Source organism: Nonomuraea angiospora, from assembly GCF_014873145.1.
GTDB lineage: Bacteria > Actinomycetota > Actinomycetes > Streptosporangiales > Streptosporangiaceae > Nonomuraea > Nonomuraea angiospora.
On record NZ_JADBEK010000001.1, the window covers coordinates 4,781,740 to 4,837,939 of the forward strand.

The window sequence follows — 56,200 nt, forward strand, 5'->3', positions numbered from 1 at the left end:
GGCCGCGCACACCGCGATAAGCGGCATTTACCACAACCCCTTGAAATTTCGGTCAAGGCACAGTAAAGATCGACGTTGTCCTTATTACCCCCTGCTGAAGGGAAGCTCGTGCTCACCCGAACGGTCATCGCGACGGCCTTGGTCGCGGCCGGGATCGCCGCCACCCCCTCCGCCGCGTACGCGGCCACGGCCGGCTTCACCCCCGAACGCGTCTGCGGCGCCGGCTTCCACCGGGTCAAGGACGGCCACCGGGCGATGAAGACCCGCGAGGGCGCGACGTTCGGACACGTCTACCTGATGTACAACCAGCGCAGCGGCAAGAACTGCGTGGCCGCCATCAAGACCGCGTACACGGGCACCCGCACGGTCACCGGCGCCTACCTGGAGGTCAGGGGCGGCGGCAGGGCGGAGGACGTGCAGAAGTACCGCTTCTACGCCGAGACCGGCCACATCGACGGCAAGTGGAAGTGCGTGAAGTACGCCGGCTGGACCCGTGACCCGGACAACCGCGTCGAGGCCTGGGGCGGCCGCAAGACCTGGGGCAACTGCAAGGGCTGAGGCTCGCCGCCGTCGCGCTAGGGGTAGACGTCCCGGTACGGCGCACCGCCCAGGTACCGGCCCACTCGGCGGCCGATCCCCTATGCGCTGGGGGTCCCCCGCTCTCAGCGCCTCCATGGCGGGTTAGATGTCACTTTCTTCGCGGAAGTTGTCACAACTGGACGGCCTGCCCCGTCCTCCTGGCAACGAACTGAGGAGGAACACATGACCCAGCGGATCAACGTCGCACAGCAGGTTCCGCAGGCCTACCACCATTTCCTGGCCGTGGAGAAGCTGCTGCACGAGAGCGAGCTGCCGACCACCACCCTTGGGCTGGTCAAGCTGCGCGCCAGCCAGATCAACGGCTGCGGCTACTGCGTGGACATGCACAGCCGCGACCTGAAGAAGGCCGGTGAGAGCGACGAGCGCCTCTGGTCGGTGGCCGCCTGGCGGGAGGCGACCGTCTACACGCCGGCCGAGCGGGCCGCGCTCGCGCTGGCGGAGGAGGCGACCAGGCTGGCCGACGGCACGGGGGTGCCGGACGCGGTCTGGGAGGAGGCCGCCCAGCACTACAGCGAGAAGCAGCTGGGACTGCTCATCGTGGGGCTGGCCATGATCAACGCGTGGAACCGGATCGGTGTCACGGCCCGGCTCACGCCCGGGGCATGACATTCGTAGAAATGCATTGAGAGGGCCGGTGGTGGCCCGTTAGGTTGGCGCGCATGGCGGGTGACAGGCGCCCGTCATGCCGCCGCCCAAGGGGGAGGCCATGAAACGCGTCAGAGTCACCAAGTCGACGACCAAACGGATCCCGAAGCCGACCGTGGAGCTGGACCTGCGGACTCCGGCGGGCCGTACGCTCCCCTACTGACCTGCTCTCTTTACGCGGTATTTATCAGTCCTTCTGTAGATAACTAGGTAACAAAGTCATCACGGGGGGGCTCACGATGAAGAGGCTTGTGGTGGTGCCGCCACACATCGCCAGGCACAAGGTCCGCGAGATTCATCCGGCCGACCGCCGCAAGCAGCCTGCCGATCCCAAGGTGATCGACCTGCGGGCCTACACCGGCCGCAACGTCATCCGTTTTCCGGGCGGTCCCACCTCCGCCGCCTGAAAGAACGCCGCCCGGCCCTGGGCCGAGCGGCGCGCTTCGCGGTCAGCCGTACAGGCGCTCGGCGTAGGACTTGCCGTAGTAGCTCTCGAGCTGTTCGAGGCTCTCCTCCACTTTCTGCACGTCCTTGACGAGCCTCGCGTGCGAGGGCAGGACCTCGGGCTCCCAGCTGTCCGGCTTCCACAGCGAGGAGCGCAGGAACGCCTTGGCGCAGTGGAAGAAGATCTGCTCGATCTCCACCACGAGCGCGAGGTGCGGGCGGTGGCCCTTCACGATCATCTCGTCGAAGAACGGGGCGTCGCGCAGGAGCCTGGCCCGGCCGTTGATGCGCAGGGTCTCGTTGCGGCCGGGGATCAGGAAGATGAGCCCGACGTGCGGGTTCCTCAGGACGTTGAGGAATCCGTCGGCCCTGCGGTTGCCCGGCCGGTCCGGGATGGCGATCGTGGTGTCGTCGATGACGTGGACGAACCCGGCCGGGTCGCCCTTGGGCGAGACGTCGCAGGCGCCCGCGGCGTCCGACGTGGCGATCAGGCAGAACGGGGAGGCCGCCAGCCACTCCCGGTCACGCTCGTGCAGCCGTACGCGCTCCTTGGTCGCCGCCCTCGGCATGACCTCGCCGAGCAATTCGCGGAGTTCAGCCTCGGACCCGATCTCCACCCAGCTCATCTGCTCTCCCTTCGAGGATTCACCCCATTTTGACAGGGAGCGCGCGGATCACCAGCGGCGGGCGTTCGCCATCATGCCGAGATGCGCGTCGCGTTCCACGGCGAAGCGGACCGGGTCCATGCCCTGGCGCTCGGCCCGCAGGTGCAGCATGGTCAGCTCCGTCGCCGCCTGCTGGTAGTCGCTCATGGCCCGGCCCAGCCCGGCGCCCCTGGCCCACTTGCGGGCCGCCTTGCGGCCGGACAGCGTGCTGAGCATCCTGACGTCGGCCTCCGTGATCAGCCCGGTCTGCTGGTAACCGGGCAGGTAGAGGCCCATCCTGGTGACGAGCTGGCGGCGTTCGACGACGGTCACGGTGATCAGCAGGATGAGCGCCCCCATGATCACGAGGTACGCGGCGGCCACCCAGGCCAGGGAGCCCGTGGTGGCGGAGCCGTTCCAGAGGCCGTGCAGGAAGACCGCGCCCAGGTAGCCGAGCGGGATCGCGGCGAACCTGGCCACGGTGCGCCTGGTCAGGGCGTAGGCGACGCCGAGGCCGATCATGGAGGTGTAGATGGGGTGGCCGAGCGGGTCGATGAGGCCCCTGATCACGAACAGTTGCAGCGCCCCGCCGGCCCCGTCCTCGTTGTACGCGAGCAGGTAGTAGCCGACGTTCTCCACGGCCGCGAAGCCCAGGCCGGCCATGGAGGCGTACACGATGCCGTCGGTCAGCCCGTCGATCTCCTGCCGCCGGCGCAGGAGCAGCAGCAGCGCCGCGCCCTTGAGCGCCTCCTCGATCACGGGGGCCAGCAGGACGGTGCCCACGTCGTCGACGACCGCCTCACCGAGCCCGGCCCTGGTGAACAGCGCCTCCCCCACGAACGACAGCGCGAGGCCCAGCACGATCGCCACCCCCGCGCCCCACGCGAAGGCGAACGCCAGGTTCAGCTTCGGCTCGGGCTCCAGCCTGTCGAGCGAGAGCACGGCGGCCAGCAGCACCGGCAGCGGGGCCACGCCCAGCAGCGCGGACAGCGCGAACCCCACGGGCCCGCCCGACAGCAGCATGAAGGTCAGCACGATCAACGCCAGGGCGCTGGACACGACCAGGCCGATCAAGAGGGCCTTGCTGGGACGCTGGACTGGCATCGTGGCGCCTTCCTTTCGCTGGTCCGACCACTATGCGCGGCCCGCATCTACAGCCGCTTAACGGTCACTTGATTCCCGGTAATACGGATCCGCCACGACGGCCTCGCCGTCGGCGTAGGTGTACACCTCCCTGCCGGAGACGAACACCCGCAGCGCCCGGCTCATGACGTCCAGCGGGTCCCCCGACCAGATCACGACGTCGGCGTCGAGCCCGGGGCGGAGCGCGCCCACCCGGTCGTCGATCCCCATGATCCGGGCCGGGTTCAGCGTGATCGAGCGCAGCGCCTCGGCCGGGTCCAGGCCCTCCTTCACCGCCAGCGTGGCCTGGTGGACGAGGAAGTGGATCGGCACGACGGGGTGGTCGGTGGTGATGGCCAGCCGCACCCCCGCCCGCGCCAGGATGCCCGGGTTGCGCAGCGAGCGCCGGCGCAGCTCGACCTTCGACCGGCTGGTGAAGAGGGGACCGATGATGACGGGGACGTCCCGGTCGGCCAGGGTGTCGGCCAGCAGGTGGCCGTCGGTGCCGTGGTTGATGATCAGGCGGTAGCCGAACTCGTCCGCCAGCCTGAGCGCGGTGGAGATGTCGTCGGCCCGGTGCGTGTGCTGGCACCAGGGCAGCTCGCCGTCCAGCACCCGGACCAGGATCTCCAGCGTGCCGTCCCGGTCGAACGGCTTGCCCTCGTCGGCGGCGGCCGCCCGCTTGGCCTTGTAATCCTGCGCCTTCATGAACGCGTCCCGGATCACGGCGGCCACGCCCTGCCGGGTTGACGGCAGCTTCTTCTGGTCGCCGTACACGCGCTTGGGGTTCTCGCCGAGCGCGCTCTTGACGCTGGCCGGCTCCTTGACCAGCATCTCGTCCACCGACCTGCCCCAGCACTTGATCGCGACCGTCTGGCCGCCGATCGGGTTGCCGGAGCCGGGCTTGATCACCGCGGTCGTCACGCCGCCGGACAGCGCGTCGGCGAAGGCCAGGTCGGCGGGGTTGATGGCGTCGAGGGCGCGCAGGCGGGCGCCGTTCGGGTCGGTCATCTCGTTGGTGTCCTGGCCGGCCCAGCCCTCGGCCTCCTCGTACACGCCGAGGTGCCCGTGGGCCTCGACGAAGCCCGGCAGCACCCAGCCGCCCGCGGCGTCCACGACGGGGGTCCCCTCCGGCACGGCCACGTCCCGGCCGACGGCGGCGATCTTCCCGTCCTGGACGAGTACGGTGCCGCCGTCGATGGGGTCGCCGTCGATCGGCACAACGTATCCGCTGGTAATAGCAAAATTCATGACTCGTAACCTACCGGTGGGCGGGTCGCCGGGCCCGGACGCACCGGGCCCTCAAGGGCCAGGCGCTGTGGGGATAGGCTGATATTTCGGGATATACACGAGGGAGAAGATGCATGTCGCAAACGTACGGGCCAGGCGCGGGCCCGGCCCCCCAGTCCCTCGGCGACGAGGAGCTCTCGCAGCTGCTGGCCGGACAGCGCTTCGGCGCGCTGGCGACGAACAAGAGCAGCGGCCACCCCCACCTGTCCACCGTCCTGTACACCTGGGAACCGGACCAGCGCGTGGTGCGGATCTCCACCATCGACGACCGGCTGAAGGTCCGCCAGCTCCACAAGGACCCCCGCTGCGCCCTCTACGTGGCCAGCGACGACTTCTGGTCCTACGCCGTCGCCGAGGGCCAGGCGGAGCTGTCGCCGGTGAGCACCGAGCCGGGCGACGAGGTGGGCATGGAACTCCTCGCCATGCAGCAGAACATGGACGACCCGTACGCCTTCCTGCGGCAGATGGTCGAGGATCGGCGGCTGGTGATCAGGATCCGCGTCTCGCGTTTGTACGGGACCGCGCTCCCCGTTTCGTGACGACGGCGCGGTGGCGGTTGTAGGCCACCGACGCGATCACGACGAGGACGAGCCCCAGGTCGATGCCCGCCGACCAGCGCATGGCGGCGACGTGGTGCCCCCCTTCCGCCACCGCGAAGAAGACCGCGCCGATCACCGCCACGCCGCCCGCGCCCGCGAACTGCTGCGCCGTGCTGAGGATGCCCGACCCGATGCCGGCCTGGTGCGGGGTGACCTCCACCAGCGCCGCGCCGATGAGCTGCGGCAGGACCAGCCCGTTGCCCGAGCCGACGAGCATGAGCGCGGCCATGATGTACGGCAGGCCCAGCCCCGCCCCCACCACCATCAGGGCCAGTCCGAGCCCGATGATCACGCCGCCGATCACGACGACGATCAGCCCGTACCTTCTGACCAGTCGCGTCCCCAGGATCGACGTGACCGAGAACAGCACCCCCATCGGCGCGAACGCCAGCCCCGCCTGGAAGGCCGTCAGCCCCAGCCCGCCCTGCAGCAGCAGCGTCAGCGTGAACATGAACGAGGCGAAATACGCCATGAACGCGACGATCGAGCCCACGCCCGCCAGGTAGGAGTGGACCTTGAGCAGCGCCAGGTCGAGCACCGGCTGCCCGCCGCGCGCCCCGAGCGCCTGCTGCCACCGCCAGGTCAGCACGAACACGGGCACCGCGGCCCCCATGCTGATCCACATCCAGACGGGCCAGCCCAGGCTGTTGCCCAGGCCGAGCGGCACCAGCACCAGAGCCAGCCCGGCGGCCAGGCCCGCCGCGCCCGGGACGTCAAGCCTGGCCCGCCGGGCGGTCTCGACCTCGGGCAGCAGCCAGACGGCCAGCGGCACCACGATCAGGCCGACGGGCAGGTTGATCAGGAAGATGACCCGCCAGCCCAGCCCCAGCGTGTCGGCGGTCAGCAGCAGGCCGCCGAGCACCTGGCCCGCGATCGAGCCCAGGCCGCCCGCGACGCCGTACCAGCCGAGGGCGTGCGCCCGCTCCGACGGCGAGTAGACCGCGGAGATCGTGGCCAGCACCTGCGGGACCATCGCCGCGCCCGCCAGGCCCTGGAGCAGGCGGGCGGCCACGAGCTGGGCCGGGTTCGCGGCGATCCCGCACAGCACGGAGGCGATCGTGAACGCGACCACGCCCCAGATGAACAGCCGCCGGTAGCCGTAGCGGTCGCCGAGCCGGCCTCCGGTGATCATGCCGGCCGCGTAGGTGAAGGCGTATCCGCCGACGATCAGCTCGAGGGCGGCCGGGCCCGCGTGCAGGTCGCGTTCGATGGAGGGAGCGGCCACGTTGACCACGAAGAAGTCGAACTGGGCCATGAACCAGGCCGCCAGGAGTACGGCCAGCATCCCACCAAGCTTCACGACATTCAGGCTAGAACTCCATGATTCACCCCTCCGGCACGGGGGTCATGTGTCGAATGCTCACCGGCCGGGCATCGGGCGGCTACTCTGCCATCAACTGGCAGTCACGAGCCCTTGTCACCGTCGAGTCGACTGTCTCTCCCCACCCGAGGAGACCCATGTTCAGGCGACTCGCCGTCATGATCGCGATCTCGTCCACCCTCCTGACGACCCCCGCCGAGGCGGCCACCGCCGTCGTCGACGTCGCGCACCGGGGCGCCTCCGCGTACGCGCCCGAGAACACCATCGCCGCCTTCGAACTGGCCGCCAAGCAGCGGGCCGACGTGTTCGAGCTCGACGTCCAGGAGACCAAGGACCACGAACTGGTCCTGATGCACGACACGACCCTGGCCCGCACCACCGACGTCGAGCGGGTCTTCCCCGGTCACGCGCCGTGGCGGGTCGGCGATCTCACGCTCGCCCAGATCCGCAGGCTCGACGCGGGCTCGTGGTTCTCCGACGAGTACGAGGACGAGCGGGTGCCCACGCTCGACGAGACGCTCAGCGAGATGAGCGGCTCGGGGCTGGACCTGCTGCTGGAGATCAAGGCTCCGGAGCTCTACCCCGGCATCGAGGCCCGCGTCGCCGCCGAGCTGCGCCGCCATCCCGGCTGGCTCGCGCAGGGGCGGCTGGTGGTGCAGTCGTTCAGCTGGGCGTCGATGCGGACCTTCCACCGCCTGCTGCCCGACGTGCCGATCGGGCTGCTCGGCACGCCGTCCACCGCCGACCTGTCGTCGCTGGCCAGGTTCGCCGACCAGATCAACCCGCCGTACACCTCGTTGTCGGCCTCGTACGTACGGCGCGTACACGCCCTCGGCATGCAGGTGCTCGCCTGGACGGTGGACAACCCGGACACCATGCGCCGGATGCTGGACTACGAGGTGGACGGCATCATCACCAACAAGCCGGACGTCCTGGACGAGCTGCTGAGAGGCTGAGGCGGCCGCTAGGCGATGTGGTAACCGACTCCGGGCGCCGTCGCGAACGGCGGTGCGGCGGACCGGGTCCAGTTCGATCCCGGCCGCGCGCAGCGTCCGGGGCCGCGCATCGGGCTTGCGGCGGGCCAGAGCGTGGATGCGCAGGACGAGCTCCGGGAAGTGGAAGGGCTTGGCGAGGTAGTCATCCGCGCCGGGGGTCAGCCCGCTGACCCGGTGGCCGGGCGCGCTCGCCGCGGTCAGCATCAGCACCATCGTCCGGATCGCCCGATCGGTGACCATCTGGGACACGGTGTCACCGTGCAGGCCGGACAGGTCCCGGTCCAGGACCACCACGTCGTACGGGGTGAGGTCGAGCTTGGCCGCGGCGGCCAGCCCGTCGTGGGCTGCCAACGCCCTCCTGCGCGGGCTGCCGATCGAGCTGGTCGCCGTGCTCATCGTCGCGGCCCGCCACGGCGCCCGCACAGCCCGCCGGCCACGGTCCCGGCGAGTGATCGCCGCCCGGGCGGCGATCCTCGCCTTCGGACTCGGCCTGCGGCTACGCCACGGCTGGACAGCGATCCTCGTCGGAGTGTCGCTGATCGCCCTGCCCTACACGGTCGCCACGCTCCCGCTGCTGCCCGACCCCGTCTCGATGTGGCTGCTGCGGCTCACCCTCGCCGCCGAACTCGCCGTGCAGCAGACGATGACCGAGTATCCGCAGGTGACCGCGCACTACGCGCCGTCGGCCGGCTATTTCCCGTTGCCCTGGTGGGCCGGGCTCGCCCTGCTCGGCGCCTACACAGTGATCGTCATGTGGATCGCCGTCGGCCGGAAACCCGTCGCGGACACCGACGGACGCTGATGGCCGGTGCGGGGCAACAGGCCCCGCACCGGCCCAATCTCCACAGGGCGGCTACGCCGTCCGCGTCACGCGGCGTCCACGACCAGGGTCGCAGACCGGTCGCGCGGCGCCGCTGACGGAGCTCGTCCGAGACGGCCGTCCGGACGGCAGATCACTGCTCTGTGCGCTGCAGCCGCTGGTGGAGCCAGCTGCAACCGCTGGAGAAGCCAGCCGCAACCGCTGGAGAAGCCAGCCGCAACCGCTGGAGGAGTCAGCTGCAACCGCTGGTGGAGCCGCAGCCCTCACAGACGTAGCAGCTCCCCGCCGGCCGCATCTTGGTGCCGCAGGTCATGCAGAGCGGCGCGTCGGCCGTGAAGCGCTGGTGGCTCTCCAGCGTCAGCTCCTTGACCACCGGCGACTGCTCGGCGACCTCCGCCTTCGGCTTCTCCTCGATGGGTGCCGACTGGGCCAGCGCCTCGCGGTCCACCGTCTCCTGCAGCGCCGCCGGGTCCTCGCCGCGCTGCTGCGCGGCGCGCTCGGCCGCCGAGAAGATGCCCAGGGCCGCCCGCTCGTCGTAGGGCAGGTGGTCGAGGGCCAGGCGGCGGAAGATGTAGTCCATCACCGACGTCGCCATCCGGATGTCCGGGTCGTCCGTCATCCCGGCCGGCTCGAACCGCATGTTGACGAACTTGCTCATGTACGTCTCGAGCGGCACGCCGTACTGCAGGCCGATGGAGATCGCGACGGAGAAGGCGTCCATGACGCCCGCCAGCGTCGAGCCCTGCTTGGACATCTTGAGGAAGACCTCGCCGAGCCCGTCGTCAGGGTAGGACGAAGCGGTCATGTAGCCCTTGGCGCCGCCCACCGTGAAGCGGGTGGTCATGCTCGGCCGCTGGTTGGGCATGCGCCGCCGGGTCGGCCGGTTGACCTCGATGACCTTGACCTCGGGCTCCGCCTTGACGGCGTCGTCCTTCTTGGCCGCCTCGTCCTTCTTGGCGCCGTTGCCGACCGACAGCGGCTGGCCGACCTTGCAGTTGTCGCGGTAGACGGCCAGGGCCTTGAGCCCCAGCTTCCAGCCCTCCTGGTAGACCTGCTCGATGTCGTCGATCGTGGCCGACTCGGGCAGGTTGACCGTCTTGGAGATGGCCCCCGACAGGAACGGCTGGGTGGCCGCCATCATGCGCACGTGGCCCATCGGCGCGATCGCCCGCTCGCCCATCGCGCAGTCGAACACCTCGTAGTGCTCCTGGCGCAGGCCGGGCGCGTCGACGACGTGGCCGTGCTCGGCGATGTACTCGACGATGGCCTCGATCTGCTCCTGCTGGTAGCCGAGCTGCTTGAGCGCCCGCGGGATCGTCTGGTTGACGATCTGCATGGAGCCGCCGCCGACGAGCTTCTTGAACTTGACCAGCGCCAGGTCCGGCTCGATGCCGGTGGTGTCGCAGTCCATCATCAGGCCGATGGTGCCCGTGGGGGCCAGCAGGCTGGCCTGGGCGTTGCGGTAGCCGTTCTTCTCGCCGAGCTTGAGGCACTCCGACCACTGACGAGACGCCTCGGAGTGGATCTTCGCGTCCATGGAGCCGACGGTGCGCAGGTCGTCGTTGGCCGCCGCGTGCTTGCGCATGACGCGCTTGTGCGGCTCCGCGTTCCTGGCATATCCGTCGTACGGGCCGACCACCGCGGCCAGCTCGGCACTGCGGCGGTAGGACACGCCGGTCATCAGGGACGTGATCGCCCCCGCCACAGCGCGGCCGCCGTCGGAGTCGTAGGCGTGGCCCGTCGCCATGAGCAGCGCGCCGAGGTTGGCGTAGCCGATGCCGAGCTGACGGTACGCCCGCGAGGTCTCGCCGATCTTCTCGGTCGGGAAGTCCGCGAACGTGATCGAGATGTCCATCGCGGTGATGATCAGCTCGGTCAGCTTGACGAAGTTGGGGACGTCGAAGGTGTTGTCGTCCTTCAGGAACTTCAGCAGGTTGATGCTGGCCAGGTTGCAGGAGGAGTTGTCCAGGTGGACGTACTCGGAGCACGGGTTGCTGGCCGTGATCCGCCCCGTCTCGGGGGTGGTGTGCCAGTCGTTGATCGTGTCGTCGTACTGCACGCCCGGGTCGGCGCACTCCCAGGCGGCCTTGGCCATCTTGCGGAACAGCTCGCGGGCGTCGACCGTCTCGATGACCTCACCGGTCAGGCGGGCGCGCAGGCCGAACCGCTCGCCCTTCTCCACCGCGCGCATGAACTCGTCGGAGACGCGCACGGAGTTGTTGGCGTTCTGGTACTGGACGGAGACGATGTCCTTGCCGCCCAGGTCCATGTCGAAACCGGCGTCACGCAGCGCGCGGACCTTGTCCTCTTCGCGCGCCTTGGTCTCGATGAACTCCTCGATGTCGGGGTGGTCGACGTCGAGCACGACCATCTTGGCCGCCCGGCGGGTCGCGCCACCGGACTTGATCGTCCCCGCGGACGCGTCGGCGCCGCGCATGAAGCTCACCGGGCCGCTGGCCGTGCCGCCGCTCGACAGCAGCTCCTTCGAGGAGCGGATGCGGGACAGGTTGACACCCGAGCCCGAGCCGCCCTTGAAGATCACACCCTCTTCCTTGTACCACTCGAGGATCGACTCCATCTGGTCGTCCACCGAGAGGATGAAGCAAGCGCTCACCTGCTGGGGCGACTTGGTGCCCACGTTGAACCAGACCGGCGAGTTGAACGCGAACACCTGGTGCGCCAGCGCGTGCTTGAGCTCGTGATCGAAGATCTCGGCGTCCTCGTCACTGGCGAAGTAGCCGTGCTCGATCCCGGTGCTGGTGTAGACGCCGACGACCCGGTCGATCAGCTGCTTCAGGCTCCACTCGCGCTGCGGGGTGCCCACGGCGCCGCGGAAGTACTTGGTCGTCACGATGTTGGCCGCGTTGACCGACCAGAACTCGGGAAACTCGACCCCCCGCTGCTCAAAATTGACCGAGCCGTCGCGCCAGTTCGTCATGACGACGTCGCGGCGCTCCCACTGGATCTCGTCATACGGGTGCACGCCGGGCTTGGTGAAGATCCGCTTCATCTTCAGCCCCTTACGCGGACGCTTCCCCCCGCGCGCGACTGAACCGCTGGCCGTCTCCGTCATGACTCCCCCTTCTCCGCCTTCAACTGTGAGATCTCGGCCTCGAAGTCCGCCAGGCTCTCGAAACCGCGATATACCGATGCGAACCGCAGGTAGGCCACCTCGTCGAGGTCCCGCAACGGGCCCAGGATGGCCAGCCCCACCTCGTTGGAGGGGATCTCGGCCGCGCCCTTGGCCCTGATGGCCTCCTCCACCCGCTGCCCGAGCTGCGCCAGCGAATCCTCGCCCACCGGTCTGCCCTGACAGGCCCGCCGCACGCCCGCGACGACCTTGTCCCTCGAGAACGGCTCTGTCACTCCGCTGCGCTTGCTCACCATCAGCAGTACGGTCTCCTGCGTGGTGAACCTGCGCCCGCACTCGGGACAGGTGCGGCGCCGCCTGATGGCCGCGCCGTCGTCCGTGGAGCGGCTGTCGATGACCCTCGTGTCAGGGTGGCGACAGAACGGACAGTGCACGCTTTTCGCCTCCTAGACCTGCGGCCACCACACGCCGCGGAACCGCCGTCGCGGGACGCTCGCGCACACTCCACGGCTAGCCGTGGAGCGGTACATAAAACACAAGGTGTGGTGAACTACATCGGTGTAACTACTAGATGTTGTGGTCCAACCGTAGAAGCGAGCGACCATGAACGCAAGTTGAGCAACGCCATCGAACCGAAGTCGCTGATCAGCCCGCCGTCACCACCGAGACTCGGGCGTGTCGCCCATCTAAGTGATCTTTCCGCTGCTGGAGGCGCCACAGGGGTTACTTACGCACCCATACGTGAACAAATCTCACAACGATACCCAACCCCACAACTCCGCCCACCAGCCCCACGCTGGCGGCGCGTGGGCCTGGTCGTCGAGCCTCGCGGTGACGTGGGGCGCCATCGTCAAGCGCCACCCCACCAAGGCGCACAACCGCCGTCCGTGGTCCAACTACACGTGGCGCCCACCCAACGCGACCACCCTCCCACCGCATCGCCGACCCCACGGGACACCCAACCGCGCCCGACCGCCAGCCGAGGCCCCCCAGCCCGAACCGCTTCATAAAACGGACAACCTCGCACCGCCGACCCTCCTACGGGAGGAACCGGCCCCATGACACGAACCGGCGCCACCCTCCGGCAATTCCGCCCCATGCGACACACCACCAGCCAGCCCCACCCCTGACAGGCTGACGACCCGCGGTCCACACGTGGACTCGGGCGTCCGAACGGCCTCGCGTGTCCGAGCGGGCGCCCAGCCCAGGCGGACTCGCAACCTGAGCACACCACGGCCCGAGCGCACCACCGCCCGAGCGGATTGGCCGGCCAGCCGAACTGGCGGCCCGGGCGCACTCGCGAGCCCAGCAAACTCGAGGCACGAGCGGACTGGCGGCCCACGCGCACTCACGAACTGAACAGCCTGGTGGCCCCGGCAGACTCACAGTCGGAGCGAACCCGCAGCCCGAGCGAACCCGCAGCCCGAGCGAACCGACACCCGGGCGGACCGCAGCCTGCGCCGACCAGCAGCCTGAGCGGACTACGGGCCAGTCGAACCGGTGGGCCAGCCGGCCTCGCGAGCCGAGCGAACTCACAACCTGTGCAGGCCGACGGGACACGCCCATCGCGGGGCGGACGCACTCCCGACGCGGCGCCCTAGCCTGGCCGTCCCGCGTGGGCCTGGCCCACTCAGGGACCGGGCCCACTCACGGACCGGGCCCACTCACGGACCGGGCCCACTCACGGACCGGGCCCACTCACGGACCGGGCCCACTCACGGACCGGGCCCACTCACGGACCGGACTCACTCACGGGCCAGGCTCACTCACGGGTCTGGCGATCAGCGTAAGGCGGCGGTGTCGCTCGGGACGTACAGGCGGGTGCCGGGGTGAATGAGTGAGCAGGACAGGCCGTTCAGACGCTTGATCTCCTCCATCACAGGGCCGGGATCGTCCCCCTGGGAGAGCGCCTCCCCGATGGCCCAGAGCGTGTCACCCTCGCGCACCTCCACCCACGGGAACCCCGCATGGCTGGTCACGACGACCTGCACGTCCGCGTGCCCCACCGCCTGCGTACCGAGCCAGAACCCGCCGAGCGACAGCAACGCCACGACGGCCACCAGCACGACCCGCCCGCGCCGGGTCAGCCGCAACGGCGGAGCGGACCGCCGACGCACGCGAGCCAACGCCCGCCGCTCGCGCCACCTCGCCACCCGACGGCCCCACCGCCGGGATCCCCAGCGCCCGCCGCCTGCGTCACGCCGAGAGCGTCCAGCCCGGACGGCGCCTCCCCGCGCAGCCCGGTCACCCCCGCGACCACCTGCGACAGCACCCCGAACGCCCTTCCCGACGCCCCGGACACCCCCACTCCGAACGCCACGGACGCCTCCACCAGCCCCCTCGGCAACACGCCGAGCACCCCGAGCGTCGTCTCCGCCCGCGCCCGGGACACCACTCCGGAACTCACGGACGCCTCCACCAGCACCCTGGGCACCGCCCCGGGCGCTCCAAGCGTCTCCGTCAGCGCCCCTGGCACCGCCCGGGGCGCCCCAAGCATCTCCCTCAGCGTCCCTGACACCACCCCCGAGACCATGAACATCTTCCCTCGCAACCTGCACGGGGAGCCGAGCGTCGCGATCACCACCCTGGGGATTCCGGACACTGCCCTTGGGACCGCGAGCGCCTTTCCCAGCACCCCGGGCACCACCCAGGGGGCCGCGAACGCCCTCCCCAGCACCCCGGGCACCGCCCAGGGGACCACGAACGCCCTCCCCAGCACCCCGGGCACCGCCCAGGGGACCACGAACGCCCTCCCCAGCGCCCTGGGCGGCACGTCGAACGCCGCGAGCGCCCTTTCCGGCGCCTCGGTCATCACCCCCGGGACCGAAGTCCCTTCGCCCAGCGCTTCGGGCACCATCCCTAGGGCCGAGGATCTTGCCGACCGCTTTCCGGACGCCACCCCTGGGACCAAAGATCTTTCCCACGGCGCTCCGGGCGGGGCCCCGGGGGCTGCGCGCGCCTTCCCCAGTGCTCCGGGCCAGGCCCCGGGCACCGCGAACGCCTTCCCCGGAGCCCCGGACCCCACCCCCGAGACCTAGAACCTCTCCCTCAGCACCACCCCGAGCACCGTCAACGTCTCTTCCCGCGACCAGCGCGGAGCGCCGAGTGCCGCGTGTGCCTCCCTCGGCGGACCGGACGCCATCTCGAGGGCCGGCGGCGGCGCCTCCTGCTCCTCTCGTCCCTGAGCCTCCCGGTCCGCGCGCCCGCGAGCGCGCGTCGCCCGCAGGGGCGCGTGCCCCCCGATCGTTCACCCTCGTCCCCCGCCCAGCGTCGGCGCCCCCGCCCGAGCGCCGTTGATCTCTGTCCACGCCGGATCCCCGGCCGGCCGCCGTTTCGCCGCCCTCGTCCGCACGGGCTCCTCCCCTGCCCGGCAGTACGGTGGCGTCCGCGTCAGAACCTGCACGCGGGGGCGGCACCAATCGCAAATGGGGCCTTCCACCATGAGTCGTGCGGGGCCCCAACCTCTTCCCCGAATTCCCGCGGGAACCGGCCTCAGTCCGCGTATTGTCTCCCCGTCGATCGTTACCCTGCGTGGCGTCGGCGATGAGTGTGAGTCGTTTGGCGTCTTGGCTGGTCATGTCGGTATTTGTGGGCGTTCGCATGGTTGACCTCCTGCCGTGCGGCCCGAGGAAAAGGCCAAATAAAGATCAGCAAATCGAACACGGTGTCGATCGAACTCCCGTACGATGTTGTACACCACGCTGGCGACAATTTCGAGGAAGACTCGAACAATTGTTTGAAGATGATCTTCAACAGCGATACGGTCGCTGTGTGCGACATTGGGACCACAGACCGGGAGGTGCGCCGGTGAGGCGGGCCGCCAGGCGAGGAGGAAGAGCATGAGCGAGCAGGATGGTGCAAACGGGGTCAGCGACCTCGCGGTGCGCCGGCGCGACTCTCTGGGCCTGACGCCCAGGCAGCGCAAGATCCTTGAAGTCATCCGCGACTCGGTGCAGCAGCGAGGCTATCCGCCCTCCATGCGCGAGATCGGCGAGGCGGTCCAGCTGACCAGCACGTCGAGCGTGTCGCACCAGTTGACGGCGCTTCAGCGCAAGGGTTACCTGCGTCGCGACCCGCACCGGCCGCGCGCGCTCGAAGTGCGCCTCCCGGGCGAGCCAGTGCTGTGGGTGGACCCTGACGCGAGCGACGAAGAGCCCACGATCAACCGCCCCACGGCGGCCTATGTCCCGCTCGTCGGCCGCATCGCCGCCGGTGGCCCGATCCTGGCCGAGGAGAGCGTGGAGGACGTCTTCGCGCTGCCCAAGCAGCTCGTCGGCGAGGGCACGCTGTTCCTCCTGCAGGTCGCCGGTGACTCGATGATCGAGGCCGCCATCGCCGACGGCGACTGGGTGGTCGTCCGCCAGCAGCCGGTGGCGGAGAGCGGCGACATCGTGGCCGCCATGATCGAGGGCGAGGCCACCGTCAAGACCTTCAAGCGTAAGGACGGCCATGTTTGGCTCGTCCCCCACAACCCCAACTACGAGCCCATCCCCGGCGACGAGGCCAGCGTCCTGGGCAAGGTCGTGGCGGTCCTGCGCCGGCTCTAGCAGCGGCCAGGGCCGGCTCGAAAGGGTCTCGGGCGCGCGTCATACCGCTCGCGCCGCGTTCCGGCGCGCGCCGAAACAACACCTGTCCGTCCATGGGGCACGTACGGGTCCAGCTCCGTCTCACCCCTGAGGCCCTGAGGCCGATGCCCCATCACGACCCGACCTGACCCGACCCGGAGGAGGGACACCATGGCCATCGGGACTGAGCTGTCCGAGGTCGCCATGCAGTCCCATGTCGTCTGGTCGCGCACCTAAGGCCATCGAACGCCGCCGCCGAACGTGGTCGCGGCATCACACCATGTCGCCACCTGGCCATGGGATGTTGTCGATGACACTGGCGGCGAGCTCGGTCTCGGTGTCTCGCGTGTCGCCACCACCACCCCGCCCTTCGCCGCACCCGCAGTGCCCGGAAGTCGCCGCCTCCATGACGCCTGACGAAGCAGCCCCAGTGCCTACAAGCCGCCCGCTCGACTGGATCAAGGGTCCCCATGGGGAGGGGCGTCCAGACCGCACCGCCTTCAGCAACACCCGATGATGTAACACCACGCCGAAAGCGGGCACCGTCGCGCCGCACAAACAGCCGCCCGGATGCGCGCGCTTGGCACGGCCCGACCAGCACGGCGTGACCAGCACGACGCGGCCAGCACGACGCGGCCAGCACGACGCGGCCAGCACGACGCGGCCAGCACGGCCTGACCAGCGCCACCCGACCAGCGCCACCCGACCAGCGCGACGTGACCAGCGCGGCCCGACCAGCACGACGTGACCAGCGTGCCTTCAGCGGGGGCCGGGTGCAGGGAGTCCCCGCATCACCGATCGGGCGGAGCGAGCGCGACGGTCGCGACGGCGACGAGCAGGGCCACGGGGGGCCGGCAAGACGCTTCGGGGTGTACGCATCCAGTGGCCCTCCGCGGCGTTAGCGTTAGCAACGCACCGCGCGTGGGGTGGCTCGGTGATCGGCGTTCGCGCGTATTCGTATCCCGAGGGCGGAACGGCGTCCATGCCCGGCGACCCTAGTTGCAGTCTGCGTGCCGTTCCGGCTCCGGGGCTTCTAACGGGCGGCGTACAGCTCGTGCGCGGCCTTGATCGCCTGGTCGGCGAAGGCGAGTACGTCGCGCCGCCGTTCGAACGGCGAGCCGTACAGGGACTTCCGGGGTGTGCCGAAGTGCTCGCTCAGCCCGCTGACCGCGCCCGAGAGCGTCGGCAGCGCGGTTTCGTCCTCCTCGCGCAGGCGCAGCGCCTCGTTCACCACCCGGTGCCAGCGCTCGGGGAACACCGCCAGCGCGTACTGCCCGGCCCCCGACTTGGAGGTGATCTCGCCGGTCGCCAGCGTGTAGTGCAGCCGGGCGACGCCCGTGACGACCCAGACCGTGTTGTAGCCACCGAGACAGGCCAGCCCCCAGGGGGAGGCCAGGTGGGAGGCCCTGGCCACCAGGCGGCGCCAGTAGCGGTCGAGGTTGCCGTCGGTCCAGGCCGCGAGGGCGGCTGGATCGTGCCAGATCTCGAGCTCGTCCGGCTTGGGACCGCGGCAGGTCAGGCCGTTCTGGGCCAGTGTGTGCCAGGTGACCGGGTTGAGGCCGCCCCTGGGGTTGATCTTCCCCGCGTGCGCCCGGGGACGTGTCCCCAGCTCGGCGGGGTCCCTGCTGAGGTCGTCCCACGTGAGGTAGCAGCCCTCGAACGGGTACGCGCCCAACCGGGCGTGAATGCGTTCCACCACCCCGGACGGCGCCTCCGAGGCCGTCACCGCGACGAAGTCCACGTCACTCGCGCCGGGCCGGTAGTCGCCCAGCGCCGCCGAGCCCTCCAGATAGAGACCCTCCACGAGCCCGGGAGCCTCCGCGTCGGCCACCGACAGGTAGGTCTCGACAATGGCATCGACCTTGGGGTTAGACATCATCGCCGTCCAGCCTCCCATAAGCGGCCTCGCCACCTCATCACAATCGATAATCCTAGAATTGCTGCGTGAATGAGGCATATACCCCTGAAGACCTCAAGGCATCCCACGATGGCATCAAGTGGTCAGAAGTCGCACCAGGCGTCATCCCCGCCTGGGTGGCCGACATGGATCTGTCCACCGCTCCCGAGGTGATCGAGGCGCTGCGGCGGCGGGCCGCCGGCGACCTGGGCTACCCGACCTGGCTCGACCAGCCCCCAGCCGGGCCGCTGGCCGAGGCGTTCGCCGAACGCATGGCGAACCGGTACGGCTGGCAGGCCGACCCCTCGATCGTGCGCTCGTTCAACGACATCAACCAGGCGCTCCAGGTCCTCCTCCAAGTCTGGACCCGGCCGGGCGACGGGGTCGCGTTGCACACTCCGGCCTACCATCCGTTCCTGGAGACGTTGAAGGTCATGGAACGGCCCCTTCATCCGATCCAGCTGGAGCCCGACGGGGACTCCTGGCGCTTCGAGGTGCCCGACCTGTCGGGCTGCCGGGTGCTCCTGCTCGTCAACCCGCACAACCCGACCGGCCGCTCGTTCACCCGCGAGGAGCTGATGGAGCTGGCCGAGCACGTCGAACGCCACGACCTGCTGGTCATCGCGGACGAGATCCACGCGGACCTCACGTACGAGCCGCACCGGCACATCCCGTTCGCCACGATCCTCCCCGAACGCACCGTCACGCTCACCTCCGCCACGAAGGCGTTCAACCTGGGCGGCATCCGCTGCTCGGTGGCCCACCTGGGACACGCGGGCGTCCGCAAGGCCCTGGAGGCGCAGCCGCCCTTCGTGTACGGCTCGGCGAACCTCTTCGGCGTCGAGGCCACCGTGGCGGCATGGCGGCACGGGGACGCCTGGCTGGAGTCGACCCGCGCCCTGCTGGACCGCAACCGCCGCACGATCGCCTCCCGGCTGCCGGCGTCCGTCGGCTATCGGGTTCCTGAGGCCACGTACCTGGCGTGGCTGAACGTGGGGCGGCCGGGCACGGCGGAGGTGTACGAGCGGGAGGCCAGGGTGCGCCTGGTCGACGGCGCGGTCTTCGGGCCTGGCGGCGAGCACTACGTCCGGCTGAACTTCGCCACCACGGAGGCGATCCTGGCCGAGATCCTCGACCGGCTGACCCAGACGCCCTGACCCGGGTCTCCCCAAGGGGCGTGGCGGCACTCCCGCCACGCCGTCCAGGTGGATAGCAAGGGGCCCACACACCGGACCACGGGGACGCCCAGGCAAGCATCCGTCCGTCTCACTGGGCGCAGGATGGTGCAGCGCACGAGGTAACACGGCATGCGTCGCACGGGGATAGGAGCGTCGCGGAGGCGCGGGCGGCGCCCAGTGGCGTGGCGTGCCGGCGTCAAAGGTGCACGGCGCGGCGGCTGCCAGCGGCCGGATGCGCGAGTGGCGGGGCGGGGCAGCGGGGCAGCGGGGCAGGGTGGCGGGGCGGCGCAATGGGGCGGCGCAATGGGGCGGCGCAATGGGGCGCAAGGCGGCGTGACTGCGGAGGCTGGCAAGGGGTGCGGCCCGGCACCGGAGGTGGGCGGGGCGGTTGAAACGCTCGGGGCGCGCGGCACGTCGGCATGGGCAACGCTCGGCGCGCGGCATGTCGGTATGGACAGGGGCGCAGGGCGTGGGCCCGACGGCGAGGCCGGTGGCCAGGTGCCCGTCGGAACGGCGAATGGGCACCGATGGCAGGCAGGTGGCCAGGTGCTGGTCGGAACGGCGAATGGGCTCCGACGGCGAGGCAGGTGGCCGGGTGGCGAATGGGGGGTGAGGGGGCAGAGGCCCCGACGGCGAGGCTGGCGGCCAGGTGCCGGTCGGGGCGGTGGGTGAGGAGGTGAGTGGGGGGTTACCGCAGCGGCGTCACTGCAGCGGCGTCACTGTGCTGGCGTCACTGCAGCGGCGGGAGGTCCGGCGGCGTCGCGGGCGCGTGTTCGTCGAGGGCGGCCAGCGCCAGCTCGATCGCCTTCTCGAGCTGCGGGTCCCGCCCCGCCACCCGGTCCTGCGGCGTGATCACCACCTCGATGTCCGGCTCCACCCCGTAGTTCTCCACGCCCCAGCCGTGCCCTTCGAGCCAGAACGAGTACCGGGGCTGCGTGACGCGCGTCCCGTCGACGAGCGAGTACCGGGAGTCGATGCCGATCACCCCGCCCCACGTCCGCGTCCCCACCAGCGGGCCGATGCCGCGGTTCTTGATCCCGGCGCTGACGATGTCCCCGTCCGAGCCCGCGAACTCGTCCGTGATCGTCACGATCGGCCCCCGGGGCGAGTCCTCCGGGTAGCGCATCGGCTCGTAGCCGCGCGCCCGCGCCCACCCCGTGACCTTGCGGGACAGCTTCTCCAGCACGAGCTCCGACAGGTGCCCGCCGCCGTTCTCGCGCACGTCCACGACCAGCCCGTCGAAGGCCATCTCGGTACGCAGGTCGCGGTGGAACTGCGCCCACCCCGTCGCCACCATGTCGGGCACGTGAAGGTATCCGAGCCTGCCGCCGGAGGCCTCCCGGACGCGGGCGCGGCGGCTCTCCACCCAGTCGTGGTAGCGCAGCCGGGTGTCCTCGGCGATCGGGCTGACGACGACGCGGCGGGTGTCCCCGCCGGCGGCGGGCCGTACGGTCAGCTCGGTGGGCTGGCCGGCGGTGCCCGCCAGGAGGGCCAGCGGGCCGCGTACCGGGTCCACGGGACGCCCGCCCACCGCGACGATCGCGTCGCCGGGACGGACGGCCACCCCGGGCGCGAGCAGCGGGGAGCGCGCGTCGTGGTCGGAGGACTCGCCGGGCAGGATGCGTACGACCCGCCACACGCCCTCGTCGTCCCTGGCGAGGTCCGCGCCCAGGAGTCCCTGGCGGCGGCGCGGGTCGACGCCGGCGCCGTTGGCGGTCGCGTACGCGTGGGAGGTGCCCAGCTCGCCCTGCGTCTCCCAGAGCAGGTCGATCAGCTCGGAGTGGGCGCCGATGCGCTCCACCAGGGGCTCGTAGCGGTCGAGCACGCCCTGCCAGTCGACGCCGTTCATGTCCTCGCGCCAGAAGTGGTCGCGCATGAGGCGGCCGGCCTCGCGGAAGCCCTGCCGCCACTCGGCGATCGGGTCGATCTCCACGGCGATCCGGTCGAGGTCGATGGAGACGACCTCGTCGCCCTCGGTGGCGGCGCGGGTCTGCAGGCCGTTCTTGCCGTTGATGACGAGCCTGCCGCCGTCGCCGCTGACCTCGAACGAACGCACGTCCTTGCCCAGCTCGGCCTTGGCGCGCTTCTTGAGGTCGTAGCGTTCGAGCACGATCTCGGTGACCGGCTCGGTGCCGTCGCCGAGCTGCCCGGCGAGGGGGTGGCGCAGCCAGAGCAGGGCGTCCTTGGCGGTACGCAGGTTGCCGTAGCGGCCCGCGGGCACCGGCACCGGCACCACGCGCGAGGGGAGCCCGTCGGGATCGACCTCGGTGCGCGGCGCGGCATCGTCCTTCTTGTCGTCCTTGGCGGGTTTGTCGTCCTCGCCGTTGAACCCGCGGCCCTGCAGGGAGGGGTCGAACGGCGACGGCGTGGTGGCCTGGAGGGGCACGATGTACGGCTTGCACCCGCCATGGAATGACATGTCGAAGACGTGCGCGTCGTACACCGGGTCGAAGGTCCGCACCGACAGGAACGCCAGGTGCTTCCCGTCCTTGGTGAACACCGGGTCGAAGTCGGTGAACCGCATCGACGTCACGTCGATCACCGACGTCCCGTCGACCCGCCCGATCTTGATCTGCGACAGCGGCTCGTGGTGCGGGTGGACCCAGGCCAGCCATCCCGAGTCGGGCGAGAACGTGAGCCCGCTGACGTCTCCCTGCGTGGTCCGGTCGAGCTGCCGGATATTTCCGGACTCGACGTCGACGACCAGCAGCCGGCCGTCATGCGTGGCGACCGCCAGGTGCTTGCCGTCGGGCGCGACCTCCAGTTCGAGCACCCGTCCGAGCTCCCCGGTGGCCAGCGTCCTGATCTCGCCGCCCGGCGTGCCGATCTCCAGCCCGTCCTCGCCGCTCGCGTCCGACACCCAGACGGCCCGGCCGTCGGCGTCGAGCACCTGCGGCAGCCGTACCCGGACGCCCGGCTGCGCCCGCAGCACGCCCGCGGGCCCGTCGCGGTGGGTCACCCAGTGGGCGGTGCCGCGGATCTCCACGGCGCTGGCCCGCCCGCTCGCGTCCGGCGAGAACGTGCCGACCCGCAGCGGCGCGGGGCGCCTGGCCCGCCCCGGCCGCGGCCCGCCCAGCGTCACATCCAGCCGGTACGGCTCCGCGTCCAGGCTCTCCAGCAGCCACAGGTCCCCGGCGTGGCTGTAGATGAGCCGCTCCCCGTCGCCGGTGGCGTGGCGGGCGTAGAACTCCTGGTGATCACTGTGCCGGCGCAGGTCGGACCCGTCGGGCAGGGCGGAGTAGACGTTGCCGACGCCGTCGACGTCGGACAGGAAGACGAGCCGGTCCCCCACCCAGTTGACCGCCCAGTACTGGGCGATGCTGTCGGCGAACAGGCGGGCGAACTCCCCGTCGCCCTGGGCGTCGACCCAGATCTTGCCGGCCGTGCCGCCCCGGTACCGCTTCCACTGCGACGGCTCGCGCCACATCGGCGACACGGTGGCCACCCGCGCACCGCTGACGGCCACGTCGCTGACCCACCCGTACGGCAGGCGCGTGGCGGGGCCGCCGTCGAGCGGCACCGCGTACGCCCAGGTCCGGCCCCGCTCGCTCTGCTCGGCCGCGGTGATCGCCAGCACGTCGCCCTCGCCCGTCCAGCCGCGTACGCCGGTCGTGGCGCTACCCCAGTAGGTCAGCCGCTCGCCCTCGGGGCCGTCGATCCCGGCCGCGAACACCTCCGGCGCCCCCTCCTTGCCGCTCGTCCACGCGATGCGCGTGCCGTCGGGCGAGAATCTCGGGTGCGACACCGGTACGCGGTCGGCGGTGAACCGCCATGCCCTGCCTCCGGACAGGGGAGCCAGCCAGACATCGTCGTCAGCGACGAAGGTGACCATGTCACCGTGGATATGCGGGTATCTGAGGTATGCGCCAGTTGTCACATGTGCACATTAATGCCAGATGCCAAGGTCAGCCCAAGAATTCTCCCCCGAACGGGCCTGCCACGTCCCGCGAACTGTCAAGTAGGGGATGTGCGTGAAATGCCGGGAAGGGGGAGACCTATGAGATTTTGCGCCCGTCCACACCAGTTCCCGCCCCGCCTGGCAGCCGCGGCCGTCATCCTCAACTCCGGGCTCAGCAAGGTCCACGCCGACGAGCAGACCGCGGCCGGCCTGCACGGCATGGCCGCGAACACGTACCCGTTCCTGCGTGACATGGACCCGGTGACCTTCACCAAGCTGCTCTCCAGGAGCGAGATCGCGCTCGGGACCGCGCTGCTCGTGCCGGTCGTGCCGTCGCTGCTGGCGGGGGCCGCTCTGACCGGGTTCGCGGCGGGGCTGGTCGGCCTGTATCTCAGGACGCCGGGGATGCGGCAGGAGGGCAGCCTGCGCCCGTCCGAGCAGGGCATCGGGCTGGTCAAGGACATCTGGCTGCTCGGCATCGGCGTCGGGCTGGTGATGGAGGAGCTCCAGTCCGCCGACTAAGACCGACAAACCCGGGTACGCGGCACAATATGGTGCAAATCGGCTACACCTTGATGTCCGAGCAGACCCCCGCCCGGGAGCTGGTCGATTACGCCGCGGTGGCCGAGCGGATCGGCTTCGACTACGCGGTAATCTCCGATCACTACTTCCCGTGGATCGAGGAGATGGGGCACTCACCGTACTGCTGGTCGGTGCTCGGCGCGGCGGCCCAGGTCACCCGGCGCCTGCCGCTCATGACGTACGTGACCTGCCCGATCATGCGCTACCACCCGGCCGTGGTGGCCCAGAAGGCGGCGACCATGGGCGTGCTGAGCGAGGGCAGGTTCACGCTGGGCCTCGGGTCGGGCGAGAACCTGAACGAGCACGTCATCGGCGAGGGCTGGCCGCCCGTGGACACCCGGCACCGGATGTTCGCCGAGGCGATCCAGATCATCAAGCTGCTGTTCGGCGGGGACTACGTCACGTACCAGGGCGAGTTCTTCGACGTGGACTCGGCCAAGCTCTACGACCTGCCGGAGCGGCCGGTCCCGCTCGCCATCGCCGCCTCGGGCGGCCAGTCCGCGGAGATCGCGGCCGAGTACGGCGACGTGCTGGTGGTCAACGAGCCGCTGCCGGACGTGGTCAGGCAGTTCAACGCCGCCGGCGGGCAGGGCAGGCCCGTGTACGGGCAGCTGCCCATCGCGTACGACACCGATCCCGAGGCCGCCAAGGATCGGGCACACCGCCTGTGGCGCTGGGCGGCCGCCGGCGGCTGGAAGGTCATGGCCGAGCTGCCCGGCCCGGTGAACTTCGCCGCCGCGACCGGCACCGTGCGCCCCGAGGACGTGGCCCAGTCCGTGCCGTGCGGGAACGACGTGGACGCGGTGGTGCAGAGCGTCAGGCAGTTCGCCGACGCCGGCTACACCCACGTCGCGCTCGTCCAGATCGGGCACGACCAGCAGCAGCCGTTCTTCGACTGGGCGGAGAAGGAGCTGCTGCCGGCCCTGCGCGAGCTCTGACCGTGGCTACGGGACGATGTTGACCAGCTTGGGGGCCCGGACGATCACCTTGCGGGGCGAGTTGGTCAGGTAGGAGGCGACCTTCTCCGAGGCCAGCGCGAGCCGGCGCAGCTCGTCCTCGGTGATGTCCGGCGAGACCTCCAGCCGGTCGCGCACCTTGCCCGCCACCTGCACCACGCAGGTGACCGACTCCTGCACCAGCAGCTCGGGCTCGGCCACCGGCCACCCGGCGAAGGCGACGGCGCCGGTGCGGCCCAGCCGCTCCCAGCCCTCCTCGGAGGTGTACGGGGCCACCAGCGACAGCATGATCGCCAGCGTCTCCGCGGCCTCGCGCACCGCCGGGTCACCGGCGCCGGGGCCGGAGTCGATGGCCTTGCGCGTGGCCGAGGTCAGCTCCATCATGCGCGCCACCGCGACGTTGAAGCGGTAGGACTCGACCAGCTTGGTGACCTCGTCGATCGTGCGGTGGGTGACCTTGCGCAGCTCCACGTCGCCGCCCTCGAACGCCACGCCGGGCGCGCTGTCCACCTCGGACATGACGCGCAGCGCGCGGGCCAGGAACTTCTGCGACGCGGCCGGCGAGACGTCGGCCCAGTCGATGTCGTCCTCGGGCGGCCCGGCGAAGACCATGGTCAGGCGCACGGCGTCGACGCCGAAGTCGTCGATCTGCTTGCCCAGGTCGACGCCGTTGCCCAGCGACTTGGACATGGCCTTGCCGCCGTTGATCACCTGGCCCTGGTTCAGCATGCGCCGGAACGGCTCGGTGAAGTCGACCATGCCCATGTCGTGCAGGACCTTGGTGAAGAACCTCGAGTAGAGCAGGTGCAGCACCGCGTGCTCGATGCCGCCGACGTACTGGTCGATCGGGCCCCACTTGCGCACCTGCTCGACGTCGAACGGGCCCTCGGTGTAGCCGGGCGAGCAGTAACGCAGATAATACCACGACGAGTCGACGAACGTGTCCATCGTGTCGGTGTCGCGCTTGGCCGCGCCGCCGCACTTGGGGCACTCGACGTTGACCCACTCGGTGGCGCTGGCCAGCGGGGAGACGCCCTTGGGGGCCAGGGCCTCGCCGCGCATGTCGGGCAGCGTGACCGGCAGCTGCTCGTCGGGGACGGGCACCTCGCCGCAGTCGCCGCAGTGGATGATCGGGATCGGCGTGCCCCAGAACCGCTGGCGGGACAGCAGCCAGTCGCGCAGCCGGTAGTTGACCGCGCCCGTGCCCTTGCCCTCGCGCTCCAGGATCTCGATGATCTTGGAGATGGCCTCGACCTTGGTCAGGCCGTCGAGCGGCCCGGAGTTGACCAGCGTGCCCTCGCCCGGCGTGGCCTCGCCGGTCTCGCCCGGGTCGGCCAGGCCGGTGTGCACGACGACCTTCACCGGCAGCTCGAACTTCAGCGCGAAGTCCAGGTCGCGCTGGTCGTGGGCGGGCACGGCCATGATGGCGCCGTGGCCGTAGTCGGACAGCACGTAGTCGGCCGCCCAGACCGGGATGCGCTCGCCGTTGACCGGGTTGACCGCGTAGCGGCCCAGGAAGACGCCGGTCTTCTCCTTGTCGGTGGACAGCCGCTCGATGTCGCTCAGCTTGGCGACCTCGGCGCGGTAGGCCTCGAACTCGGCGCGGTGCTCGTCGGTGACGATCTCCTCTGCCAGCTTGGCGTCCACGGCGACCACGAAGAAGGTGGCGCCGAACAGCGTGTCGGGCCGCGTGGTGTAGACCTGGACCGGCTCCTCGCGGCCCTCGATCTCGAACAGCACGTCGGCGCCCTCGGAGCGGCCGATCCAGTTGCGCTGCATGGTCAGCAGCCGCTCGGACCAGCCCTCCTGCAGCTGGTCCATGTCGTCCAGCAGGCGCTGCGCGTAGTCAGTGATCTTGAAGTACCACTGCGTCAGCTCGCGGCGGACGACGTCGGCGCCGCAGCGCTCGCACTTGCCGGCCACGACCTGCTCGTTGGCCAGCACGGTCTGGTCGTTGGGGCACCAGTTGACCAGGCCGCCCTTGCGGTAGGCCAGGCCGCGCTCGAAGAACCGGTTGAACAGCCACTGGTTCCACCGGTAGTAGTCGGGGTCGCTGGTGTGCAGGCGGCGCGACCAGTCGAAGGACAGCGCGTAGCGCTTGAACGAGGTGACCTGCGTCTCGATGTTGGCGTAGGTCCACTCGGCCGGGTGCGCGTTCCGCTTGATCGCGGCGTTCTCCGCCGGAAGGCCGAAGGAGTCCCACCCGATCGGGTGCATGACGTTGTAACCCTGCTGGTACCAGTAACGAGCGACCACGTCGCCCAGCCCGAAGGCCTCGGCGTGGCCCATGTGCAGGTCGCCGGACGGGTAGGGGAACATGTCGAGCATGTAGCGGCGCTCGCGCGGGTCGGCGGGGTCTTCGCTCGCCCGGTAGGGTTCCTGCTCCTCCCATCGCTGCTGCCACTTGGCCTGCAGCGCCTGCGGATCGTACTCACTCACGGCTACTGTCCTTCTGGCTTGATTCGGACCCATAAGAAAACCCCCCGTGCACACAACGAGGGGTAGCCGCGACGGCGAGAATCTTCAGGGCCGTCGCGGCCCGCTAAGAAGCAGGGTCGCGGAACGCATGTGTCAAGCCTAGCGCACGTCTTCGGCTGAATGCAGATACTCGATCGAGGTCCGCAGGCACAATGGACCCTTCAGGTCCAGCGAGACCTGATGGTGATGTATCCGTTGTGACCTCATTCGTCCCCTATGAATACCCTTGTCACCGTGGTGTACCCAGTTGAGCCCGAGCGACCGGAGGCCGGCCTGCCCATGCAGGACCCGCCGACGGATCCGCATGGCTTCGCTCGTTTCGCTGCGGAACCACCTGTATCTCCTGGAAAATCCCATGAGATCATGCCTGGTACGTCAAATCCGGATATAACGGGCTATCCGGACAGATCTTCAGGAGGGCCGGCAGCAATGGCAACGGAGAATTCCGGACCACACCTGCCACCGTCCTGGCCAGACGCACCGCGCCGCGACGCGCCCGGCTCCCCCGCAACGGAGGTCCCCATGTCCTGGCCCGAGGCCCCGAGGTCCGCTCAGCAGGACCCGGCGTGGCCCGAGCCGCCACGCAAGGACGACTCCTGGCCGGAGCCGCCGCGCCGGGCCCGCCCCGAGCCCGGCCGTTCCGAGGCCGGGGGCCCGCAGTCGTGGCCGGACCTGCCGCCCCAGGGCGCCACCGGACCCTCCTGGCCGGCCCCGCCGGCCCGCGACGCCACCGGACCGTCCTGGCCCGAGCCCTCCCCGCAGGGCGCCTCCGGACCGACCTCCTGGCCGGACGTGCCACCCCCGAGCGCGGCGGGCCCGTCCTCCTGGCCCGACTCGTCCCCGCAGAGCGCCGGACCGACCTCCTGGCCGGAGGCGTCGCCGCAGAGCGCGCCGACCGCCTGGCCCGACTCCCCTCAGAACGGCCCCTCCTCCTGGCCCGACTCCCCGCAGAACGGGGCGTCCTCCTGGTCCGACTCGCCGCCGCAGAACGGCCCGTCGTCCTGGCCGGACGCCGCGCCGCAGAGCGGGCGCTCCACCCGGTCCGACCTTCCACTCCCCGGCGGGCCGTCCTCATGGCAGGACGGGCCGCCTCAGCAGGGCAGCGCCGGGCCGTCCTCCTGGCCCGAGTCGCAGGCGCGGGGCGGCCCGGAGTTCGGCTCGCGGGGCGAGGATCGCCCGGTGCCGGACCCGATCCCGGCCTGGGAGCAGCCGCCCCCGTCCGCCGACTCCTGGTCGAACCTCTCCTCCCCCGCCCCCTGGCCCCCCGCTGAGCGGGACAAGGCCGGCTTCCCGGAGCAGGCGACGGCGATGTACCAGGTCGACGACCTCCCGCAGGGCGCGCACGCGCCACCGCGGCAGGCACACCCCTCCGAAGAGCGGACGATGACGTACGCCCAGCACACGGAGAACCTGCTCAACGACCGCGCCGCCCCCTCCACCCCGAACATGGACCCGTCGAACATCAGCGCCACGCCCCCCGCCGAGGACACCGACGCCCCGCGCCCCGGCTCGAACCTGAACCGCGACCCCTCGGACCCCGACCGCCCGTTCGTGACCGCAGGCCAGATCAGCGGCTCCCGCACACCGCCGCCCGAGCGCCAGCAGGAGCTCTGGAACACCGTCTTCGGCGACAACTACCAGGCCATGGATGACCAGGACCTGGAGGAGGAGAGCCAGGGCAGGCCCATCTGGATCTACGCGCTCGGCGGCTCCGTGGCGATCGCGCTGGTCGCGGCGCTGCTGTGGGCGTTCCTCGCCGGCCCGCTGGCCAGTGACGACCCGGCGACCTCCAACGCCGTGGCCGAGAAGCCCACGACCCCGCCGAAGCCGAGCACCACGAGGTCCTCGACCACGATCGGCGCGCTGCCGAGATACCCGGGCAAGGCCGCCCCGGTCATCGGCAGGGTGCCCGACGCCGCCGCCGGGATCTCGCTCCCGCGCCTGGGCGGCACCTGGCGGCTGGACACGCGCACCACCGTCAAGGCCACCTACAACTACGACACCCGCCAGTTCGTCCCGATCACGCAGGACACGAGCGCCCAGCTCATGTCGGGCCCGCTGCCGCAGAAGCTGGCCTCGTACTACGAGAAGGACAACCTGGAGCCGGTCATCAAGCAGGTGGTGCTGGACGCGCGCAAGCGCTTCTTCCCCACCGGCAACCAGGTCCGCAAGATCGCCCAGCAGCCGATCAAGGTGGGCGACAACACGGGACGGCTGATCGCGTACTCGCTGACGTCGGAGAGCGAGAAGGCCACGATCGTGACGATGGCCGTCAACACCGGCGGCAACCTCCCGGCGATCGTCTACATGTCGATCCCGGCGGACAGCAAGCAGCTCCTGCCCGACATCCGCACGGTCATGAACCAGCTGAGGATCGGCGCCCAGGGCTGATCAGAAGTCGCACTCCATGTGCTTGATCCCGTTGATGAACATGGAGTGCAGCCGGTCGGGCCGGCCGCCCTCGATCCGCGGCACGCGGCGCAGCAGCTCGCGGAACATCACCGTGATCTCCCGCCTGGCCAGGTGCGCGCCCAGGCAGAAGTGAGGGCCGGGCCCGCCGAAGCCGACGTGCGGGTTGGGCTGCCGGGTGATGTCGAAGCGGTGCGGGTCGGCGAAGACGCTCTCGTCCCTGTTCGCCGACCAGTAGAACAGGACCGCCTTCTCGCCCTTGCGGTAGAGGTGCCCGTTCATCTCGTGGTCCCTGGTGACCTTGCGGCGCATGAAGTTCACCGGGGAGGCCAGCCGGACGATCTCCTCCACGGCGCCGGGCGCGTGCCCGTCGATGTCCTCCAGCCAGAGCGCGCGCTGGCCGGGGTTGTCGGTGAGCAGGCGCAGCCCGTACGAGATGGCGTTCCTGGTGGTCTCGTTGCCCGCCACCACCAGCAGGATGAAGAACGAGCCCAGCTCCTGCAGCGTCAGCCGCTCACCGTCGATGTTGGCGTTGACCAGGGACGACGTCAGGTCGTCCGTGGGGTTCTCGGTGCGGTGGGCGGCGAGGTCCTGCACGAGCTGCTGCAGCTCCATGCCGGCGGTGAGCAGGCGCTCGGCGAGCTGGTCGAGGTCGGCGCCGCCGTATTCGGGGTCGAAGCCGCCGAGGATGACGTTCGAGTGCTCGAAGACGAACCGGTGGTCCCGCTCGGGGATGCCCATCATGTCGCAGATGATCTTCAACGGGAGGCGCGCGGCGACCTCGGTGACGAAGTCGCAGCCCGGCCCCTTCGCCAGCAGGTCGTCCACGATGGCGACGGCCGCCGCCTCCACGTCCGCCTCGAACTGCTTGATCATCTTGGGCGTGAACGCGCGGGAGACGATCCTGCGCAGCCTGGCGTGGCGCGGGTCGTCCATGTTGATCATCGAGCCGAAGTACTCGGCGAACTCGGCGGGCATGTCGGGGATGTTCGTCGCGCCGCCGTCGCCGGAGGAGAAAACCTCGGGGTTACGGCTGGCCTCGAGGATGTCGGCGTGCTTGACCAGGGCGTGGTAGCCGGGGCCCCTGGGCGCGAAGTCGATCTCCATCTCCTGGAAGAAGGCGGGGGCCTCCAGCGCGCGCAGCCGTTCGAACGCCTCCTCGCGCTCACTCATGGGCCTGGCCCAGAAGTCGCGATCCGACAGATCGAAGTCAAGGACGCTCATAAGCCCATCTTTTGTGAAAGTAACCACTTACGTCAATCGGAAAACCAGTGGATCCCGGTGGCGGGCGGGTCCTAACCTGGCGCGCATGACGTTCTTCTTCCACCTCCGGTAGCGATCCGCCGGCGGGCCGCGGACGACCCCACCGCCGGCGATGCGGGACGGCTGAGCGAGCGCCGTCCCGGGTCGCGACGTGGGAGAAGGACACGTGCATACCTTTGCCGTGGCCAGGGCGGTGCATGGCATCGAGCCCCTGGTGGCCACGGAGATTCGACGTTCCCGGCTGGGCGTGGTGCGCGGGGTGCGCCATCGCGAGGTGTGGTTCGAGGCCGCGCCGGGGGCCGACCTGACGGGCCTGCGGACCGCGGACGACGTGCTGCTGGCCGCCGCCGTGGTGGACGGGATCGGCCACGGCCGCTCAGCGCTGCGCCGGCTGGCCCTCGCGGCCCGCTCCGTGGACCTGGGAGGGCTGACGGGCAGCGGGGTGGAGGTGTCGGCGTCGTTCGTCGGGCGGCGCAACTACACCCGGTTCGAGATCGAGGACGCGGTCGGGGCCGAGCTGGCGCGGCCGCTGCGGCTGCCGTACCACTCCAGGAGGGACGGGGCGCGGCCGCCGCGGGAGGCGATGTCGTGGCGGGTCACGATCGAAGGCGACCGGGCGCTCATCGCGCTGCGGCTGGCGGACCGGCCGCTGCACCGGCGGGCGTACAAGACGGACTCGATCCGGGGCACGCTGCACCCGCCGGTGGCCGCCGCCATGGCGGCGCTGGGCCGCCTCGGGGGCGCGGGGACGGTGCTCGACCCGTGCTGCGGCGCGGGCACGACGCTCATCGAGGCCCGCGCGCTGGCCCCGGGGGCGCGTCTCCTGGGCTTCGACCACGACCCGGCCGCACTCCGCGCGGCGACCGCCAACGCACGGGCCGATACGCGGCAGGCCGGGGTCGGGGGCGGGGCGGCGTTCGGGTGGGGTGTGGCGGACGGCGGACGGATCCCTGTGGCCGGCGGAAGCGTGGACCGGGTGCTGGTGAACCCGCCCTGGGGGCGTCAGGTGCCGCCCCGCGGGCTGCTCGCGCGGGACCTCGGCCCGCTGTGGCGGGAGGTCCGGCGGGTGCTGGCCGGCGACGGGCTCGCCGTGGCGCTGGTGCACGACGGGATCCCGCGCGGGTTCGCGCTGGAGGAGGCGGTCCGGGTCAGCCTCTCGGGGCGGCATCCGGTGATCGCGGTCCTCAGGAAGGAGGGCGGCCCCGTCAGGAGGTGAACCCCCGCGGGCGGACCTGGGTCAGCTCGGCCGCGGACGGCGAGCCGAGCCAGTCCAGGATCAGCCGGTTGACCTCGGCCGGGCGCTCCAGGTGGAGGAAGTGCCCGGCGCCCGCCACCAGTTCGGCCCGCGACCCCGGGGGCAGGTGGCTCATCGCGTTCTTGGCCAGCTCGGCGCTCAGGCATCCGTCCTGGGCGCCGTGCAGGTAGAGGACGGGGGCGGTGATCCCGCCCTCCAGGGCCGGGTAGCGGCCGGACGGAGGCGTGGTGCCGAGCATGGCCCGGTAGTAGCCGAGGGCGGCGCTCAGGTTGGCGGGCTCGCCGATGCTGCGCCGTACGAACTCCAGGTCCTCGCGCGCGTCGTAGCCGGGCGACCACTCGTGCCAGAGGTTCTCGAGGAAGCCGGGGCTCGCGGCGGCCGCCTCGCCCACTGCCGTCTGGAAGAGGAAGACGTAGAAGGACCGCTTGAGATGCTCGTACTCCAGGAACCCGGCGCCGAGCGAGCCGGGCGGCGGCACCGCGAGCGTGACGGCGCGCCGGAAACGTCCTGCCAGGTGGTACGTGGGGAAGGCGCCCCAGTCGTGACCGATGACGACCGCGTCCTCGTCGCCCCCGAGTTCCTCGTGCAGCGCGCGGACGTCGGCGACCAGCGCGGCGTCCTCGTACGCGCCGTCGGCGGGCACCTCGGTGGGCGCGTATCCCCGCATGAACGGCGCGACCGCGCGGTAGCCGCGCTGGGCCAGCGCGGGCATCAGGTGCCGCCAGGTGTGCGCGGAGTCGGGGAAGCCGTGCAGGCACAGCGCCAGCGGCCCCTCACCCAACGACAGATACGCGAACTCCACTCCGTTGGCGTGGATAGTCCTGATCTCCATGACTGCGAAACCTAGCATTCGGCCCGCCTCAGGAGTACCACTACTCCCAGGGACCGGTCAGAAGGTGTAGCTCATGTGCTTGATGCCGTTGATGAAGTTGGACAGCAGGTGGTCGGGCTCGCCCACGGCCCTGATGTGCGGCATCCGGGTGAACAGCTCGCGGAACATCACGGTCATCTCCCTGCGCGCCAGGTGCGCGCCCAGGCAGTAGTGCGGCCCGGGCCCGCCGAAGCCGACGTGCGGGTTGGGGTCGCGGGTGATGTCGAAGGTGTCGGGGTCGGCGAAGACGGCCTCGTCGCGGTTGGCGGAGTTGTAGAAGAGCAGCACCTTGTCGCCCTTCTTGTACCGCATGCCGTTCATCTCGTGGTCGCGCGTCAGCGTGCGGCGGAACTGGATCACCGGCGTGGCGTAGCGGATGATCTCGTCGCACGCGGTGACGATGTGGCCGTCGAAGTTGTTGAGCAGGATCGCGCGCTGGTCGGGGTGCTCGGTGAAGAGCTTGAGGCCGTGCGCGATGGCGTTGCGGGTGGTCTCGCTGCCCGCCACCACGAGCAGGATGAAGAACGACCCGAGCTGCTGCGGGCTGAGCCGCTCCTCGCCGTTGACCAGCAGGCTGACCAGGTCGCCCGTGGGGCGCTTGCGCCGCTCGTCGCCCAGGCGGGCGGCCAGCCGGTTGAGGGAGTAGCCGGCGCGCAGCAGCTTGGCCAGGCCCTTGGCGACGTTGCGGCGGGTGAGGTCGGTGCCGACGCCGGTGTATTCGGGGTCGGCGTTGCCGAGGATGACGTTGGTCTGCTGCAGCACCATGTCATGGAACTCGGCCGGGATCCCCATCATGTCGCAGATGACGCGTACGGGGAGCTTGGCGGCCACCTGCGCGACGAAGTCGCCCGGGCCCTGCTCGATCGCCTCGCCCACGATCTCGGCGGCGGCCGTGGCGAGGTCCTCCTCCATCTTCGCCAGGATGCGCGGCGTGAACGCCCTGGAGACGACCCGCCGTAACTGCGCGTGCTTGGGGTCGTCCATGTTGATCATGGAGCCGAAGTACACGCTCAGCCAGCGGGGCATGTCGGGGATGCTGTTGGAGCAGGGCTCGCTGCTGAACACGGCCGCGTTCCTGCTGGCCTCGGTCACGTCGGCGTGGCGCACCAGGGCGTAGAAGCCGGGGCCGCCGCCGATGAAGGGCAGGATCTGCTCCCGCATGAAGACCGGGCGGTCGATCTGTCTGAGCCTGCGGAAGGCCTCGTTACGCTCGGACTGCGGCAGGCCCCAGAACGGGATCTGCGACAGGTCCGGGTCAGCGGACAGTGTCATATCACACAAGCCTTCTGCAAGTACCCACTTACGTCAAGGGGCGCTCACCGGTGCTTCCCGATCAGATCGGCTGCCTTTTCGCCGATCATGATAGCCGGGGCATGGGTGTGACCGCGGATCAACGTCGGCATCACCGACACGTCGGCGACCCTGAGCCCCTCGACTCCGCGTACGCGCAGGGAGGGGTCGACCACGGAGGCGTCGTCCGTCCCCATGCGGCAGGTGCCGACCGGGTGGTAGAGCGTCTCGCCGCGCTCGCGCACCCACCGCGCGAGCTCCTCGTCGCTCTCCGGCCCCCAGTACGGCGCCATCGGCCCGCCCGCCCACGGCTTCATCGCGGCCGTGGCGAAGACCTGCTTGGCCGTCTTCAGCCCTGCGACCAGGCGTTTGACGTCGGCCTCCGCGCTCAGGTAGGCGGGGTCGATGACCACGTCCCGGCCGTTGAGCCCGACCCTGCCGCGGCTCTCCGGCTGCAGCAGCACGACCCCGACGGTGAGCCCGTGGCCGGTCGGCGGGGTGAGGCCGTGGTCGACGAACGGCCCGGGCGCGAAGATCAGCTCGATGTCGGGAGCGGGCTCCTCGGCCGAGGTCCTGATGAACGCGACCGCCTCGCCCACGTTCGTGGTGAGCATGCCGGAGCGCAGCACAATGTAACGCAGCAGGTTGCTGATCGACTCCGCCTTGGTCAGCGTCACCGGCTGCTTGCACTCGACGAACACGCCGCTCGAAAGGTGGTCCTGGAGATTCTTGCCGACCTCGGGCAGTTCGCGCACGACCGTGACCCCGGCGTCGCGCAGTTCGTCGGGGGCGCCCACGCCGGAGCGCATCAGCAGGTACGGGGACCCGATCGCGCCCGCGGACAGGATGACCTCGCCCTTGGCCCTGACCTGGGCCCCGCCACCGTACTCGATGCCGATCGCGCGCCGGCCCTCGAACACCACCCGGTCCACGGTGGCCCCGGTGACCACGTGGAGGTTGGGCCGGCCCTTGGCCGGGCGCAGGTAGGCGTCGGCCGAGCTCCACCTTCGGCCCCGGTTCTGGGTGACCGGGGTGGGGCAGTAGCCCTCGTTGGAGGGGCCGTTCAGCTCGCTGAGCCGGGTGAGCCCGAGCTCCTCGCACGCCTGGAGGAAGGCGGCGGTGGTGACGTTGGGGCTGCGCAGCTCGGAGATGTAGAGGGGCCCGGAGGTGCCGTAGACGCCGCCCTCGTTGCTGCCGAGGCGGTGCTCGGCCCTGGTGAAGTACGGCAGGACCTCGCGGTACGACCAGCCGGGGACGCCCCACTGGTCGTAGTCGCGCTCGCAGCCGCGCACCCACATCTGGGCGTTGAGCGAGGACGAGCCGCCGATCACGCGGCCCCGGGGCCAGTAGAGCTCGCGGCCCGACATCTCGCCCTGCTTGGCCGTGGTGTAGTTCCAGTCGTAGTCGGTCTTGAACAGCTTGGCGAAGCCCGCGGGCATGCGGATCTCCAGCTTGTCGTCCTGGCCGCCCGCCTCGACCAGCGCGACCGTCACGCCGGGATCGGCCGAGAGCCTGTTGGCCAGCACGCACCCGGCGGATCCCGCCCCGACGATCACGTAGTCGTACTCCATGACTCCTCCAAGTAACTTGGTACTTGCTTACTCCAGGCGGGGGCACACGTCCATATGGAGTTGTGACCTGGGTTACCTACCAGTCGGTATGCCGTCCTGCGAGGATGGCGCGCAAGCCCCGGCTTTGAGGAGGAAGGCGTCATGCTCAACCTGTCGACCGTCCTGGAGGACAGCGCCAGGAACACCCCTGACGGCACCGCCATCGTCTTCGGCGACATGCGGCTGCCGTACTCCATGATCGACACCGTCGCCAACCAGGTCGCGAACCTCCTGGTCGCCCGAGGGGTCGGCAAGGGGGACAAGGTGGCGCTGGCGTGCCCCAACCTGCCGTACTTCCCGTTCGTCTACTTCGGCATCCTGAAGGTCGGCGCCACGGTGGTGCCGCTCAACGTGCTGCTGCAGTCGCGGGAGATCACCTACCATCTCGGCGACAGCGACGCCAAGGCCTTCTTCTGCTTCGAGGGCACCGCCGAGCTGCCGCTGGGCGAGCGCGGCAAGGCGGGCTTCGAGGCCGCGGAGGGCTGCGAGCACTTCTTCGTGCTGCCCGCGACCCCGCTGGCGACCGAGTCCGAGCACGGCGAGTCGATCTGGGCGGCGCTGGGCGGCATGGCGGGCGAGTTCGAGACCGTGCAGACGGCGCCGGACGACACCGCCGTGATCCTCTACACCTCGGGCACCACGGGCCAGCCCAAGGGCGCCGAGCTCAGCCACCAGAACATGCTGCTCAACGCCATGGTCTCCGACAAGATGTTCCCCCGCTCGGACGAGCACGACACGTACCTGGCGGTCCTGCCGCTGTTCCACTCCTTCGGCCAGACCGTGGTCATGAACACCGGCTTCCTGCGCGGCGCCACCGTCGTGCTGCTGCCGCGCTTCGACCCCGGCGACGCGCTCGCGCTCATGGCCAAGGAGGGCGTCACGTTCTTCGCCGGGGTGCCGACGATGTACTGGGGCATGCTCACCAAGATCCACGCGGACGGCGTGGAGGTGCCCCGCTCCCTGCGCGTCGCCGTCGCGGGCGGCGCGTCCTCGCCGGTGGAGGTGCTCAAGGACTTCGAGCGCACCTTCGGCATCGGCATCCTGGAGGGGTACGGCCTGTCGGAGACCTCGCCGGTGGCCAGCTTCAACCAGCTCGGCCGCCCCACCAAGCCCGGCACCATCGGCACCCCGATCTGGGGCGTGGAGATGAAGCTGGTCGATGGCGACTGGAAGACCATCGAGGGCGAGGGCCCCGGCGAGATCGCCGTCCGCGGCCACAACGTCATGAAGGGCTACTACGGCCGCCCGGAGGCGACGGCCGAGGTGATGAACGACGGCTGGTTCCGCACGGGCGACATCGCGACCCGTGACGCGGACGGCTACTATTCCATCATCGACCGAGCCAAGGACATGATCATCCGGGGCGGCTTCAACGTCTATCCGCGGGAGCTCGAAGAGGTCCTGATGACCCACGAGGCCGTGTCGCTGGCCGCCGTGGTGGGGGTCGCGCACGAGTCCCACGGCGAGGAGATCAAGGCGTACGTCATCCCCGCGCCGGGCTCGACGATCACCGAGGACGAGCTGATCGCCTGGGCCAAGGACAACATGGCGGCCTACAAGTACCCCCGGATCGTCGAGTTCCGCGACTCCCTGCCGATGACGGCCACGGGCAAGATCCTCAAGCGCGAGCTGCGGTAACCGGTCGACTCCTTTCCCTCAAGGCGCGGGCACTCTGCCCGCGCCTTTGTCTTTGCGGAGGTCTCGTGGCGGACGGATACGTCGTCATCACCGGAGGGCCGGGCGCCGGGAAGAGCACCCTGGCCGAGCACCTCGCCTCGCTGGGGTTCCGGCTGCAGCCGGAGGCCGGGCGGGCGATCATCCGGGACCAGGTGGCGATCTCGGGGCCGGCGCTGCCGTGGCTGGACCCGGGGCTGTTCGCCGAGCTGATGCTGTCGTGGGACCTGCGGTCCTACCACGCCGCCTCGGGGGCGGGGCCCGTGGTCTTCGATCGGGGACTGGTCGACACGATCGGATATCTGCGCATGCTGGGGCGTACGGTGCCGCCGCACCTGCACAACGCGGCGCGGGCGTACCGCTATCACCGGCGCGTGTTCGCCGCGCCGCCGTGGCCGGAGATCTACGAGCACGACAGCGAGCGGAGGCAGAGCCTCGGGGAGGCCGAGCGGACGTACGACGCGGTCGTGCGGGCCTACGCGGACTACGGCTATTCGGTGGTCACGCTGCCCCGGGCACCGGTCGAGGAGCGGGCCGCGTTCCTCATCCGCGCGGCCGGCTGGCCGGCACGTACCTGAACGACACCGCCTCCATCAGCGGCCGGCGCCGGGTGTTGTGGAAGGACGCGATGCGCCACCTGCCGTCGGCCTCGCGGACCAGCGTGTACGTCTGCACCTTGGTCAGCTTGGCGGGGCGCTTCCTGGCCACGTCTCCCCTGCCGGTGACCACGGCGGCACCGGGGCCGTAGAAGCGCACCTCCGTGATCTCGTTGAACATCTGCGTGCCCTTGAGCACCCTGTCGAAGAGGGCCTGGTGCCCGGCGGCCACGTCGTCACGGCCGTGGTAGACGGTGCCGACGAAGGTGGTGTAGCTGGCGTCCTGCGTGAAGCAGGCCCCGTAGGCGACGCCGTCGCCGCGGTTCCAGGCGTCCTCCAGCTCGGCGAACAGGCTCTGGATCTCGCTGGTGATCATTTCCGCTCCCTCTGATATTATTTGCATTAGGTAAGTCTCTGCTCTCATGCAGATATCAACTTAAGGAAGAGGAGTGGGCTTGTCAACCGATCCGAGCGCCGTCTTCCGGCGCTACCTGAGCGCGATCGTGCTCAACAGCCTGGCCGCCGCCGAGGCCGCCGGACTCAACGCCACCGACTACTACGCGCTCAACCTGCTCGACCTCACCGGCCCGCTCACCTCCGGCGAGCTGGCCGCCCAGACGGGGCTGACCACCGGCGCCACGACGCGGCTCATCGACCGCCTGGAGCAGGGCGGGTACGCACGCCGCGCGCCGGACCCCAACGACCGGCGCAAGGTGATGGTCGAGTCGGCCGGCCGGCCGGAGCGGCTCGACGAGGTGCTGGCGGGGACCAGGGCCCGGCTGGCCGAACTGCTGCAGGGCTATCCGGAGGCGGAGCGGGCCACGTTGTTCGACTACTTCGAGCGGGCGGCGACGGCCTACCGGTCGGCCACCGACGAGCTCATCGCGAGGCGGAACGCATGACGCGCCCCCTGGCCCTCTTCGACCTGGACAACACGCTGGTCGACCGGCTGGCCGCCTTCGAGCTGTGGGCCGCCGAGTTCGCCGCCGAGCGGGGGCTCGGCGAGGGGGCGGGGGCGTGGATGGTGGCGGCGGACGCGGACGGGTCCCTGCCCATGGACGCGTTCTTCCGGCTGGTACGCGAGCGGTTCGGGCTGGCCGAGCCGGCCGACGAGCTGTGGGCGGCGTACCGGGCCCGGCTGCCGCACCTGGTCCGCTGCCCCGGCGAGGTGCTCGACGGGCTCGACCGGCTGCGGGCGGCCGGATGGGCGGTGGGCATCGTGACGAACGGGATGGCCGACAACCAGACCGGCAAGATCGAGCGTACGGGGCTCGCGACCCGCGTGGACGGCTGGGCGATCTCCGGGGCGGAGGGCGTGCGGAAGCCCGACGTACGGCTGTTCGAGATCGCGGCCCGGAGGTGCGGCGCGTCGCTGGGGCCCCTCGGCTGGGTCATCGGCGACGACCCCGACAAGGACGTCGCGGGCGGCCGCCGGGCGGGGCTGCGGACGATCTGGATCGACCGGGGAGTCACCGGCGGGGTCGTGGCCGATCACACGGTGACCGACGCGCTCTCCGCCATCGAGCTGCTTATCCGGCTGAACTGAACCGCCCGGATCGGTAGCGTGGCCGGATGCGGGACAGGCCGGATTCGTTCGACGAGGGATTGCTGCTGCCCGCGCTCGGCGCGTGGGGCATCGGGGCGCGCACGCTGGACTACGCGCCGGTCGGCTTCGGCGACTACCACTGGATCGCCGACGGGCGCTGGTTCGTCACGGTCGCGGACGTGCGGCGGCGCGGCTTCGACGGGCTCCGGTCGGCCATGGACACGGCCGCGGCGCTGCGGGCCGAGGCGGGGCTCGACTTCGTGGTGGCACCGCTGCGCACCACCGACGGCGCGACCCTCCTGCGGCTCGACCGCCACCGGTGGGCGATGAGCGTCTTCCCCTACACGAACGGTCTCGCCGGCGAGTTCGGCGAGGAGCAGCCGGCCGGAGACCGTGCCGCGATCATCGACCTGCTCGCCGCCCTCCACGCCACGCCGCCGCCGCTGTCCACTCCCCCGCGCCCCCTGGAGCTCTCGGGCCGGGCCGTCCTGGAGCAGGCGCTCCAGGACACGCGCCTGCCCTGGCCGGGCGGCCCGTACGCGGAGCCCGCCAGGGAGGTGATCGCCGACCACGCCGGCGTGCTGCGGCGCAGGCTCGCGGAGTTCGACCGGACGGCGGCCGGCACCGGCGAGCCCGTCGTGACGCACGGCGAGCCGCACCCGGGCAACCTGCTGCGGTCCGGCGGGCGGTGGCTGCTGGTCGACTGGGACACGGTGGGGCTGGCGGTGCCCGAACGCGACCTGTGGCTGGTCGCCAGGGACGCCGACGACCTGGCCCGCTACGCCGACGCCACCGGCCGCACGCCCGACCCGGCGGCGCTGGAGCTCTACCGGCTGCGGTGGGCCCTCGACGACGTGGCCGAGTTCGTGGAGTGGTTCCGCTCGCCGCACGGGCGCACGCCGGACGCCGGACAGAGCTGGGACGCCCTGACCGGCACCCTCAAGGGCCTGGCGTCCTGAGGTGACGGCCGGCCGATCCACCACGCACGACATCGAGATCCGCGACGACATCGTGATCAAGCGATACCGCTCGTGGGACCGTGGCGAACACCGCCGCGAATGGGCCGCGCTCAACGTGCTGGCTGAGCACGCCCCGGGCCTCGCACCCGCTCCGGTGCGCGCCGACCTCGACGGATCCCCGCCCACGGTGGTCATGAGCCGCCTGCCCGGCACCCCGCTCCGCGGCCTCCCCACCGGGCCCGAGCAGGTCCGCGCCCTCGCCACCGCCCTCACCCACCTCCACCACGCCATCCCCGGGACAGGCTCGCTCGAACCCGCCGCCTGGCACCCGGCCGCGGCCGTCGCGCACGTGCGTGCCCTCGCCGCCGCCCACCCCGACCTGGGCGATTCCCCCTGCGCCCGGCGGGCCTTCGCCCTCGGGACGGCTTGGTTGTCCGGCCCGTCCCTCGACCGGCTGCCGATCAACCCGTTCCCGCCCGTGCTCGGCATGGCCGACGGCAACCTCGCCAACTATCTCTGGGACGCCGCCACCGCCCGCGTCCGCATCATCGACTGGGAGGACTCCGGTCTCGCCGACCGCGCCTTCGAACTCGCCGAGGTCGCCGAGCACATCTCCCACGTCGACGGCGACCTGGACAGCGACCTGCTCCTGGCCCATCTCGACCTGACCTCGGCGGAGGCGGCCCGCGTCCACGACTTCCGGCGGCTGCTCGCCCTCGGCTGGCTCCTCATGCTCGGCCCCGGCGGCCCCGCCACCCGCCGCAATCCCCCCGGCACCCTCGACCGTCAGGCCGAACGCGTGCTCGCCCTCCTGGATTCGTGAATCTTACTCTTGCTTCAATACATACTGTAGCCATAAAGTTACTCTTAGCAATGACGTTCGCCAAAGGAGATCACGTGGGCAGGCACGCCAAGCCCCATAGTCCCAAGGACGAGCTACCAGAGCCCCAAGAGGACTCCACCGAGGACGAAATCCACACCAGTCGCGGAAAACACGCCAAGGACCGGCAGCCGTCACAGTAGGCGCGCACCGCTCCCCGCCAGGGGACGGTGCGCCGCCGCTCCGCGCCCGCCATCCCGCCGGATATTTGCACACTGAAATAAGTCCGGATAGTCTCCCACTAAATCTTCCAGCACTGAACTAAGTATGGAACGGGAGCACCGGCATGTACCCCAGCGACCTCACCGGCACCTACACCCTCGACCCCGCGCACACCCGGTTCGGCTTCGTGGCCCGCCACGCGATGGTCACCAAGGTTCGCGGCAGCATCCCCGTCAAGGAGGCCACAGCCTCCCTGGACGCGGACGACCCGGCCGCCTCCACCGTTCACGTGGTGCTCGACGTGGCCGGCATCCAGACCGGCAACCAGCACCGCGACGACCACCTGCGCACCGGCGACTTCCTGGACGCCGCCGCGCACCCGTACATCACCTTCGACGCCACCGACGTCAAGCACATCGGCGGCGACAGCTTCGAGGTCACCGGCGAGCTGACCATCCGGGGCGTGACCCGGCGGATCACCGTCCCCCTCGACTACACCGGCACCGCGCTCGACGCCCAGGGCCTGACCCGGGTCGGCTTCGAGGGCAGCACCGTGATCAACCGCAAGGACTTCGGCATCACGTACAACGCGGTCCTGGAGACCGGCGGCGTGATGATCTCCGAGAAGGTGACGCTCGAGTTCGACCTGTCCGCCGTCAAGGACGCCTGATCACAAAGCGACAGCGTCATGCGTGACGTCACCATCCCGCCCTCCAGACCCTACGAGCGTCACCGGGTCGAGCAGCACCCCGCCCGCAGTACCAGCACTAATCCGGCCGTGTAGGCGAGGGCGTACCAGAGAGGCAGCGGGGCCCCGGTCACCGCGGCGGCGACGCTGAGGGCGCCGACCAGGGCCAGCAGTGTCGCGGCCACGGCCGTCGCGGAGCAGGCCGTGGCCGCGACCGCGAGCCCCCCGAGCACGCCCACGGCGGCGAGCAGGTCGGCGAGCAACCAGACGTCCAGCAGCCCCGCCTCCGTGACCAGGCGTAGCAAGGGCGTAGGGAGTGACGGCGTCCAGATCCACGTCGGGCCGCCGCCGGCCAGGTTGGCGGCGGTCGGGATCGCGAGGAGCACCAGCAGGACGCCTGCCGGGGACCTCAACGGAGGTTGGCCAGGCGGTAGCCGTCACCGGACCTCCACAGCAGCCAGTCGCCCGCCGCCAGGACGACGTCCGGGCTCTTGAACCGCCGGCCGGTGACCGGATCGAGCACGAACGAGGTGGCCCCGGTGTTGTAGGTGATGAGCCGGTTGCCCGCCGTCATCCAGGGGGAGACGCCCTTCTTCGGCGTCGGAACTCCATGCAGCACCGACACCGCCCCCCAGGTGTCGCGCGGCGTCCACCGCAGCGTGTTGCCGGCCACCCAGGCGAACCACTTCCCGGACGCCGCCGCGTACCACTTCTGGTCCGGATCGCCCATGCGCTGCGCTCGGACGCCTTCCGGCAGCGGATGCTCGGCCGTCACCCTGCCCGTCTCGACGTCGACGACGCGCAGCACCTTGTCGTTCGCCCGCTCGGCGGTGAACAGGTCGGGGTAGGAGAACGCCACCGCCACCCCGCTCGCCGGTTCCCCGGACTTGACGACCGTACCCACCTGCGCACATCCCTTGGCCATCCAGGGCTGCCGCATGACGTCGTTGCCGACGACCACGCCGCCGTCCACCCAGACCCGCCCCCGGGAGTCCGTGCCCTGCGGGCTGATCGTGCGCGTGGTCCCGTCCGCCGTGCGGCACCGTTGGTCGGCCGCCGAGCCGTTCACTTCCGTCCAGGTACGGAAGTCCGCGGCCGTCCCCAGCCCCGACCGCGCCCGGAAGCCGAGCTCCTTGGGCGTGCCGCCGCCGTCCACCTCCGCCGCCTGCCCGTCGGGCGTCGTGCCCAGGACCGTCCCGTCGCTGCCCAGCGCCGCGGGCACGAACGGCTCGCCTTTCGCCGTGCGGCCCTCGACGTCCACGACGCTCGTCACGTTCATGAGCTGGCCCAGCGCCTGTTCGAGGCGGACCCCGGCCGGGAGATGGACGTCCGTCCGGTCGGGAGTGGCCGTCACCGTCCTGGTCGCGCTCGGTTCGGGCGACCCGGACGCTGTCACGGCCGGCTCGGAAGGTGCGGTGGAGGCGGGGGTCGGGCTCAAGGTCACCGTCGTCGCGGCGTCGCCGTTCCCACCGCGTACGGCCAGGGGCACGCCCACCAGCACCGCCGTCGCCCCCGCCGCGACGGCCAGTACCGAGGCCCGCCTGTTCCTGCGGCGCGTGGCCACGGCCCGGTGGATCCGGTCGGCCAGGCCGGGCGGCGGATCGTCCGGCGAAGGCTCGCTGAGCAGCGCGGCGAGGCGGCGTTCCAGGTCATCCATGCTCGATCTCCTCGGTCTTGACGGCCTCACGCAGCCGGGCGAGCCCCCGCGACACCTGGCTCTTGACGGTCCCGCGGCTGCAGCCGAGCAGCCGGGCGATCTCCTCGTCTCCGCGTTCCTCGACATAACGCAGCACCAGTACGGCCCGCATACGTGGAGGCAGCTCGGCGATCCTGGCGCGGAGGCCGTCGTCCAGCAGGCGTTCCAGCCCCGCGTCCTCCGTCGCGGGCTCGGGCGGATCCGGCACGCTCACCTCACGCTTCGGCCGCCGCCAGCGGTTGGCCATGATGCGGACCATGGCCGTGCGGACGTACCCTTCCGGGTCGTCCTTGCGCCTGATCGCCTTCCACCGCAGGCCGGTACGGGTCAGCGCTTCCTGCACCAGGTCCTCGGCGTCATGCCTGTTCTGGGTCAGGACCATGGCGTAGCGATAGAGCGCCGGCAGCCGCTGCTCCGCGAATCTCTCAAACGTCGGATCGTCCACTCCTACCTCCGGCATCCAAGGACACTTCAGCCGGCCGGATGGTTGAGTGGCGACGGAAAAAAGCCGCAGACAGCACTCGGACCGGGAGCCTCCGTCACGACTGCTCGTACGCGCGCCGTCGCCGAGGGCAGTGGGGTCGTCACTGCGGGGCGGTTTCGGTCGCCTCCCTGATGTGCGCGTTACGCAGCAGGATCAGCCTGGTCATGTAACGCCGCAGGACGAGAGCATCGGCGAGAGTGCCCAGCGGACCGGCGGGCGCGGCGAAGTCGACGATGTCTTTCATGAGGGTCGCCTCGACGCCGCTGCCGCCGACATGTGCCGGTTCGAAGGTGTGCTCGTGGCGCCAATACCGGAACGGGCCGCTCACCTGTTCGTCGACGAAGTACGAGGGGCGGAGGTGGGCGCTGATCGTCGAGGTCAGGTGCCAGGTGAAGCCGAAGTGCCGCGCTCGCCAGGTGACGTGGTCGCCCAGGGAGAGCTGTCCGGAAGTGACCCCTGCGACCGCTTGCTCGCGCGAGCCGCGCATGGAGGAGGCGTGCAGCTCGACCGACAAGGACGCGTCGAAGACGACCGGCGGCGGCGCGAGGACCAGGGTGGCCACCTCGAAACGGGACATGCGCGGATCTTAGTGGCGGAGCCCCCTTGGGAGGCGCCGGCTGAGCGCTTGGCGCCTCCCAAGGCGAAGGCTATGTCTCAGGGCCAGTCGAGGGACGGCCGGAGGGGGACGCCGGAGCGGCCGTTCTTGTCGAGCTTGACGCCCAGCACCTGGTGGAGCTGGACCTTGTTGCGCTCGAAGCCCACGATGCAACCCGCCATGTACAGGGCCCACACCCGGGCCGTGCCCATGCCGACCTCCTCGACCGCGTCGGACCAGTTGGCGTCGAGGTTGTCGCACCAGTGGCGCAGCGTCTTGGCGTAGTGCTCCCGCAGGTTCTCCTCGTGGCGGATCTCGAAGCCGGTGTCCTCCATCTGCCGGACCAGCCAGCCGACCGACTCCAGCTCGCCGTCGGGGAAGACGTACCGGTTGATGAAGCCGCCCTTGTTGAACGTCTTCTCCTTGCCGGTCGGCCGCGTGATGCAGTGGTTGAGGATCCGGCCGCCCGGCTTGAGCTTGCCGTACAGGAACTCGAAGTACGACGGGACGTTGGCCTTGCCGATGTGCTCGGTGAGGCCGATGGAGCTGACCGCGTCGAAGTTCGACTCCTTGACGTCGCGGTAGTCCATGAAGCGGACCTCCGCCAGGTCCTGCAGGCCGGCGTCCGCGATGGCCTTCTGGGCCCACTCGGCCTGCTGGCGGCTCAGCGTCACGCCGAGGGCCTTGACGCCGTAGTGCTTGGCGGCGTGCATGACCATCCCGCCCCAGCCGCAGCCGACGTCCAGCAGGCGCATGCCCGGCTTGAGGTCGAGCTTGCGGGCCACCAGGTCGAACTTGGCGTACTGGGCCTCCTCGAGCGTCGACTCCTCCGAGGGGAAGACGGCGCACGTGTAGGCCATGGACGGCCCCAGGACCCACTCGTAGAAGCGGTTGGAGACGTCGTAGTGATGGTGGATGGCCTCGGCGTCACGCTGCTTGGCGTGGCGGGAGCCCAGCTTGGCCAGCGCGCTCTGACGCATCTCCTGTGGTGGTGGTGGAACCCGCATGAGGAGTGGTTTGACGCCCAGGGCGCGGACGGCGGCGATCTTCTCCTGGGTGGTCAGGTCGTTGGTGGTGATGTTCCACATGCGGTCGAGCAGTGCGTACATGTCGCCGTGTACGTCGATGTGGCCGGAGATGTACGCCCTTGCCAGGCCCAGCTCGCCGGGTGCCTGCGCCAGATAGGCGACCGCGATCGGCGACTTGACCTCGATGCTCAGGTCGGACCCGTCCGGACCTGCCTTGCTGCCGTCGTACGCCTGGAACGCGACGTTCGCTTCCGTGCCGACGATTTTCTCAAAGATGGTTGCCAGCGCCACAGCTCACCTTCCCGCTACACATTTTTCGTAGAGGTCAAGCAGGCGACCGTTCGGGTCGTATTCCCGCTTGACAGGCCAGTAGGCGTCGCCGTTGTACAGCTGCCAGAACTGTTCGCGCGCGTAGAACGAGGTCGAGTAGAGCGACTTGTGACCGTCGAGCTCGTGCACTTCGCGCTCGATCAGCCGGTTGTAGTAGCCGTCGAACTGCCCCCGCGGCAACGGCACCATGCCCCAGAATCCGAAGTTGACGTAGAGCCTGCCCGGCTCCAGAGGGTAGAGCGGCCAGCGCGAGTTCGCACGCAGCGGGCACATCCACACCGGTGTCATGCCCACCTTGTCGTGGAAGAACTCCAGGAACTCCGCCCCCCGCTCGACCGGAGCCTCGACGTCCTGGATCACGGACTCCTGCACGGGCTGGTCGCGCCACCTGTCGATGCGCGCGGTGACCCCGTACTTCCTGTCCAGCGCCACCAGGCGGCGGTAGACGTCGGAGCGCATCCAGCGGCGCGGCATGAGGGAGCGCACGACGGGCTGCTGCACGCCGAACGCCCGCGAGCACCAGAACCAGTCGGTGTCCCAGCGCCACAGGTAGTCGCGGATGGTCAGCCAGTCGCGGTTGCGCTGCCTGATCGACTGGTAGTAGATGCGCATCCCCGTGTAGTCCGAGACATAAGGGGCACGCTCGGCGAACCGGCCGACCGTGATGTACATCTCCCCCGGATGGAAGTAGACGCCGTCGACGAAGTCGACGCTCTCCCCGTCGTGCACCATGCTGTCGCAGATCTCCTGCAGGGCCAGCATGCACTTGGCCGCGTCCGTGAACTTGACGTGCGTGAGCCGCACGTACGGCTGGACCTTGCGGAGCTTGATCCGGATGCGCAGCGCGTAGCCCAGCGTGCCGTAGGAGTTGGGGAACGAGCGGAAGAGCTCCCGGTGCTCGTTGTCGTCGCGGGCCACGACGACGCGCCCGTCACCGGTGAGGATCTCGAGCTCCTCCACCGACTCGTGCGGCAGGCCGTCCCGGAAGCTCGTGGACTCGATGCCGAGCCCGGTCACGGCGCCGCCCAGCGTGATCGTCTTGAGCTGCGGCACCACGTACGGCATGAGCCCGTACGGCAAGGTGGCGTCCACCAGGTGCTCGTACGTCGTCATGCCCTGGACCTCGGCCGTCATGGTCTCGGGGTCGACGCTGATGACCTCGTCGAGATCCCTCGCCGAGAGCTTGGCCGTCCTGCCGCCGTCGCGGAACCTGAAGAGGTTGGACGTGGACTTGGCCAGGCGAGGGGCGGCACCGCCCGGGATCTCGGCGTACGACTGCCGGATCTGCTCTACTGCCCGTTGGTGTGTCGACATCTTCGTCGGCACGGCAAGCACCCCCTTGAGCTGGTAGAGATCGTCCGTAAGACGGTATCTCCCGCGGGCGACCTCGAATAGACCGGGGTCGTTAAAGACACGAAAACTGTTCATAGTGACAGGTGAAATGCCTACGTGGTAGGCGATTGCGTAAACTTTCTGCAGATCGTGGAGCTTACGCCGTTAAGCACGTTATGCACCTTGCGGCCCCCGATTGCGGCGGTGAGGTTGTCCAGAGTCGCCGTGAGCAGACGGCCGGTGGCCTCGGGCGTGACGCCCGCGACGTGCGGCGACAGCAGGACATTCGGGAGGCCCCGCAGCGGGTCGTCCGCCGGCAGGGGCTCCACGTCGAACACGTCGAGCGCCGCGCCGCCCAGATGCCCCTCGCGCAGGGCCGTGACGAGCGCCCGCTGGTCCACGACGCCGCCCCGCGCGGCGTTGACGAGCAGCGCGCCCTGCTTCATGCGGCCGGGGTCGACGAGGCCGCGGGTCTCTTCGGACAGCGCGATCACCACGACGAGCACGTCGCTGGAGGAGATCAGCTCCGGCAGGTCCGCGAAGCCGGGGTCCTCGCGGGGCGTGCGGGTCCAGTAGGAGACGTGGCAGCCGAGGGCGCGGAACATCTCCGCGCAGGACGCGCCGATCGGCCCGTACCCGACGATGCCGACGCGGCGCCCGCGCAGCTCGTACGGCTGCAGGCCCTGCTGCGGCCACTCACCCGCGCGTACGGCGGCGTCGGCCGCGGCCAGCTTGCGCGACAGCGAGAGCGTGGCCGCCAGGCACCACTCCGAGACCGCCACCGCGCTGACGCCCGGCGTGTTGGCCAGCGGCACCCCGACCGCCGCCAGGGCGTCGAGGTCGTGGCCGTCCACGCCCACGGACGGCTGCTGCACGAACGCCAGCAGGGGCGCGGCCTTGACCGCCTCGGCGTCCATCGCGAGCGTGCCCGTCCAGTCGCCGAGCACGATCTCCGCCTCCGGCAGCGCGGCCAGGAGCGCGTCCCTGTCGCGGGCCGCGGGCACGCGCACGGTCACCTGGTCGCCCAGCGGGGCGAGCAGGTGGCGCATGAGCTCTTCGGGGAGCGGGGGCAGAGCGAGCAGGTTCCAGGGGCTCATGCCCCCACAGTAAAGCTGCTGATCACCTGCCGCATCAGTTGCCTGTTACGCGTCCACTGGGCCTCGTTGACCGTCCAGGACAGGATGTACGCCGTGTCGCCGATCGCGACGGCCCGGCGCACCTCGTGGTACCGGGTGCCCGGCGTGGCCCACGGGGTGTCGCCCCCGGTGCCCGCGGTCCAGGAGAACTCCCACTCCACGGCCTTCGTGCCCTGGTGCACGACGACCCTGCGGCCGCGGTTGACGACGTTCTGGGCGTTCTGCGTGACGGTCTCCTGCGCGTCGCGCAGGAGCTGGTACGGGTCGACGGAGGAGTAGACGGCCTCCACCCCGAGATGCGCGTTCCGGTCCTGGCGCGTCCACTCGGTGTAGGCCTCCTTGAGGGCGCCGCGCCAGCCGGTGGGCCGCATGATGGACCAGCCGGCACGCGACTTCCACGCGCGCACGACCGGGACTGCCCTCGTCACGCTGGGCGTCGGGGTGGGCGTCGCGCTCGGCTCCGGCGTGTCCGTGGCCGCCGGTGTGAGCGGGCGGGTCGCGGCGGCGGGCTGAGCGGTCTGCCGCGGGGCCCCCTCCGCCGGGGACGCGAGCTTGAAGTACGCCACCGAGCCGCCCGCGATCACCAGGACCGCCGCCGCGGCCGCCGCGAGCACGGCACGGCCCCGGCCGCCGCCGCCCGGTTTGCGCTCCGGCACGTCCCGGTCGTCGCTCGCGGGCTTGGCCTGGAGGATGGCCTGGAGCAGCCGATCGGCCTCCGCGGCGTCGACCCGCTGCTCCGGCTCCTTCTGCAGCAGCCCGCGCAGGATCGGGTGCATGATCGGCGGGATCCTGCGGTAGTCGGGCTCCTCGTTGAGCAGCGCGTTGAGCGTCGCCATGGGGTCGCCCCGCTCGAACGGCGAGCGGCCCACCATGCACGCGTACAGGGTGGCGCCGAGCGACCACAGGTCTGAGGGCGGTCCCGCGTGCTCGGCGCGCACCCGCTCGGGAGCCAGGAAGCTCGGCGAGCCCGTGACCATGCCGGTCTTGGTGAGCGACGCGTCGCCCTCGGCGGTGGCGATGCCGAAGTCCATGAGCACGACCCGGCCGTCCTCGGCCATCAGGATGTTGCTCGGCTTGACGTCGCGGTGCAGGATGCCCACCTCGTGGGCGGACCGCAGCGCGGACAGCACCTGCCGGCCCAGCTCGGCCGCCTCCCGCACCGGGAGCGCGCCGGAGGTGAGCACGACCTCCTCCACCGTCGGATGGCGCAGCAGCTCCATCACGATCCACGGACGGCCGCCCTCCTCGACGACGTCGTAGATCGCGACGACGGACGGATGGCTCAGCTTGGCCGCGGTGCGGGCCTCACGGGCGGTCCTTAAAAGCTGGCGCTCCTGCTCGCCCGGCGACAGCCCGTCGGGCAGCAGCACCTCCTTTATGGCGACCTGCCGGTTGAGCAGGGTGTCCTGCCCCTCCCAGACGACGCCCATGCCCCCGCGGCCCAGTTCGCGTACTAACTGGTAGCGTCCCGCGATGAGCCGGTTGCTATCCGAAACCATGTCCTACCCCTGTTGACCACCCGAACACAGTGGGCAAGTTTCCCATACCTCCCACCTCTTCGCCGGAAGTCGCGAAGGCCGCTTGCGATAGATCACCGAAGGTTGTTCTACTGGGGAGATGCCTGACGTTCGCAGCGGCCCGCTCGCCGGGGTACGCGTACTGGAGCTGGCAGGGCTCGCACCTGGGCCGTTCGCCGGGATGATGCTGTCCGACCACGGCGCCGAGGTGCTGCGCGTGGACCGCGTCAAGGCGGTCTCCGACCGGCCGCGCGGCGATGTCATGGATCGCGGCAAGCGCACGATCGGGCTGGACCTGAAGTCCCCCGAGGGCGTGGCCGCGTTCAAGGAGCTGGCGCGGCACGCCGACGTCGTGATCGAGGTGTTCCGCCCGGGGGTGGCCGAGCGGCTCGGCATCGGCCCCGGCGACCTCCACGCGGTGAACGAGCGCCTGATCTACGGCCGGATGACCGGCTGGGGCCAGGACGGGCCGCTCGCGCCCACCGCCGGCCACGACATCGACTACGTGGCCATCTCCGGCGTGCTGTCGATGCTGGGGCGCGAGGGCGGCCCGCCGACCCCGCCGATCAACATCCTCGGCGACTTCGCCGGCGGCGGGCTGATGCTGGCGTACGGGGTGCTGCTGGCCCTGTTCGAACGCGAGCGCACCGGCAAGGGGCGGGTGATCGACGCGGCCATGGTGGACGGGGCGGCGATCCTGTTCTCGATGTTCTACCAGGCGGCGCAGAGCGGCTACTGGGGGCCGCGCGGCACCAACCTGCTCGACACCGGCGCCCCGCAGTACGACACGTACGAGACGGCCGACGGCGAGTTCGTGGCCGTGGGCTCGCTGGAGCCGCAGTTCTGGGATGCGATGGTGGGCCTGATGGAGCTGGCCGACCTGCCCGACAGGAACGACAGGGCGCAGTGGCCCGCGCTGAAGGCCCGCCTGGCCGAGGAGTTCAGGAAGCGCACGCGGGCCGAGTGGGAGGCGCTCTTCGAGGGCTCGGACGCGTGCGTCTCGCCGGTCCTGTCCATGGCCGAGGCCCCCCACCACCCGCACAACGCCGCCCGCGGCTCCTTCGTCGAGGTCGGCGGCGTCACCCAGCCGATGCCCGCGCCCCGCCTGCTCGGCGCGCCCCGGCCGGACCTCTCCCCCGCCACCCGCCTCACCGACCTTTCGGAGTGGGGGCTGTCTCAGGAGGAAGCGGACAAACTCCGCGGCCAGGGCGTGCTCGCGTAGTCCTTCAGCACGATCGAGTCGTGCAGCCGCACGCCCTTGCTGCTGATCTTGGCGGCCGCCGTGGTGAGCGCGACCGGCAGGTGGTTGATCAGGCGCACCGTCGCGGCCAGCGCCCAGAGGTCGAACCGGCCGCCGGGGACGATCTTCTTGGCCGCGTTGACGGCGAACGTCCGGCTGCGGCGCACGTACTCGCCGATCTCGGCCTCGTAGGCGGGGAAGGCCCGCGTGTGGTCGCCGCCGTGGGCCGCGAGCTCGCCCGCCAGGATGTACGCCCCGACGACCGCCAGGCTCGTGCTCCCGCCGACGGCGGGACCGGGGCAGTACCCGGCGTCGCCCACGAGCGTCACCCGGCCGCGTGACCAGGTGTCCATGCGGAGCTGCGTGATCGAGTCGAAGTAGAAGGCGGGCGTGCGGTCCAGCTCCGCCAGCAGCCGCGGCACCTCCCAGCCCATCCCCTCGAAGTGCTCGCGCAGCAGCTCCTTCTGCCGGGGGACGTCGCGGTGGTGGTAGTCGAGCTGCCGTGGCGTCCTGAACAGGAACAGCGCCCGTGCCTCGCCCGTGTCCACGGTACCGACCCCGGCCATCCGGCCCGCCCCCGCGATGACCTCCGTCCGGCCGTCGATCGCGAGGTGGGCGGGCACCGAGGCGACGGCCAGATAGGCGCCGATCCACGTGGCGTAGTCCGACTCGGGGCCGAAGACCAGGCGGCGGACGTTCGAGTGCAGGCCGTCGGCGCCGATGACCAGGTCGAACCTGTCCGTCCTGCCGCTGTCGAAGGTGACCTCGCCGTCGCCGTCGCCGTCGCCATCGTCGGAGATCGAGGCGATGGAGTCGCCGAAGACGTAGTCGACGTCGTGCCTGGTGGCGTCGTAGATGATCTCGCTCAGGTCGTCGCGCATGATCTCGACGTGCCGGTCGGAGACGGCGCTCATCACGCGGCGCAGCTCCAGCTCGATGGGCCGCGACCGGCCCTCCCGGTGCATCGTGAGCCGCTCGATGCCGGTCTTCTTCGCCATGACCTGCTCCAGCAGGCCCATCTTCTCGACGATGTCCATCGCCGGCCTGAACAGGTCGACGGCGTGGCCGCCGGTCTTCCTGAGCGCCGGGGCCCGTTCCACGACGGTGACGGTGAAGCCGTGCCTGGTGAGCCAGTACGCGAGCGCCGGACCCGCGACGCTCGCTCCCGAGATGAGGATCCGCATGACCGCCCCCTTACTTAACGGTTGGTAAGTGCCAGGCTAGCAGCTTACTTAACGATAGGTAAGGGGTATTCTTCAGCCATGCCCAGTGACACGAGGACGCGCATCCAGGAGGTGGCCCGCGAGCTGTTCGTCTCCCAGGGCGTTCAGAACACGAGCCTGCGCCAGATCTCAGACCGGCTGGGCATCACCAAGCCCGCGCTCTACTACCACTTCGCCTCGCGCGACGACCTCGTACGCAGCATCGTGCAGCCGATGGTGGACGACATCGAGCGGTTCGTCGCGACGCGCCGGCCCGGCGACGCCCGGCAGCTGCTCGACGACTACTTCGAGCTGATCTGGCGGCACCGCGAGGTGACCATGATGATGGTGCGGGAGCTGTCCGTGCTGGGCTTCCTCGACCTGGGCACCCGCATGTTCGACTGGCGGCGGCGGATCATCGCGCTGCTGCTGGGCCCGGAGCTCACACAGGCGCAGCACATCCGGGCGACGGTGGCGCTGGGCGGCATGTCCGACTGCTCGGTCGAATACGCGAACCTGCCGGTCGAGGAGGTCAAGCCGGCGGCCGTCGAGGCGGCGGCCGCCGCGCTCGGTCTCTAGATGGCCAGGTAGAGGTCCACGCCGTCCGGGTGGTGGACCTCGAGGTCAGTGGTGAACGCGCGCGACGGCGTACCCCCTGACTCGGTGTGCTTCCACACCTGCTGCCACGTGTCCACCAGGGCCTGCGGCATCGGGCCGCGTACCTCCAGCCGCATGGACGGGCCCGCCGGCACGCGCACGGCCACCATGCCCTCCGGCAGGCGCGGCACGGTGCGCACGCCGGTGCCGACGATCTGCGTGTAGGCGCCGTGGTGGTCGCTCTCGTAGTCGGTCAGCACCGCGTACAGGTTCTCGTCCACGCGACCCGGCACGTGCGCGAAGGCCCCCGGAGCACCGGCCCGCTGCCACAGCACGGGCAGCTTCGCCCGCGACGGATCCATCTCGTCCGCGTTGGTGGTGCGTACGGCGAAACCGACCACGATCAATTCACCCCGTTCGGTCACGTCCACAGGGCCCTCCCTCCCCCAAAGGTGTCCCGGCCGATCATAAGCCCCCGCCAAAGGCGGAAACCCCTCAATCTGCGGTCACCGCATAAGATGAATGAACGTGAAGTTTCTCAACGACCTCGAGCCTCATTACGACCTGACCTATAGCGACGTGTTCATGGTGCCGTCGCGATCCGCGGTCGGTTCGCGGCTCGCAGTCGACCTTTCGACGAACGACGGCACGGGCACCACCATTCCCGTCGTCGTGGCGAACATGACCGCGGTCGCCGGCCGGCGCATGGCCGAGACCGTGGCACGGCGGGGCGGCATCGCCGTGATCCCGCAGGACATTCCGCAGGACGTCGTGACCGACGTCGTCGACTGGGTCAAGAAACGCGACCTCGTACACGACACGCCGCTCACCCTCACCCCCCACGACACCGTCGGCGAGGCGCTGCAGCTGCTGCCCAAGCGGGCGCACGACGCGATCATCGTGGTCGACTGGGACAACCGGCCGGTCGGGGTCGTGACCGACGCCGACTGCCAGGGCGTCGACATGTACACCCAGCTCTCGCAGGTCATGTCGAGCGAGCTGCTGACGCTGCCCGCCGGGCTGGACCCGCGCGCGGCCTTCGAACGGCTGCACGGCGGCCGTCACCGGCTGGCCCCCGTCGTCGATCCCGGCGGGCGGCTGGTCGGCATCCTCACCCGCCTGGGCGCGCTGCGCGCCACCCTCTACCAGCCCGCGACCGACGAGCAGGGGCGGCTGCGCATCGCGGCCGCGGTCGGCGTGAACGGCGACGTGGCCGCCAAGGCCAAGGAGCTGCTCGACGCCGGGATCGACTGCCTGGTCGTGGACACCGCGCACGGCCACCAGGAGAAGATGATCTCGGCTCTGCGCGCCGTCAAGGCGCTCGATCCCGGCGTGCCCGTCGTGGCGGGCAACGTGGTGACGGCCGAGGGCGTGCGCGACCTGGTGAACGCCGGGGCCGACATCCTCAAGGTCGGGGTCGGGCCCGGCGCCATGTGCACCACGCGGATGATGACCGGGGTGGGCCGGCCGCAGTTCTCCGCCGTGCTGGAGTGCTCGGCGGAGGCCCGGCGGCTGGGCCGGCACGTGTGGGCGGACGGCGGGGTACGCCATCCGCGCGACGTGGCGCTGGCGCTGGCCGCGGGGGCGTCCAACGTGATGATCGGCTCATGGTTCGCGGGGACCTACGAGTCGCCCGGCGACACCCATACCGATGCGAACGGGCGCAAGTACAAGGAGAACTTCGGCATGGCCTCCGCGCGGGCCGTGCGGCTGCGGACGGCCGACGACTCGGCGTTCGAGCGGGCCAGGAAGGCGCTGTTCGAGGAGGGCATCTCGACCTCGCGCATGTATCTGGACCCGAAGCGGCCGAGCGTGGAGGACCAGATCGACGGCATCGTGGCGGGGCTGCGGTCGGCGTGCACGTACGCGGGGGCGTCGACCCTGGAGGAGTTCCACGCGCAGGCGGTGGTCGGGATCCAGAGCTCGTCCGGCTACGCCGAGGGGATGCCGCTGCACCAGAGCTGGTGACCTGTTTCAGCTTCTGCGCCAGCCGCCGGCGGCGTGGATGCCGCCGTCCACGTGCAGCGTCGCCCCCGTGACGAACCTGGCCAGATCGCTGGCCAGGAACACGGCCGCGCCGGCGGCCTCCTCCGGGCCGCCCAGCCGGCCGAGCGGCGGGACGCGTACCGGCTCGTAGGGCAGGGGGCGGGCCAGCATGCGCTCGCGCACGCCGGACTCGCCCTCGGTCCGCAGGGCGTCGGGCGCGATCGCGTTCACCCGGATGCCCCGGGGAGCCAGCTCCAGGGCGAGCGTCTTCGTCAGGCTCTCCAGACCGGCCTTCATCGCCGCGTACACCGCGAACCCCGGGGCCGCCTGATGGGCCTCGCTGGAGGTCACGTTGATGATCGACGAGCCCGGCGACATCATCGGCAGCAGCCGCCTGATCATGCCGGTGACCTGGGTGAAGTTCTCCTCGACGAGGATCTGCTCGCCGCGGGGCGAGGTGTCGGCGAACGCCGCGTGGAAGGTGCCGCCCGCGTTGTTGACCAGGATGTCCACGCGGCCCCACCGCTCACGGACGGCCTGGGCGAAGATCTCCACCGCCACGGGGTCGCGTACGTCGAGCTTCATCGCCAGCTCGGCCCGCGGCTTGTCGCGGTCGCACACCGCGACATGAGCGCCGAACGCCGCGAACGTCTCCGCGATCGCCAGCCCGATGCCCCTGGCCGCCCCGGTGACCACGGCGACGCGCCCGGTGAGCAAGATCGCGTCCGG

Annotated in this window: 50 protein-coding genes and 1 pseudogene (2 of these 51 running past the window's edge); 22 read left to right on the forward strand and 29 right to left on the reverse strand. The window is 70.5% G+C overall.

The features are described 5' to 3' along the window. Positions 1-27 carry the 5' portion of an MFS transporter gene (locus tag H4W80_RS21545; protein WP_192786747.1) on the reverse strand. It extends 1,062 nt beyond the left edge of the window, so the window shows 27 of its 1,089 coding nt (coding positions 1-27); its start codon is at positions 25-27; its stop codon lies off the left edge, out of view. A gap of 81 nt (positions 28-108) precedes the next feature. Between H4W80_RS21545 and H4W80_RS21550 the strand changes: the two genes are divergently transcribed. The 3 genes from H4W80_RS21550 (at position 109) to H4W80_RS21560 (ending at position 1,652) form a co-directional block, all read left to right on the forward strand. Continuing rightward, complete coding sequence (locus H4W80_RS21550) at positions 109-558, forward strand: hypothetical protein (protein WP_192786748.1); 450 nt, start codon at positions 109-111, stop codon at positions 556-558. A gap of 204 nt (positions 559-762) precedes the next feature. Beyond that, positions 763-1,206: a carboxymuconolactone decarboxylase family protein gene (locus tag H4W80_RS21555; RefSeq protein WP_192786749.1), complete on the forward strand. Its 444-nt coding sequence runs from the start codon at positions 763-765 to the stop codon at positions 1,204-1,206. 278 nt (positions 1,207-1,484) lie between these two features. Continuing rightward, entirely contained in the window at positions 1,485-1,652 is a 168-nt protein-coding gene (locus tag H4W80_RS21560) for a hypothetical protein (RefSeq protein WP_192794445.1), read from the forward strand. Between the two features lie 42 nt (positions 1,653-1,694). On the opposite strand, the gene H4W80_RS21565 is transcribed toward H4W80_RS21560, so the two are convergent. The 3 genes from H4W80_RS21565 to H4W80_RS21575 are packed head-to-tail and all read right to left on the reverse strand — an operon-like array spanning position 1,695 to position 4,706. Then, the gene (locus H4W80_RS21565; protein ID WP_192786750.1) at positions 1,695-2,315 is read right to left on the reverse strand and encodes a pyridoxamine 5'-phosphate oxidase family protein; all 621 of its coding nucleotides are present in this window, start codon (positions 2,313-2,315) and stop codon (positions 1,695-1,697) included. A 48-nt stretch (positions 2,316-2,363) separates the two neighbouring features. Continuing rightward, positions 2,364-3,437, reverse strand: coding sequence for a PrsW family intramembrane metalloprotease (locus H4W80_RS21570; RefSeq protein ID WP_192786751.1), 1,074 nt, complete (start codon positions 3,435-3,437; stop codon positions 2,364-2,366). Between the two features lie 57 nt (positions 3,438-3,494). Continuing rightward, complete coding sequence (locus H4W80_RS21575) at positions 3,495-4,706, reverse strand: amidohydrolase (protein WP_192786752.1); 1,212 nt, start codon at positions 4,704-4,706, stop codon at positions 3,495-3,497. A gap of 113 nt (positions 4,707-4,819) precedes the next feature. On the opposite strand from H4W80_RS21575, the gene H4W80_RS21580 reads away from it, so the two are divergent. Next, positions 4,820-5,284: a PPOX class F420-dependent oxidoreductase gene (locus H4W80_RS21580; protein ID WP_192786753.1), complete on the forward strand. Its 465-nt coding sequence runs from the start codon at positions 4,820-4,822 to the stop codon at positions 5,282-5,284. Here the strand turns inward: H4W80_RS21580 and H4W80_RS21585 are convergent. Next, positions 5,235-6,644 (reverse strand): MFS transporter, encoded by a 1,410-nt coding sequence (locus H4W80_RS21585; RefSeq protein WP_318786983.1) that lies wholly within the window; start codon positions 6,642-6,644, stop codon positions 5,235-5,237. The two genes, H4W80_RS21580 and H4W80_RS21585, sit on opposite strands and share 50 nt — an antisense overlap. Positions 6,645-6,802: 158 nt before the next feature. Between H4W80_RS21585 and H4W80_RS21590 the strand changes: the two genes are divergently transcribed. Then, complete coding sequence (locus tag H4W80_RS21590; RefSeq protein WP_192786754.1) at positions 6,803-7,621, forward strand: glycerophosphodiester phosphodiesterase; 819 nt, start codon at positions 6,803-6,805, stop codon at positions 7,619-7,621. Positions 7,622-7,816: 195 nt separating this feature from the next. Here H4W80_RS21590 and H4W80_RS63700 read toward each other — a convergent pair. Beyond that, positions 7,817-7,954 (reverse strand): annotated as a pseudogene (locus H4W80_RS63700) (response regulator); the annotation flags it as partial. Here H4W80_RS63700 and H4W80_RS63705 point away from each other — a divergent pair. Continuing rightward, on the forward strand, positions 7,893-8,462 hold the full coding sequence (locus tag H4W80_RS63705; protein WP_318786984.1) for a hypothetical protein: 570 nt from the start codon (positions 7,893-7,895) through the stop codon (positions 8,460-8,462). The pseudogene H4W80_RS63700 and the gene H4W80_RS63705 overlap by 62 nt on opposite strands. Positions 8,463-8,712: 250 nt before the next feature. Here the strand turns inward: H4W80_RS63705 and H4W80_RS21600 are convergent, their stop codons facing one another. From H4W80_RS21600 to H4W80_RS21615, 4 genes are all read right to left on the reverse strand, one after another. Continuing rightward, complete coding sequence (locus H4W80_RS21600) at positions 8,713-11,553, reverse strand: vitamin B12-dependent ribonucleotide reductase (protein ID WP_192786755.1); 2,841 nt, start codon at positions 11,551-11,553, stop codon at positions 8,713-8,715. Further along, positions 11,550-12,005, reverse strand: coding sequence for a transcriptional regulator NrdR (gene nrdR, locus H4W80_RS21605; protein ID WP_185078046.1), 456 nt, complete (start codon positions 12,003-12,005; stop codon positions 11,550-11,552). Before nrdR ends, H4W80_RS21600 begins: the two co-directional genes overlap by 4 nt. 1,347 nt (positions 12,006-13,352) lie before the next feature. Then, complete coding sequence (locus H4W80_RS21610) at positions 13,353-13,664, reverse strand: LysM peptidoglycan-binding domain-containing protein (protein WP_192786756.1); 312 nt, start codon at positions 13,662-13,664, stop codon at positions 13,353-13,355. Then, positions 13,655-14,383: a hypothetical protein gene (locus H4W80_RS21615; protein WP_192786757.1), complete on the reverse strand. Its 729-nt coding sequence runs from the start codon at positions 14,381-14,383 to the stop codon at positions 13,655-13,657. Before H4W80_RS21615 ends, H4W80_RS21610 begins: the two co-directional genes overlap by 10 nt. A 1,027-nt stretch (positions 14,384-15,410) precedes the next feature. Between H4W80_RS21615 and lexA the strand changes: the two genes are divergently transcribed. After that, positions 15,411-16,118: a transcriptional repressor LexA gene (gene lexA, locus H4W80_RS21620; protein WP_225963586.1), complete on the forward strand. Its 708-nt coding sequence runs from the start codon at positions 15,411-15,413 to the stop codon at positions 16,116-16,118. Between the two features lie 1,051 nt (positions 16,119-17,169). Here the strand turns inward: lexA and H4W80_RS21625 are convergent. Then, positions 17,170-18,015 (reverse strand): nucleotidyltransferase domain-containing protein, encoded by an 846-nt coding sequence (locus H4W80_RS21625; RefSeq protein WP_192786758.1) that lies wholly within the window; start codon positions 18,013-18,015, stop codon positions 17,170-17,172. Between the two features lie 65 nt (positions 18,016-18,080). On the opposite strand from H4W80_RS21625, the gene H4W80_RS21630 reads away from it, so the two are divergent. After that, complete coding sequence (locus tag H4W80_RS21630) at positions 18,081-19,190, forward strand: MalY/PatB family protein (protein WP_318786985.1); 1,110 nt, start codon at positions 18,081-18,083, stop codon at positions 19,188-19,190. A gap of 751 nt (positions 19,191-19,941) precedes the next feature. Here the strand turns inward: H4W80_RS21630 and H4W80_RS21635 are convergent. Further along, on the reverse strand, positions 19,942-23,088 hold the full coding sequence (locus tag H4W80_RS21635) for a S41 family peptidase (protein WP_465263733.1): 3,147 nt from the start codon (positions 23,086-23,088) through the stop codon (positions 19,942-19,944). 120 nt (positions 23,089-23,208) lie between these two features. Here H4W80_RS21635 and H4W80_RS21640 point away from each other — a divergent pair, with 120 nt between their 5' ends. After that, complete coding sequence (locus tag H4W80_RS21640) at positions 23,209-23,631, forward strand: hypothetical protein (RefSeq protein WP_192786760.1); 423 nt, start codon at positions 23,209-23,211, stop codon at positions 23,629-23,631. Positions 23,632-23,660: 29 nt separating this feature from the next. Continuing rightward, positions 23,661-24,629, forward strand: a complete 969-nt coding sequence (locus tag H4W80_RS21645; protein ID WP_192786761.1) for a TIGR03557 family F420-dependent LLM class oxidoreductase — start codon at positions 23,661-23,663, stop codon at positions 24,627-24,629. Positions 24,630-24,635: 6 nt separating this feature from the next. Here the strand turns inward: H4W80_RS21645 and leuS are convergent, their stop codons facing one another. Further along, positions 24,636-27,119, reverse strand: coding sequence for a leucine--tRNA ligase (leuS, locus tag H4W80_RS21650; protein WP_192786762.1), 2,484 nt, complete (start codon positions 27,117-27,119; stop codon positions 24,636-24,638). Between the two features lie 528 nt (positions 27,120-27,647). Between leuS and H4W80_RS21655 the strand changes: the two genes are divergently transcribed. Next, positions 27,648-29,516 carry a hypothetical protein gene (locus tag H4W80_RS21655; RefSeq protein ID WP_192786763.1) on the forward strand — a complete coding sequence of 623 codons (1,869 nt, stop codon included), beginning with the start codon at positions 27,648-27,650 and terminating at the stop codon, positions 29,514-29,516. Here the strand turns inward: H4W80_RS21655 and H4W80_RS21660 are convergent, their stop codons facing one another. Further along, the gene (locus H4W80_RS21660) at positions 29,517-30,758 is read right to left on the reverse strand and encodes a cytochrome P450 (RefSeq protein WP_192786764.1); all 1,242 of its coding nucleotides are present in this window, start codon (positions 30,756-30,758) and stop codon (positions 29,517-29,519) included. It lies immediately after the preceding gene. 205 nt (positions 30,759-30,963) lie between these two features. Between H4W80_RS21660 and H4W80_RS21665 the strand changes: the two genes are divergently transcribed. Continuing rightward, positions 30,964-32,013: a TRM11 family SAM-dependent methyltransferase gene (locus H4W80_RS21665; protein ID WP_318786986.1), complete on the forward strand. Its 1,050-nt coding sequence runs from the start codon at positions 30,964-30,966 to the stop codon at positions 32,011-32,013. On the opposite strand, the gene H4W80_RS21670 is transcribed toward H4W80_RS21665, so the two are convergent. From H4W80_RS21670 to H4W80_RS21680, 3 genes are read right to left on the reverse strand one after another with little or no spacing between them, the layout of a single operon-like run. Beyond that, positions 32,003-32,884: an alpha/beta fold hydrolase gene (locus H4W80_RS21670; RefSeq protein ID WP_192786765.1), complete on the reverse strand. Its 882-nt coding sequence runs from the start codon at positions 32,882-32,884 to the stop codon at positions 32,003-32,005. The genes H4W80_RS21665 and H4W80_RS21670 overlap by 11 nt on opposite strands. 57 nt (positions 32,885-32,941) lie before the next feature. Then, positions 32,942-34,195: a cytochrome P450 gene (locus tag H4W80_RS21675; RefSeq protein WP_192786766.1), complete on the reverse strand. Its 1,254-nt coding sequence runs from the start codon at positions 34,193-34,195 to the stop codon at positions 32,942-32,944. Between the two features lie 44 nt (positions 34,196-34,239). Continuing rightward, positions 34,240-35,784, reverse strand: a complete 1,545-nt coding sequence (locus H4W80_RS21680) for a GMC family oxidoreductase (RefSeq protein WP_192786767.1) — start codon at positions 35,782-35,784, stop codon at positions 34,240-34,242. A 141-nt stretch (positions 35,785-35,925) separates the two neighbouring features. On the opposite strand from H4W80_RS21680, the gene H4W80_RS21685 reads away from it, so the two are divergent. Both H4W80_RS21685 and H4W80_RS21690 read left to right on the forward strand, forming a co-directional pair. After that, complete coding sequence (locus H4W80_RS21685) at positions 35,926-37,461, forward strand: long-chain-fatty-acid--CoA ligase (protein ID WP_192786768.1); 1,536 nt, start codon at positions 35,926-35,928, stop codon at positions 37,459-37,461. Positions 37,462-37,526: 65 nt separating this feature from the next. Continuing rightward, positions 37,527-38,075 (forward strand): AAA family ATPase, encoded by a 549-nt coding sequence (locus H4W80_RS21690; RefSeq protein ID WP_192786769.1) that lies wholly within the window; start codon positions 37,527-37,529, stop codon positions 38,073-38,075. On the opposite strand, the gene H4W80_RS21695 is transcribed toward H4W80_RS21690, so the two are convergent. Continuing rightward, positions 38,041-38,469, reverse strand: coding sequence for an SgcJ/EcaC family oxidoreductase (locus tag H4W80_RS21695; RefSeq protein WP_192786770.1), 429 nt, complete (start codon positions 38,467-38,469; stop codon positions 38,041-38,043). The genes H4W80_RS21690 and H4W80_RS21695 overlap by 35 nt on opposite strands. A gap of 73 nt (positions 38,470-38,542) precedes the next feature. On the opposite strand from H4W80_RS21695, the gene H4W80_RS21700 reads away from it, so the two are divergent. The 5 genes from H4W80_RS21700 (at position 38,543) to H4W80_RS21720 (ending at position 42,310) form a co-directional block, all read left to right on the forward strand. Further along, a complete protein-coding gene (locus H4W80_RS21700) occupies positions 38,543-38,995 on the forward strand; it encodes a MarR family winged helix-turn-helix transcriptional regulator (protein WP_318786987.1) in 453 nt (150 codons plus the stop codon). Then, positions 38,992-39,639, forward strand: coding sequence for an HAD family hydrolase (locus H4W80_RS21705; protein ID WP_192786772.1), 648 nt, complete (start codon positions 38,992-38,994; stop codon positions 39,637-39,639). Before H4W80_RS21700 ends, H4W80_RS21705 begins: the two co-directional genes overlap by 4 nt. A 26-nt stretch (positions 39,640-39,665) precedes the next feature. Then, positions 39,666-40,598: a phosphotransferase gene (locus H4W80_RS21710; protein WP_192786773.1), complete on the forward strand. Its 933-nt coding sequence runs from the start codon at positions 39,666-39,668 to the stop codon at positions 40,596-40,598. A gap of 1 nt (position 40,599) precedes the next feature. Then, a complete protein-coding gene (locus H4W80_RS21715) occupies positions 40,600-41,421 on the forward strand; it encodes a phosphotransferase family protein (RefSeq protein ID WP_192786774.1) in 822 nt (273 codons plus the stop codon). Positions 41,422-41,764: 343 nt separating this feature from the next. Beyond that, complete coding sequence (locus H4W80_RS21720; protein ID WP_192786775.1) at positions 41,765-42,310, forward strand: YceI family protein; 546 nt, start codon at positions 41,765-41,767, stop codon at positions 42,308-42,310. 59 nt (positions 42,311-42,369) lie between these two features. Here H4W80_RS21720 and H4W80_RS21725 read toward each other — a convergent pair whose 3' ends face one another. The 8 genes from H4W80_RS21725 to H4W80_RS21760 all read right to left on the reverse strand — a co-directional run bounded on the left by H4W80_RS21725 (position 42,370) and on the right by H4W80_RS21760 (position 50,428). After that, positions 42,370-42,741: a hypothetical protein gene (locus tag H4W80_RS21725; protein WP_192786776.1), complete on the reverse strand. Its 372-nt coding sequence runs from the start codon at positions 42,739-42,741 to the stop codon at positions 42,370-42,372. Continuing rightward, positions 42,738-43,985 carry a hypothetical protein gene (locus H4W80_RS21730; RefSeq protein ID WP_192786777.1) on the reverse strand — a complete coding sequence of 416 codons (1,248 nt, stop codon included), beginning with the start codon at positions 43,983-43,985 and terminating at the stop codon, positions 42,738-42,740. The genes H4W80_RS21725 and H4W80_RS21730 overlap by 4 nt, the downstream gene beginning before the upstream one ends. After that, positions 43,978-44,484, reverse strand: coding sequence for a SigE family RNA polymerase sigma factor (locus tag H4W80_RS21735; protein ID WP_192786778.1), 507 nt, complete (start codon positions 44,482-44,484; stop codon positions 43,978-43,980). The genes H4W80_RS21730 and H4W80_RS21735 overlap by 8 nt, the downstream gene beginning before the upstream one ends. A gap of 124 nt (positions 44,485-44,608) precedes the next feature. Then, positions 44,609-45,085, reverse strand: a complete 477-nt coding sequence (locus H4W80_RS21740) for an SRPBCC family protein (RefSeq protein ID WP_192786779.1) — start codon at positions 45,083-45,085, stop codon at positions 44,609-44,611. A gap of 77 nt (positions 45,086-45,162) precedes the next feature. Beyond that, positions 45,163-46,422: a class I SAM-dependent methyltransferase gene (locus H4W80_RS21745; protein WP_192786780.1), complete on the reverse strand. Its 1,260-nt coding sequence runs from the start codon at positions 46,420-46,422 to the stop codon at positions 45,163-45,165. A gap of 3 nt (positions 46,423-46,425) precedes the next feature. Beyond that, positions 46,426-47,775 carry an FAD-binding oxidoreductase gene (locus tag H4W80_RS21750; protein WP_192786781.1) on the reverse strand — a complete coding sequence of 450 codons (1,350 nt, stop codon included), beginning with the start codon at positions 47,773-47,775 and terminating at the stop codon, positions 46,426-46,428. A 131-nt stretch (positions 47,776-47,906) separates the two neighbouring features. After that, positions 47,907-48,890 carry an NAD(P)-dependent oxidoreductase gene (locus tag H4W80_RS21755; protein ID WP_192786782.1) on the reverse strand — a complete coding sequence of 328 codons (984 nt, stop codon included), beginning with the start codon at positions 48,888-48,890 and terminating at the stop codon, positions 47,907-47,909. Further along, positions 48,887-50,428, reverse strand: coding sequence for a serine/threonine-protein kinase (locus H4W80_RS21760; RefSeq protein ID WP_192786783.1), 1,542 nt, complete (start codon positions 50,426-50,428; stop codon positions 48,887-48,889). The genes H4W80_RS21755 and H4W80_RS21760 overlap by 4 nt, the downstream gene beginning before the upstream one ends. A 118-nt stretch (positions 50,429-50,546) precedes the next feature. Here H4W80_RS21760 and H4W80_RS21765 point away from each other — a divergent pair, with 118 nt between their 5' ends. Then, positions 50,547-51,668 (forward strand): CaiB/BaiF CoA transferase family protein, encoded by a 1,122-nt coding sequence (locus tag H4W80_RS21765; protein ID WP_192786784.1) that lies wholly within the window; start codon positions 50,547-50,549, stop codon positions 51,666-51,668. Here H4W80_RS21765 and H4W80_RS21770 read toward each other — a convergent pair. Further along, on the reverse strand, positions 51,623-52,870 hold the full coding sequence (locus tag H4W80_RS21770; protein ID WP_192786785.1) for an FAD-dependent monooxygenase: 1,248 nt from the start codon (positions 52,868-52,870) through the stop codon (positions 51,623-51,625). The genes H4W80_RS21765 and H4W80_RS21770 overlap by 46 nt on opposite strands. A gap of 78 nt (positions 52,871-52,948) precedes the next feature. Here H4W80_RS21770 and H4W80_RS21775 point away from each other — a divergent pair, with 78 nt between their 5' ends. Further along, positions 52,949-53,467 (forward strand): TetR/AcrR family transcriptional regulator, encoded by a 519-nt coding sequence (locus H4W80_RS21775; protein ID WP_192786786.1) that lies wholly within the window; start codon positions 52,949-52,951, stop codon positions 53,465-53,467. On the opposite strand, the gene H4W80_RS21780 is transcribed toward H4W80_RS21775, so the two are convergent. Continuing rightward, positions 53,464-53,916, reverse strand: a complete 453-nt coding sequence (locus H4W80_RS21780; RefSeq protein ID WP_192786787.1) for a GyrI-like domain-containing protein — start codon at positions 53,914-53,916, stop codon at positions 53,464-53,466. The genes H4W80_RS21775 and H4W80_RS21780 overlap by 4 nt on opposite strands. Before the next feature lie 97 nt (positions 53,917-54,013). Between H4W80_RS21780 and H4W80_RS21785 the strand changes: the two genes are divergently transcribed. Then, positions 54,014-55,453 carry a GuaB1 family IMP dehydrogenase-related protein gene (locus tag H4W80_RS21785; RefSeq protein ID WP_192786788.1) on the forward strand — a complete coding sequence of 480 codons (1,440 nt, stop codon included), beginning with the start codon at positions 54,014-54,016 and terminating at the stop codon, positions 55,451-55,453. 6 nt (positions 55,454-55,459) lie between these two features. Here the strand turns inward: H4W80_RS21785 and H4W80_RS21790 are convergent, their stop codons facing one another. Then, positions 55,460-56,200, reverse strand: the 3' portion of a protein-coding gene (locus H4W80_RS21790) for an SDR family NAD(P)-dependent oxidoreductase (protein ID WP_192786789.1). The gene runs 15 nt beyond the window's last position; only the last 741 of its 756 coding nucleotides appear in the window; its start codon lies off the right edge, out of view; it ends in the stop codon at positions 55,460-55,462.

Excerpts from the sequence above, each read along its gene's own strand:
- H4W80_RS21555 (WP_192786749.1), top strand. The coding sequence starts at position 763 with ATGACCCAGCGGATCAACGTCGCACAGCAGGTTCCGCAGGCCTACCAC.
- H4W80_RS21560 (WP_192794445.1), top strand. The coding sequence starts at position 1,485 with ATGAAGAGGCTTGTGGTGGTGCCGCCACACATCGCCAGGCACAAGGTC.
- H4W80_RS21565 (WP_192786750.1), bottom strand. The coding sequence starts at position 2,315 with ATGAGCTGGGTGGAGATCGGGTCCGAGGCTGAACTCCGCGAATTGCTC.
- H4W80_RS21570 (WP_192786751.1), bottom strand. The coding sequence starts at position 3,437 with ATGCCAGTCCAGCGTCCCAGCAAGGCCCTCTTGATCGGCCTGGTCGTG.
- H4W80_RS21575 (WP_192786752.1), bottom strand. The coding sequence starts at position 4,706 with ATGAATTTTGCTATTACCAGCGGATACGTTGTGCCGATCGACGGCGAC.
- H4W80_RS21580 (WP_192786753.1), top strand. The coding sequence starts at position 4,820 with ATGTCGCAAACGTACGGGCCAGGCGCGGGCCCGGCCCCCCAGTCCCTC.
- H4W80_RS21590 (WP_192786754.1), top strand. The coding sequence starts at position 6,803 with ATGTTCAGGCGACTCGCCGTCATGATCGCGATCTCGTCCACCCTCCTG.
- H4W80_RS21600 (WP_192786755.1), bottom strand. The coding sequence starts at position 11,553 with ATGACGGAGACGGCCAGCGGTTCAGTCGCGCGCGGGGGGAAGCGTCCG.
- H4W80_RS21615 (WP_192786757.1), bottom strand. The coding sequence starts at position 14,383 with ATGACCGAGGCGCCGGAAAGGGCGCTCGCGGCGTTCGACGTGCCGCCC.
- lexA (WP_225963586.1), top strand. The coding sequence starts at position 15,411 with ATGAGCGAGCAGGATGGTGCAAACGGGGTCAGCGACCTCGCGGTGCGC.
- H4W80_RS21625 (WP_192786758.1), bottom strand. The coding sequence starts at position 18,015 with ATGATGTCTAACCCCAAGGTCGATGCCATTGTCGAGACCTACCTGTCG.
- H4W80_RS21640 (WP_192786760.1), top strand. The coding sequence starts at position 23,209 with ATGAGATTTTGCGCCCGTCCACACCAGTTCCCGCCCCGCCTGGCAGCC.
- H4W80_RS21645 (WP_192786761.1), top strand. The coding sequence starts at position 23,661 with ATGGTGCAAATCGGCTACACCTTGATGTCCGAGCAGACCCCCGCCCGG.
- leuS (WP_192786762.1), bottom strand. The coding sequence starts at position 27,119 with ATGGGTCCGAATCAAGCCAGAAGGACAGTAGCCGTGAGTGAGTACGAT.
- H4W80_RS21655 (WP_192786763.1), top strand. The coding sequence starts at position 27,648 with ATGTCCTGGCCCGAGGCCCCGAGGTCCGCTCAGCAGGACCCGGCGTGG.
- H4W80_RS21660 (WP_192786764.1), bottom strand. The coding sequence starts at position 30,758 with ATGAGCGTCCTTGACTTCGATCTGTCGGATCGCGACTTCTGGGCCAGG.
- H4W80_RS21670 (WP_192786765.1), bottom strand. The coding sequence starts at position 32,884 with ATGGAGATCAGGACTATCCACGCCAACGGAGTGGAGTTCGCGTATCTG.
- H4W80_RS21675 (WP_192786766.1), bottom strand. The coding sequence starts at position 34,195 with ATGACACTGTCCGCTGACCCGGACCTGTCGCAGATCCCGTTCTGGGGC.
- H4W80_RS21680 (WP_192786767.1), bottom strand. The coding sequence starts at position 35,784 with ATGGAGTACGACTACGTGATCGTCGGGGCGGGATCCGCCGGGTGCGTG.
- H4W80_RS21685 (WP_192786768.1), top strand. The coding sequence starts at position 35,926 with ATGCTCAACCTGTCGACCGTCCTGGAGGACAGCGCCAGGAACACCCCT.
- H4W80_RS21695 (WP_192786770.1), bottom strand. The coding sequence starts at position 38,469 with ATGATCACCAGCGAGATCCAGAGCCTGTTCGCCGAGCTGGAGGACGCC.
- H4W80_RS21705 (WP_192786772.1), top strand. The coding sequence starts at position 38,992 with ATGACGCGCCCCCTGGCCCTCTTCGACCTGGACAACACGCTGGTCGAC.
- H4W80_RS21710 (WP_192786773.1), top strand. The coding sequence starts at position 39,666 with ATGCGGGACAGGCCGGATTCGTTCGACGAGGGATTGCTGCTGCCCGCG.
- H4W80_RS21720 (WP_192786775.1), top strand. The coding sequence starts at position 41,765 with ATGTACCCCAGCGACCTCACCGGCACCTACACCCTCGACCCCGCGCAC.
- H4W80_RS21730 (WP_192786777.1), bottom strand. The coding sequence starts at position 43,985 with ATGGATGACCTGGAACGCCGCCTCGCCGCGCTGCTCAGCGAGCCTTCG.
- H4W80_RS21735 (WP_192786778.1), bottom strand. The coding sequence starts at position 44,484 with ATGCCGGAGGTAGGAGTGGACGATCCGACGTTTGAGAGATTCGCGGAG.
- H4W80_RS21740 (WP_192786779.1), bottom strand. The coding sequence starts at position 45,085 with ATGTCCCGTTTCGAGGTGGCCACCCTGGTCCTCGCGCCGCCGCCGGTC.
- H4W80_RS21750 (WP_192786781.1), bottom strand. The coding sequence starts at position 47,775 with ATGTCGACACACCAACGGGCAGTAGAGCAGATCCGGCAGTCGTACGCC.
- H4W80_RS21755 (WP_192786782.1), bottom strand. The coding sequence starts at position 48,890 with ATGAGCCCCTGGAACCTGCTCGCTCTGCCCCCGCTCCCCGAAGAGCTC.
- H4W80_RS21760 (WP_192786783.1), bottom strand. The coding sequence starts at position 50,428 with ATGGTTTCGGATAGCAACCGGCTCATCGCGGGACGCTACCAGTTAGTA.
- H4W80_RS21765 (WP_192786784.1), top strand. The coding sequence starts at position 50,547 with ATGCCTGACGTTCGCAGCGGCCCGCTCGCCGGGGTACGCGTACTGGAG.
- H4W80_RS21770 (WP_192786785.1), bottom strand. The coding sequence starts at position 52,870 with ATGCGGATCCTCATCTCGGGAGCGAGCGTCGCGGGTCCGGCGCTCGCG.
- H4W80_RS21775 (WP_192786786.1), top strand. The coding sequence starts at position 52,949 with ATGCCCAGTGACACGAGGACGCGCATCCAGGAGGTGGCCCGCGAGCTG.